Origin of the sequence: Kocuria rhizosphaericola (assembly GCF_044462205.1) — a bacterium.
In the GTDB taxonomy this organism is placed as follows: Bacteria; Actinomycetota; Actinomycetes; order Actinomycetales; family Micrococcaceae; genus Kocuria; species Kocuria rhizosphaericola.
This window is the reverse complement of sequence record NZ_JBISWK010000044.1, coordinates 1-44,035: the sequence shown is the minus strand read 5'-3', so window position 1 is coordinate 44,035 and position 44,035 is coordinate 1. Positions and strand designations below refer to the sequence as shown.

Below are 44,035 nucleotides of genomic sequence, written 5' to 3'. Positions count from 1 at the left end.
GACAGTCTAGGGGGAGCGGCTCTCGGGGTGGTGGACGTCGTGCCTGGTGGGAGGGGTGTCGTGGGGTGAGCGCGGGCCGATCGCGACCGCCTCGTGGGTGAACCGGCCCGTCGCGTGGAGAGGCGCCGGGTCGACGCGTGCGGTCGTGCCGCCCACGACGTCCCCCGCCTCGTAGGCTGGATCGCACACGAGACGGGCAGGAGGCCGGGATGGCCGAGACGACGGTGGCCGAGGTGATGGCCGAGCTGGCTGCGCTCGAGGACCCGAGGGCGCGCGCGGTGAACGAGCGGCACGGGGACGACCACGGGGTGAACCTGACCAAGCTGCGCGCGGTCGCCAAGCGCCTGGGAACGCAGCAGGACCTCGCGCAGCAGCTCTGGGGAACCGGTGACACGGCACCGAGACTGCTGGCGCTGCTGATCTGCCGCCCGAAGGCGTTCGAGCGCGACGAGCTGGACGCCATGGTGCGCGAGGCGCGCACGCCCAAAGTGCACGACTGGCTCGTGAACTACGTGGTGAAGAAGAGCCCGCACGCCGAGGAGCTGCGCGTGGCCTGGTCCGCCGATCCGGATCCCGTGGTCGCGAGCGCCGGCTGGGCGCTGACCACCGAACGCGTGGTGAAGAGGCCCGAGGGCCTCGACCTCGCCGGCCTGCTCGACGTCATCGAGGCGCAGATGAGGAACGCCCCGGACCGCCTGCAGTGGGCGATGAACTCCTGCCTGGCGCAGATCGGGATCGAGCACCCCGAGCACCGGGCTCGTGCCCTCGACATCGGTGAGCGCCTGGAGGTGCTCAAGGACTACCCGACGCCGCCGAACTGCACGTCGCCGTTCGCCCCCGTGTGGATCACCGAGATGGTGGGCCGGCGCAACGAGCCGTAGGAAGGGTCACGCTCGCGCTGGTGCCGCCGCGTCTTCCGCAGGTTCGTGGAGCGCTTCGGCCAGGGTCAGCCGTTGATCCGGCGCACCCGGACGGGTGCGGAGGAGTCCGCTGTGGTGCCGTTGCCCAGCTGCCCAGCTGCCCGGCGTGGTTCCTGCCCCGAGCCCAGACCGTGCCGTCGGCCCGGATTGCGCAGGCCGACTCGTAGTGGCTGACGACTCGGGTGGTCGAAATGTCCCGGCCCGGGCCACGACTCGTTCCGAGGGACCACGGTCAAGGTCACGAAGCGGTCACGACTGCCCGGGAAAGCCCGCAGGCCTCCGGAAGCCCCTTGAGTCTGCTCCGCACGTCTGCCTACGGTCGGGTGGTGCCGGGCGCGAGGACACCGGACCCAGAGGACCAGGGAAAGGACGACCGAATGCTCACCCGAGAACTGGAACGCACCATCGGCCACAAGGCCTACAGCACCCACGGTCACAAGATCGGCGAGGTCATTGACGTCTACCTCGACGACCAGACGGAGGAGCCCGAGTTCGTGTGCGTCGACACCGGCCTGTTCGGCACGAAGAAGAGCTTCGTGCCCGTGCGGGGGGCCCGGATCAACGACGACGACGAGCTGGTCGTGCCCTATGAGAAGGAACTGGTCAAGAACGCCCGGAAGGTCGACGCGGACCAGCACCTGTCGCCCGAGGAGGAGCGTGAGCTCTACCACTACTACGGGCTGACCTTCGATGTGCGGCCCGTGTCCGAGGGGCAGCCGGAGCGCGCCCGGCTGCGCAAGCACGTCGTCGAGGACAAGGCGCGGACCGAGCCGGTCCGCGAGGAGCGGTCAGGCGGTCTGGAGCCCGTCCCGGACGACGACGTCCGGATCGAGCGCGTCGAGACCGACGTCGACGACCGCCGGTAGGATTCCGCCGGCCCAGCACGCCGACCCTGTCGCAGTAGACCGCGGCCCCCGCCTCGCGCGGGGGCCGCGGTCTGCTGCGCAGCCGGGTCCACCCGCCCCGGTGGCCGTGGAGCACCGTCCGGCCGGACCTCCGGCGCGCGATCGTCGGGGCGGCGCCCGTTCTTGGTGTTGCTCCCGGGACGGAACTACCGTGATTCCCGCGCGGAGACTCCGCGTTCTCCCGGTCCGTCCTGAAAGGCCCGCATGTCCTCCGCCCCCGGTTCCGCACCGCGCCGTCGCCCTGCGCTCCCCGCTCGGGCGGCCTTCTGGGTGCAGGCGTCGGTGCTGGTGGTGCTCCTGGCCGCCTCCAGCGCGCCCAGCCCGCTGTACCCGCTGTACCAGGAGCTGTGGGGCTTCCCGCCGGTCGTGCTGACCGTCATCTTCGCCGCCTACGTGGTGGCCCTGCTCGCCGCCCTGCTCACGGTGGGCTCGCTGTCCGACCACGTCGGGCGCCGTCCGGTGCTGCTGGTCGCGCTGGTCCTGGAGATCGCCGCGATGGTCGTGTTCGTGCTGGCCGACAGCGAGGCGACCCTGGTGGCGGCCCGCCTGGTCCAGGGCGTGGCGACCGGCACCGCCACCGGCGCCCTCGGCGCCTACGTGATCGAGCTCGAGCCGGTGGGCCGCCAGGGGCTGGGCACCGTGCTCACCGGCGCCGGACCTGTTCTCGGTCTGGCCGGCGGGGCGGTGGCCTCGAGCCTCATCGTCGCCGCCGCCCCGGGAATGATCCACCTCGTCTACGTCGTGCTGCTGGGGCTGCTGGTGCTGCAGACCGTGGGCACAGCACTCGGCCCCGAGACCGTGGAGCGTGTCCCCGGGGCGCTGGCCTCGCTGCGTCCGCGCGTCCACTTCCCGCCGGACGTGCGGCGCTCGGCGGTGTGGGTGTTGCCGGCCGCGGCCGCGTGCTGGTCCCTGGGCGGGCTGATCATTTCCCTGGGCCCCAGCCTCGTCCGCTCGCTGACCGGGGCGGACTCCGTGGTCCTCACCGGCCTCGTGGTCGCGGCGCTGACGGGCACCGGCGGGATCGCGATCCTCTTCTTCGGCACGACCGCACCCGAGCGGGTGCTCGCCGTGGGCATGGGTCTCCTCGTGGCGGGCATGGCCGCCACCGTCGCGGCGCTCGCCGTCGGGTCCGTCGGGCTGTATCTCGTGGCGACGGTGCTGGCCGGCGTCGGCTTCGGCGCCGGCTTCCTCGGAGTGCTGCGCACGCTCCTGCCGCAGGCGGCGCCCCACGAGCGGGCGGGACTCCTGTCGGCGATCTACGTGGTCAGCTATCTCTCCCACAGCATCCCTGCCGTGGCGGCCGGTGCCGTCGCGGGGCGGATGGGTCTGGTTCCCACGGCCGTCGGCTACGCGGGCATGGTCGCGGTGCTGGCCCTGGTCGTGCTCCTCGGCCTCCGCCGGAACCGGCCGCCGGCCCGCGAAGGCTGCACCGCCCGTCCCTGACCGGGATCAAGGGACCTGGTCACCTGCCGATGCGGCGGGTGGGGGGACACCGAGCAGGCCTCCGCGGTCGTCCGGCTACGATCCTTCCCATGGAGCGTGCGGAGGCACGGTGACCCCGGTGCCAGGACAGAACGAGAGAGGAACGATCCCATGACGTCTTCGACCCCGGGCCCCGTGGTGCTGGGCCGCATCGACGAGTCCTTCCACCAGGTCGCCGCGGCTGTGGTGGAGGAGGTGTTGCTCCGGCTCGGCCACGACGTCGAGGTGCGCGAGGGGCCGCACCCGCAGATGTATCCGCTGCTGGCCGACGGGGAGCTGGACCTGTTCGCGGACAGCTGGCTGCCCGGTGGCCATGGGACCTACTGGGAGCAGATCAGCGACCGGGTCCTCGAGGTGGCGCCGCTCTTCGACGGTGCCCGGTTCTTCTGGGCGGTACCCGGCTACGTGCCCGCCGATCAGGTCGCCCAGCTCTCCGACCTGGCCCGTCCCGAGGTGACGGCGCGGATGGCGACGCTGGTGGTGCAGGGCACCACGGCGGGAGCCGGCCTGACCATGCGTTCCGAGCAGCTGGTGGCCGACTACGGGCTCGACGACGCCGGGTGGAGCCATCGGATCGGCGACATCCACGCGATCATCGACACGATCAACGACCGGATCGCTGCCGGCGACTGGTTCGTCACTCCTCTGTGGCAGCCGCAGTACCTCAACGACGTCCACGAGCTCCGTCCCCTGGCCGACCCGCTCGGTGTCTTCCCGCCCCCGGACCGGGCCTCCCTGGTGGCCCACCGCGGCGCGTGGGACCGGCTGCCGGACCGCACCCGGGAGGTGCTCGGACGGATCCGCTTCCCCCTGGCCGCGGTGAACGCGATGGACCGTGCGGTCAACCTCGACGGCCTCGATCCGCTCGACGCGGCGCGGCAGTGGGCGGCCCAGCACTCCGACACCGTGGCCGCCTGGCTCACCCCTTAGGACCTCCGGCGGTGGTGGAGGATGAGCAGCCGCGCGTAGCCGTCCGTGAGCCGGTCGATGAGGTCGACCTTCAGGCACTCGTCCTCCGAGATCCTGCGCACGGTGTGCAGCGAGATCCCGTCGTACTGCACGGGGTGGGGCAGGTTGCCCCGCTCGCCGGGCGGCTCCACCTCCAGCCGCCAGGCATCCAGGTCCTTCTGCGGCGTGGGGTCGTGGACCCGCTTGCGCGCCCACAGCCGGCCGTCCGGGCCGACGACCACGCCGCGGACGACGTGCCACCCGTAGCCGCACGCGATCCGGGAGAACGCGTGGCCGACCAGGGGACAGGACGTGGCCCCCTGCGGGACGTGCACGAGCTTGGCCGGTTTCAGGCCCTCGGCGCGCAGCAGCTCGCTCGCCTCGATCCCGACCTGCCGAACGCCCTCCAGGGCCCGTTCCAGGCCGAGTTCCCGGGCCTCCCGGTCACGGAGGGCCCGACGGCCCGGTTCCTGCTCGTTCATCCCCAGGGCGGCAGCCCGGGAACGCCGTTCGTCCTCGACGCTCATGCCCACCCCTTTCCTCGGTGGCCACGATCCTATGTGTCCCAGCTCACTCCGGGGTCGTGGATCCAGCCGGTGCATGCTGCCCGCACCTGGGAAAGGGAGTTCCAACCACCGCGGGTGGGGGCGCTGATCGTCGTCGTTGCGCGCCCTGGGGCGTGCCCCTCACGGTGCGCGCCGGAGAAGGCGGGACCAGGGGTGGACGGCCGAGGAGCGCTGGTGTGTCACCGGCGGCCGACGATGATGGAGAATGATCAGCCCGCGCGGGGCCCGTCCGCAGCCGGACCGGCTGATGCTGCGCCGGACCGGGGTCACGCCCGATGCGGGGACCCGATCGAGTGGACGCCACGACGTACAGGAGGTCTCCGATGACCCGCACCGTCTTCTACACCGCCACCACCCTGGACGGCTACCTCGCCGACGAACAGGACTCCCTGGAGTGGCTGTTCGTGCAGGACTCCGACCCCGAGGGCCCGCACCGCTACGACGAGTTCATCGCCGGGATCGGGGCGGTCGTGATGGGGCGAACCACCTACGAGTGGGTCCGCGCGCACCTGCACGCTTCCGGCGAGGACTGGCCCTACGACATGCCCACCTGGGTGGTCTCCCACGCGGAGCTGCCGGGCATCACCGGAGCGGACATCCGCTTCACCCGGGGAGAGGTGGCGCCGATCCACGCCGCCCTCACCGACGCCGCCGGCGGCAAGGACATCTGGGTCGTCGGCGGCGGAGATCTGGCCGCACAGTTCGCCGAGGCCGGTCTGCTGGAGCAGCTCATGGTCTCCATCGCGCCGGTCACTCTCGGGGCGGGCCGCCCCCTGTTCCCCCGCAGGTTCGACCTGGAGCTGAAGGACGTGGCCCGGAACCGGGCGTTCATCTGCGCGACGTACGACGTGGTGGGCCCGATGGCGCCCCCGACTGGAGGACCGGCCTCCTGAACCCGGGGCGGCTCACATCTTGATCCGGTGGGCCTCCCGCAGGTTCGCGAAGCGCTCGGGGTCCGAGGTCAGCACGATCACCTGGGTCCGCTCCCCGGCGGTGGTGATGGCCGAGGCGAGCCGGCGGAGCCGCTGCGGGTCGGAGTGGCCCAGGGCGTCGTCGAACAACGATGGTGTCCAGGCACGGCTGCCGTTCCGTCGGCACCACTCCGTGCTCGAGGATCTCTGGTTCGTGGGACACGGGACCGGACACGCCGGTTACCGCTTCTCCACCTCCACCAGACCGCTGAGGTGCTTGAAGTCGTCGGTGTTCCGCGTGACCTGGGTGAGGCCGTGCACCATCGCCGTCGCCGCGATCATCCTGGCGATGACATTCCTGCGATGGGATGCACCATTCCTGACCGCTTCCTCGACCACTACGCCGAAGGCCAGGGCACATCGATCGTCGTAGGGGATGCCGGCGCCGAATGTCGCCCTGGTCCTTGCGAGCTCGTTCTCCCTCAGCGCCTTCTTCGTCCGGTCCGAGGCCATGGCGGCCACTCCCATGTGCATCTCCGAAAGGGACAAGGAGCTGATGGTCAATCCGCTGAACCCGCTCAGATCGGAGGTCTCCTGCTTCGGGTCCAGGAGAGCAATCAGGATGTTGGTGTCCAGCAGCCCTCTTATGAGGCTTCTCAGGGGTCATCCGCGACGAAATTCTCCCGGTCCTCCGTCAGCTCCTTGCCCCAACCAGTGCTTTCCGGGGACTGGGTCATGAGGCGGTAGACGTCCTCCGGACTGACCTCCCTCGGTTGCTCACTGCCCAGCGCCTGCAGGGCCGCCTGCCCGAGAGCCGGCGGGACGAAAGGCGTAGGCCCGGAGGCCGGCTGAGACGTCACCACGTACGCCCCCTGATCGGTGCGCGCCACTCGCAGTCGCCGAGCAACGCCCGAGGTGAGGACACGGGGTGCCTTGGGCCCGTGGAACCACGTTGAAGACTGCCCCGCTTCGGTTGTCCTCGATCCGGGCTCATGGCGGCCTCCTCCTCTCTGGTGGAAACTGCAAGCACGGACGACTTACATGAAGAGCGTAGAGATGCCGACTGGAACAAACCAGGGCAGTCTCGACACCGGACGAGTCCTCGATCACGCCTGCCGTGCCGGTGACCAGGTCGCGTCTGGACGAGCCGGCCCGGCTCAGATGTCGATCCGGTGGGCGTCCCGCAGGTTCGCGAAGCGCTCGGGGTTCGAGGTCAGCACGATCACCTGGGTTCGCTCCCCGGCGGTGGTGATGGCCGAGGCGAGCCGGCGGAGCCGCTGCGGGTCGGAGTGGCCCAGGGCGTCGTCGAGCAGCACCGGCACCCCGTCCTCCGGGTCCACCAGCAGCGCGGTGGCGAGCCGGATGAGGATCACCAGCTGCTCCTTGGCCCCGGTGGACAGCGCGGCGAACGGCAGCCAGTCGCCGTCGAGCTTGCGCTGCTCGACCTCCAGGGACCCGCTCACCTGCACCTCGAAGTCCGGGCCGTGGACCGCGCGGCCCAGCTGCTCGACCTCCGTGCGGAACGGCTGGACGTACTGGGCGTGGGCGCGCTCGCGGTGCTCCTGCAGCGTCCGCTCCAGGAGCAGGGCGGCCGCGGCCCGCCGCTCCACCCCGGTGAGGGTGCGCCGGGCCGCCTCGAGCCGCGTCCCGGCCTGGTCGTGCTCCAGCTGCACCCGGTCGCGGCCCATGCCGTCGAGCCGTCCCAGCAGGGTGCTGCGGCGCCGCTGGTTGTCGCTCAGCAGCTCCTCGAGCCCCTCGATCTGGTCCGCCACGAGCTCCCGGTCGGAGAGCACGCGCTCGGCGTCGAGGCGGACCAGGACCGCCTCGTGCTCGTCGATCTCCTCCTGGACCGCGTCCAACGCCTCGGCCGCCGCGGCGACGGCGCGGTCGAGGTCCTCGTCCGGCACGTCGTGGCGCGCCTCCTCGAGCCGGGCCCTGGTGCCGGTCAGCGCGCGCTCCTGCTCGTGCGCCGCTCCTTCGAGGGAGTGCAGCTTCGTCTGCGCGGACTGCAGGGCGCCCCGCACGGCCTCGGCGGCGGCCTCGGCCTGGAGCGTGGCGTCCTCGGCCTCGCTCAGAGCCGCCTCCGCGGCGTCCGCCTTCTCCTGGGCGACCGCCACGGACCCGGGCAGGGCGACGTCGTCGGTCCGCTCCGCGAGGTACTGGTCGATGGTCGCGGCGAGGCGGTCCCGGTCGTCGCGCAGCCGGCTCTCGTCCTCGCCGTCGAGGAGCCGGTTGCGCTGGGCCACGGCCTCGCGGACCTGCTGCGCGAGCTCCTGCGCCTCCCGCCAGGCGGCGCGGGCCTCCGCGACCGAGCCGACCCCGTGCCGCTCCAGCAGCGCGGTGAACCGCTCGGCCGCCTGGCGGGCCGCGTCCCGGCGGGCCGCGATGCCCTGCTCCGGAGAGATGCGCACCTGCCACTCGCCGGGGATCTCGACCTCCACCACGTCGGTCACCGCCGCGGACCACGACTCCTCGGGGTCGACCTCCTGGTGGGTGCCGTCGCGCACGATCGACCGCGCACGGCCGAGCGCGGTGAGCTCCACCCGGGCGCTGCCGGCCGCCAGCTCCGCCTCGGCCGTCTCCGCCGCCCGCTGCGCCCGGTCGAGGTCGTCCACGACGTCCTCGTCGATCTCCGTGCCGGGGCGGGACCGCAGCTCCGCCAGCTGCGCCCGGACGGATTCGAGGGACGCCAGGACCGCGGTCGTGCGGCGGTGGCGCTCGACGTCGTCGAGGTGCGTCCGGTCCTCCCGGGCGGACCGGTGGGCCGCCCGGGCCTCCCGCACCGCGCGCTGGGCCGCGGCCCGGCGCTCCTCGGCCTCGTCGGAGTGCTCGCGGACCGGCGCCAGCTCCTGCTCGCAGGCCTGCAGCTGCTCGGCGAGCGCGGCGCTGCGCTCCTCGTCGGCGGTCAGCGCGGCCAGGAGCTCCGCACGGCGCGTCGAGCGCTCGCGGGCGCGCTCGAGCTCGCCGCGGGCGGAGTCCCGGCGACGCTGCGCCTCCTGCAGCTGCCGCTGGACTCCGCCGATCTCCTCGGCAGCACGGTCCAGCTCCGCCCGCTCCGCCCGGGCCGTGTGCAGCTTGCGGTCGGTGGAGGCGATCTCCTCCGTCAGCTCCGCCAGCTCCTCCTCGACCGTGGTGATCTCCGCGAGCTGCGCCGCGGTCCGCGTGGCGGCGTCCTCGGCCTCGCGGCACTCCTCCTCGGCCTGGACGACCCTGGCGTTCTTCTTGCGCGTCGAGGTCCAGTACTTGTCGCACTCCGCGCTCACGCGCTCCAGGAGCGAGGCGACCTCGCGGTCGTCGCCCTGGGCCTGGCCCGAGTGGCACTCCAGGGCCCGGCGCAGGGCGGCGCTGTCGGTGAGGGCGTTCTGCGTCAGCCCGCCGGCCTGCATGAAACGCAGCGCCTTCCACAGGGCGGTGTCGGCGCCGGCCCACAGCTGCTCGGCGGCGTCGTGGGCCTCGCGCCCGGTGAGCGTCCGGCCGGCCAGGGGGCCTGCCACGTGGTGCAGGGTGGTGAACGGCTTCTTCAGCCACTGCTTGGTGTAGACCGCCCGGGTGCCGCCGATCGAGAACTCCGCCTCCACGAGGACGGGCACGTCCCGGCCGGCGGGCTTCGCCTCGAGGATCTTCTTCTGCTTGCTGCTGTCCGGCAGGGCGATCAGCGCGTCCAGGGCGTCGATCATCGAGGTCTTGCCGATCTCGTTGCGGCCGGTCACCACGACGACCCCCGACTCGGGGAACTCGATCTCGCGGGCGGTCACGCCTCGGAAGTTCTCCAGCTTCAGACGGTGCAGCTTCATCGGGGGGTCCCTCCCACGAGGCGGTACAGGAGCCGGAGCGCGTCACCGGCGGTGGGCGCCTGCTCGGCGTCCGAGGCGGCCAGCTCGCGCAGGTCGGTCACGGCGTCGGCGGCGTAGCCACCGACGTCGAGGTCCTCGAACTCGTGCTGGTCCGGGACGACCACCAGGTCGGTGTGGCGCTCCCACGCGTTGAGGCTCGCGAAGACCTCCGCCTGCTGCTCGAGCAGGTCGTCCAGCCGGGCGGACTCGGAGAGGTTCAGGGTGCCGGTGAAGACGGTCTTCAGGATGATCCGCTCCTTCGGGGTGAGGGCGGCGAGCTCGGTCGCCAGTGCGTCGACGTCGTCCTGGCCGTCGAGCTGTCGCTCGAGGACGCGGTGCTCCCACCGACCCACCTCGTGGGAGGTCACCTCCGCGGTGGTGCCGTCCAGCGCCACCTCCAGGACGTGGCCGCGCCCGTGCTCGCGGAAGCTCGTGGACTCGTGGGTCCCGGAGTAGTGGACGGCGCCGCGGTCGTCCTCGGGCCAGCGGATGTGGCGGTCGCCCAGCGCGACGTAGTGGACGGCGCCGCGCTCGATGGCCTCGTCCAGGGGCGCGCTGCGCACGGTCGTCAGGGAGGTCTGGTCGGGGTCCAGCTGGTCGAGCATGCCGTGGCCCACCACGATGCGCAGGGTGCCGTCCGCGTCCAGCCCCTCGAGGGCAGGGGCGACGGGGTCCGCGTCGGGACGCTTGCTGCGCCAGGGCGCGGCCACCAGCTCGACGCCCGCGGCGACGGGCCACGGGCCCACCTCGTCGAGGAGGACCACGTTGTCCGGCTTCAGGCCGAGGAAGGCCTCCTGGGAGTAGATGGATCCCGGTCCGAGGGGATCGTGGTTGCCGGGCAGCAGGTACACCGGCAGCTGCACCGAGCCCATGGCGTCCAGGGCCCGCCCCACGTCCCGCCGGCTCAGGTTGGCGTGCTCGAAGACGTCGCCGGCCACCACGACGAACGCGCACTCCCGCGCGCGGGCCAGCTCCCCGATGCGGCGGATCGTCTCGACCCGGTCGCCCGTGTAGCGGGACTGGGCCTCGCCCTCGAGGTAGTGCCGGGTCATGCCCAGCTGCCAGTCGCTCGTGTGGAGGAAACGGATGCTCGTCATCGAGGCCCCTCGATCGGTCGCGGGTGTGCTGCCCGGGGGTGCGGGTCCTCTGCCACGCTATCGGCACCGGCGGACACGGGAGGTTCCGGCACCCCGGTCCACCCCTCGCCGAACTCACCAGTGGCACCCGAGATGCGGGTTGTTGTGCGCCCGTCTCGGGTGGAAGTGGTGAGTTCGCGGAAGGAGGGGCCGTCGTCCGCCGGCGTGTGCTTCAGTGGACGCATGGAGCCGAACAGTCCGGGAGACCTGTGGGCAGCCGTCCGCGCCGAGCGTGCGCGACTGGCCGAGGACCTGGCCGGCCTGGACGACGCGCAGTGGGCGGCGCCGTCCCTGTGCGGGCAGTGGACCGTGGAGGACGTCGTCGCCCACCTCACCGCGGCCGCGAGCATCGGTCGGCTCCGCTGGCTCCGGAGCGTGCTGGGGGCCCGCTTCGATTTCGACCTGCACAACCAGCGCCGGCTCGAGGAGCACCGGGGCACCACCCCGGCCGAGACGCTCCAGCGGTTCCTGGCCGTCGTCGGGAACACCGTGGCGCCCTCCAAGGACACCGCGGCCTGGCTGGGGGAGGTCGTCGTCCACGGCCAGGACATCCGCCGGCCGCTGGGGCTGCCGCGCACGCCGTCGATCGGCGCCGTGACCGCGGTGGCCCGGTTCCTCGTGGGACGGGACTTCGCGGTGCCCAGCCGCAGCGCCGCCCAGGGCCTCCACCTCGTGGCGACCGACGGCCCGTTCGAGTCCGGCTCCGGGCCCCTGGTCAGCGGGCCCACGCTGGCGCTCACCATGGCGATGGCCGGCCGCGGGACCTGCTGCGACGACCTGACGGGTGAGGGCGTCTCCATCCTGCGGTCCCGCTGCGCGCCCGGCTGAGCGCGCGTTGCCCCCAGCGCCGGACAGGCGGCGCCGACCCGACGTGACGCGGAGCGGCGCAGGTCACCTGCCGCACCGTTCAACCCTCGTCGAACGCACCGGTTCTCCCCGAGATCGCGGCAACTAAGCGCTGCTCTCGGGCGAAACCGGTGAGTTCACGGAGGGGGGTGCGGTCCGGGATGTCCGGATCCGTGGGCAGATCGTCTGTTCGGACGGTGCGCACCCGGCCGATGGCGGGAGAGGGTGGAGGTGGACCGGTCACGGGTCGCTCCCGCACGCCGTTCCACGCCCAGCAAGCCACCGAGCAGAGGAGACACCATGCCCGAGACCATCGCCGGGATCACCGTTCCGGACTCAGCCCTCGTCCGTGAGACCACCGAGCTGGTCCGGCGGGCCGCCGACGAGAGCCTGTTCAACCACTCCCGCCGGGTCTTCCTCTTCGGCATGCTCAAGTCCTCCGCGCGCGGGCTCGAGGTGGACCCCGAGCTCGCCTACGTCGGGGCCATGTTCCACGACCTCGGCCTCACGCGGGAGCACCGCACGAAGCACCAGCGGTTCGAGATCGACGGCGCCGAGGCGGCGCAGGCGTTCCTGCGCGACCACGGCCGCTCGGCGGAGGAGGCGCGCAGCGTGTGGCTGGCGATCGCCCTGCACACCACCCCGGAGATCCCCCTGCACCTGGCACCCGAGGTCGCCGTGGTCACGCTGGGTGTGGAGACCGACGTGCTGGGCCTCGACCTGGACGAGATCTCCGAGGAGCACCGCGCCGAGGTCGTCGCCGCCCACCCCCGGCCGGACTTCAAGAACCAGATCCTCCAGGCGTTCTACGACGGCATGGTCGACCGGCCCGGCACCACCTTCGGCACCATGAACGACGACGTGCTCGCCCACTTCGACCCCGACTTCCACCGGGAGGACTTCGTGCGCATCATCCAGCAGAACGCCTGGCCCGAGTGAGCCCGGGCGCAGCGGCGGCGGACGGCGAGCGGTAGCGTGAGATCGTGCTGAACCGGTCCCGGCGTGTGGTCTTCCTCGTGTTCGACGGCGTGAAGATGCTCGACGTCGCCGGTCCTGCCGAGGTGTTCGCCGAGGCCAACGCCCTGGGCGCCGACTACGCGCTGAGCTACGCCTCGCCGTCCGGGGAGCCGGTGCGCACCTCCATCGGGGCCCGGCTGCCGGTGGACGCGTCCGTCCCCGAGCTGTCCGACGTCGACACGCTGGTCGTCGCGGGCGGCGACGGCCTGGTCTCCGCGCCGCTGCCCGAGGCGCTGGTCGAGGCGGTCCGTTCGCCCGGCACCGCTCCCCGCCGGCTGGTCTCCATCTGCACCGGGTCCTTCGTCCTCGCCGCCGCGGGAGTGCTCTCCGGCCGGCGGGCCACCACCCACTGGCGCCACGCCCAGCTCCTGGCCCGCGCGCACCCCGACGTCCGGGTGGACCCGGACGCCCTGTTCGTCGAGGACCGCGGAGTGTTCACCTCGGCCGGGGTCTCGGCCGGCATCGACCTCGCCCTCGCCCTGGTCGAGGGCGACCACGGGCCGGAGCTCGCCCGCGACGTCGCCCGCGGCCTGGTGATGTTCATGCAGCGCCCCGGCGGCCAGTCCCAGTTCTCCGCCCCGCTGCAGGCGCCGCCTCCGCGGACACCGGTGCTGCGCGCCGCCGTCGACCGCGTCTGCGCACAGCCCGCCCTCGACCACAGCGCGGACGCGCTGGCCGCCGCCGTCGGCGTCAGCCCCCGGCACCTCGCGCGGCTCTTCGCGGCCGAGCTGCAGGTCTCCCCGGCCAAGTTCGTCGAGCGCACCCGCCTGGACCACGCCAAAGGCCTCCTCGACGCCGGGCACAGCGTCACCGAGACCGCACGCGCCGCCGGCTTCGGCAGCACCGAGACCCTGCGCCGGACCTTCGGGGCGCAATTCGACGTCTCGCCCAGCCAGTACCGCGCACGCTTCGCCAGCACCAGGGCCGATGAACCCTCCCGGTGAACGGCGCCTCGGACCGCGGACCGCAACAGAGCGGTCACACCGTTGTGCCGTCCACGGGGCGGGAGGAGCATGAAATCCTGGCCCGTCGATGCTCCAGGAGTTCCCGTGGCGTACAAGTTCTTCCCCCGCATCCCGGTCGCCGACCTGGAGCGCTCGCGGTGCTTCTACCAGGCCCTGGGCTGGCGGACCGCTCCCGGCCTGGGAGAGAGGCGCAGCCTGATCCTGGACCTCGGGGAGAACTTCGGTGTCACGCTCGTCGAGCGGCGGCCCGGGCAGCAGGCCGCCGGTGCGGGCCAGGAGCTCGCGGATCCCGTCCGGACCGTGAGCAGCAGCTTCGCCCTGATCGTCGACATCCCCGAGGAGGTCGACGCCCTGGTCGACCGGGCGGTGGCCGCCGGCGCCACAGCGGGAGACCGTGCGGACCGCGGCTACACGATCGAGCGGATGTTCACCGACCCGGACGGCCAACGGTGGAACATCGTGTGGGTGGATCCGGTCCTGCGGGCCCGGGACTGAGGCGCGGTCCGGGACGAGCAACCCAACGCCGGTCTGCCGCAGGGATGAGGCGCCGCCGACTTCGCCTCCGGGGCGACATTCACAGGATTCACCGACGTTCACGTCCGGGGGTCGATCGAGACCTGGTCCTCGGGGTGACGGGGCAGCCCGCACCCACCGAAGGAGACCGGTGCTGGACGCGTCACTCGTCGATCCGCTTGGCCTGCTCCTCCCAGGCGGCGTGGGCGTCCCGTCCCTCGGTGGGGTGGTGCGTCTCCCGCAGTGCGCGGAGCGCGGCGTTGCGCTGCTGGGCCAGGGAATCGGCGGCGGCCCTCGTGGCGGCGTCCTCGCGGGCCTGGGCCCGGGCGGCGGTCACGGCGTCCATGATGAGCTCCACGCCCAGCGCCCCGCCCTCCAGATAGGCCGTGCGGACCTGGCGGTCCGGGTGGTACAGGTACTGGTCGTTGACCTGGCCGAGGCTGGTGTCGAACTCGTCGTCGGTCGCGTCGGAGACCATCGCGACCACCCGGTCCAGGCGGGCGTCCACCTGGTCGAGCAGGCCGTGGCGTCGTGCGCTGCTGCGCAGGGACCACAGCGCCCGCCCGTGCTGCCGGAGCCGATCCGCGTCCCAGTCCGCCTGGGGAACCACGGCCAGCGTCCCGGTGAGGAGCCGGGGATCCCTGCTGCTCTCCGGCTGGGGCAGGGATCGGAGGTGCCACGAGATCCAGGCGGTGCGCATGTTGGACGCGCCGGCCTCCCGGGCCTCCTCCAGGGACGGTTGCCCGGACCACCGGGCGGCGAGGGACGGCTCGTCGTCGTCCAGGGGCGCGGTCTCCCGGTTGGCGCGGGTCCGGCTCGTGATGAAACCGGCGCTGAGCCACACCAGTAGGCCGAGCAGGGCCACTCCGAGGAGGGCCACCCCGCCGAGGAGGAGGAACCGGAAGAGGCCGAAGAAGACCACCACGGCGATCAGGACCACCCAGATGGTGGCTCCGCTGCTGCTCTCGGTGTTCTTCATGGTGGGCCCCCGAAGACCGTGGTTCCTGAGCCCCGATTGTAGCCGCCGCCCCTGTGAAGGAGCCTGGGCGCCGGGTCCGCGGCCCGAGGGGCATCAGGAGGGCGTCACGGACGTGGCCGAGTGCCCGAAGCCGACGAGATCCTGGATCCGGTCGCCGTTGATGTCGCCGAGCAGTCGCACGTGCTCGTCGACCCGCCCCCTGGGCGTAGGAGAACATCGGTTGCGAGGGCGCCGCGTGGGCCGCCCCGCCCCCGCCGAGTCCGACGGTGGCGAGCAGCGGCCGACGCGCCGGTGAGCGCACGGGAAACCAGTGAGTGCTGCACTTCGGGTGCCTCCCCGTTCCGGAGATGGAGCGTCGTCCGTGGATCCGGACGGAAGTGCCGGCCGAAGCATCCGGCCGATCCCCCGTCGGCCGTCGGACGAACTCCAGCTCCCGTTGCATCCGTGGAGACGGGGCGCTACCGGACGGGGCGCCGCGCCGGGTGTCAGCAACGGCCGGTCACCCAGTTTACGACCGCAACTGCGCGCGCTCCAGGACTCGAGGGCGGGTACCTGCAGGTATGCCCGGAGTGTTGTCGATGTGCGGCTCGTCGCGGGCCACTGTCATTCGTCGAGCTGCCGGGCCTGCGCCTCCCAGGCGGCGTGGGCGTCCCGGGTCTCGGTGGACTGCCGGGTCTCGCGCAGGGCCCTGAGCGCGGCGTTGCGCTGCTGGGCCAGGGAATCGGCGGCGGCCTTCGCGGCGGCGTCCTCACGGGCCTGGACACGGGCGGCGGTGACGGTGTCCATGATGGTCTCCACGGCCTGGGCCCCGCCCTCCAGGTAGGCGGCGCGGACCTCGCGGTCCGGGTGGTAGAGGTACTGGTCGTCGGCCTGGCCGCGGTGGGTGTCGAACTCCTCGTCGGTCAGGTCGGAGATCATGGCGGCCACCCGGTCCAGCCGGGCCTCGACGTCCGGGCGCCGGTGGTGACCGGGGGTCCCGCCGCGGCGGGCCCAGACGGCCCGGCCGTGCCTGCGCAGCTGCTCGAGATCCCAGTCGGCCGTGGGGACCGCGGCCAGCAGCTCGGTGACGGACGACGCCCCGGTGGCGCTTCCGGGCCGGATCTGCCACTCGAGCCAGGCGGCGCGCATGCTGTGCCGTCCGGCCTGCCGGGCCTCCTCCAGGGTTCCGGCGCGAGCGCGCCGCACCTGTGCCACGGAGGCGTCCTCGGCTCGTTTCCGGCCGACCGTGCTGCGGTACATGGTCCGGGCCACGAGCCCGACCACGGCGAGGCAGCTGATGACCACGGCGGCGCCGAGGAAGAACTCCCAGTGCTCGATGACAAAGCCGAGGACCGAGAGGCCGATGATCACGGCGACCCAGCCCAGGCAGCCGGTGGCCGTGCTCTCGTCGCTGGTGCTCTGGGTGCTCGCCATGGTGGATCTCCCGCAGGTGTTCGCTTAAGGCACCAGTGTATTCGCGGCCTCCGACGCGATGCGCTGTGTGACCGTCCCGCTCCGGTCCGGACGGCCAGGGAGCTCAGGACCGGACGGGCAGGCCCTCGCGGAAGACCCGCTTGAGCTCGGTCAGCTCGGGTCCGTGCCCGGTGCTCTCGGTGTTGAGCACCGGCTGGTGCGCGGCGATCCACCGCTGCTCTAGGGCGTCGACGTCGTCCTTCGTCTCGCACCGCGCCCAGCCGAGGAGCAGGTGCTCCTGCATCCACGCCGTGAGGCGCTGCTCGTGCTCCTCGTCGAGGACCACCCGGCCCCGTCCGTCCACGGCGGCGCCGTCCCGCCAGGACGGGTCCGCGGGCAGGAGCACGGCCAGCAGCGTGCGCCGCAGCGCCGAGGAGCGGGTGCGCCGCAGGTGCTGACCGGTGATCCGCCGGTGGAGGTCGCGCCGGGCCCGGCCCACGTAGAGCAGCTCGGCCCTGCCCGAGGCGTGCCCCAGGCGCGGCACCTCGGGCAGGTGCAGCCCCGCCGCCTCCGGGGTGGGGGAGCGGGAGGTGTCCAGCCACCAGGAGTAGACGCCGCGGGAGCGGTAGACCTCGGCCTCCAGCGGTGTGCTGAGCGGCAGCTCGGCGAGGCCGGGTCCGGCGGGCGACGTGCTCATGGGCCACCACCTTCCGCAGTCGTTCTCATGTGCAACTCCGTCTCGACTGTAGGGGCAGGACGGGTCCGTGCACAGCCCGACGGGTCCGCGCCGCGGTCCTCGGCGCCCTCTTGCCATACCTAGCGCTGCTAGGGTTCAATACCTAGCAGAACTAGGTATGGGAGGCGCGGTGCGCATCGACAAGGACCTGGTCGCCGCCTCGGCCACCCCGCTCGTGCTGGGGATCCTGGCGGACGGCGACCTGTACGGCTACGCGATCCTCAAGCGCGTCAGCGAGCTCTCCGGCGGCTCCATGCAGTGGACCGACGGCATGCTCTACCCGTTGCTGCACCGGCTCGAGCGGCTCGGCCACGTGTCCTCCTCGTGGGGCACGTCCGAGGCCGGGCGTCGGCGCAAGCACTACGCGATCACGCCGGCGGGCCGTGCCGCGCTCGCCGACCGGCAGGAGCAGTGGTCCGTGGTGGCCGACGCGCTGCGGCAGGTGTGGCAGGCCGCGCAGCAGCCGCCCGCCACGGCGGAGCGGTGGGCGTGATGGAGCTGCACGCGGAGCAGGAGGCCCAGATCGGGCGGTGGCGCGGCTACGTCCAGCGCCGCCAGGCCATCTCCCCGGCCGACGTCGACGAGCTCGAGGACCACCTGCGCGAACAGGTCGCGGACCTGAGGACCACCGGGCTCGACGACGACGAGGCCTTCCTCGTCGCGATCAAGCGCATGGGCAACCTCGACGCCGTCTCGCACGAGTTCGCCCGGGAGCACTCCGAGCGGCTGTGGAAGCAGCTCGTGCTCGTCCCGGAGAGCGCCGAGGACGCGGGTTCGCCGTCGTGGCGGGAGTTGGGGACCGTCCTGGCGCTCGCCGTCGGGGCGGGGCTGGCGGTCAGGGCCGGCATCGCCTGGCTCGGCGACGAGGCGCTGCTGGCCCGCAACCTCGGTCTGCTCGTGACGCCCTTCCTCGGCGCGTACTTCGCGTGGAAGCGCCGGCTCACCGCGCGCGTGCTGGTGGGGCTGCTCGTCCCCTTCGCGGTGCTGGCGGTCGTGCTCAACGTCTATCCGTTCGCCCCCGGCGGGTCCACCGAGCTGCTCGCCGTCCTGCACGCCCCGGTGGTCCTGTGGCTGCTGACCGGGATCGCCTACGTGGGCGGGAGGTGGCGCTCCGACGGGCGGCGGATGGACTTCGTCCGGTTCACCGGCGAACTCGTGATCTACTACACGCTCCTGGCACTGGGCGGGGCGGTGCTGGTCGGGCTCACGTTCGGGGCCCTGCAGGTCGTCGGCATCGACCTGGAGCCGGTGATGGAGGACTGGATCCTGCCGTTCGCGGTGCCCGGGGCCCTCGTCGTGGCCGCGTGGCTGGTCGAGGCCAAGCAGAACGTCGTCGAGAACGTCGCCCCCGTCCTCACCCGCGTGTTCACGCCCCTGACGATCCTCATGCTGCTGGCCCTCCTGGCGGTGCTCACGGCGGCCGGCGGGCTCGTCGACGTCGACCGCGGGCTGCTGATCCTGATGGACGCGATCCTCGTGCTGGTCCTGGCCCTGCTGCTCTACTCGATCTCCGCCCGGGACCCGCTCGAGCCGCCCGGCCTCTTCGACGGCCTGCAGCTGGTCCTCGTCGTCGCGGCGCTGGCGGTCGACGCGGTGATGCTGACCGCGATGCTGACCCGGATCGCCGAGTTCGGCTTCAGCCCCAACAAGATCGCCGCGCTCGGGCTGAACCTGCTGCTGCTGGTGCACCTGGTCCGGACCGGGTGGCTGAGCGCCGGGTGCCTGCGGGGGCGGCGTCCGTTCGCCGTGCTCGAGCGGTGGCAGACGCGCTACCTGCCGGTCTACGGGGTGTGGGCCGCGATCGTGGTGGTGGTCTTCCCGCCCGTCTTCGCCTTCGCCTGATCGGCGGTCTCCTCGGCCGGGCCGCGGGGTCCTCGGACGGGGGCCTGCGCGCCCTGGTGGCAGGGGAGTCGCCCCCCGACGACTGACCAGTTGGTCCGAGCCCGCTGCCACCAGGACGGCGGCGTCATGATCGACGTCGTGCGGGCGGCCTTGCGGCCGGACGCTGCGACGTGATCCTCACGCGGCGGCTCAGCCCCCCGGCTGACCGCCCTGCGTGATATGTCAATACTAACACCGGGCTAATACCTGATCGATTCGCATTCTGTACACAGTTGCGCCGACTTGCCCCTGAACCTCGCCCCGGTTCAGCGGCTGCCCCACGGCCGTGACGTCAGCCCGTGGGCGCCCCGGTAGTCCGGGGAGGCCGGCTCGGACCAGCCCTGCAGCAGCTGGTCGTCGAGGGCGTGGACGGTCACGGCCAGGGGGTGGCAGATCTCGACGGGGTCGGTGACGCCGGGGCCGAACATCGGCTTGGACAGGTCCCCGCCCGGGCACGTGGAGAGGGCCACGAGGAGGTCCTGATCGGCGAAGAACTCGAAGTGGTCGCCCGGGGTGGCCGGGCAGGTCTTCATGAAGTACTGGTCGTCGGCGTTGAGCCCGGTGCACTGGAAGACGTTGAGCACGTCGTGGACGTCGAACTCGGTGAGCCCCCAGGGCAGCACGGCCCGGACGAGGTTGGAGTGGCAGTGGTAGTCGAAGTCCACGCCGTTGAGCATGGTGGACACGTAGGGGTCGCAGCGGGTGCCGAGGGTGTCGTGCACGCGCCCGCCCTCGGCGTCGACCCCGTAGCCGGCCAGGGTGTCGCCGACGATCGTGGCCATGGGGCGCAGGAACGGCAGGGTGGATCACAGCCGGTCGAAGGTGCTCACGTGGGCGGCCTGCAGCTGCCGGGTGCGGGAGGCCCAGAACCGTTCGCGGGGGTCGTGCCTGTTCCAGAGGTTGAGGTCCCCCACCTGGGGCCCCTCCACGGTGGAGATGCGGCACACGTGCCCGGCGGGCACTTCCCACGCCATGCCGGAGCGGATGGGCACGGTCAGCTCCTGGACGAGGGTGCGCCGGTGCGTCTCGGCGCCGATGCGCCCGTAGAAGTCCCGGTCGACCTCGAGGGCCGCGCCCTGGTAGGCGGCCTCGGTCAGCCGCGGGTCGGGATTCGGTGCCATGGGGTGTCCTTGCCTGCCGGGTGAGGATCGCCAGGGCGCGACGACCACGGCCGTGCACGCCCTGGCGCTGTCCGTTCTGCCCCGACCCTACAACCGGTGACCCCGGCTCTCGAGGGGCCTGCGGTCGGCTCCCGGGGCACGACGGTGCCCCGGCCGGAGGAGGAACCATGACCGGGTCGTCGGCGGCCGCCGGCGGCCTCGAGCAGGAGCGGATCGCCCTCGTTCCCGTGGGCAGCACGGAGCAGCACGGGCCCGCGGGCGTGCCGGGGGCGACTCCTGCGTGGCCATCACCCTGGCCGGGGGCGTCGCCCGGCGCACCGGCGTCCTGTGCACGCCCCGATCTGGTTCGGCGACTCCACCCACCACACCGGGTTCCCCGGGTCCCTCGGCGTCTCGGCCGTGACGCTGTCGCTGCTCGTCCGTGACATCGGCCGGAGTCTGGCCCGCCTCTGCGAGCTCGTCGAGTGGCGGCGAACCTGCGACGGACCTGTCGGCGCGGGCCCGGCCGCCCGAGTGCTCCCGGTGCCGGAGTGGTGCACCAGCTGATGCGCTGTCGGCTGCGCCGTGGCCGTCCACTCTAAAATCTTTACAGTAGTTTGCGAGTACGTCCGGACCCGCCCCTCGAAGGCGCCCCATCCACTGAGTGGACCGCCGGGCTTGGCGGGGGCACCGTCGTCGTCTTCCATGGGGTCATGGACCCCGTGACCCGACCGCAGCAGGCAGCGCCCGAGCACGACGTCGCGGCGAAGATCCCACCGGCCTCCCAGGTTGCGGGGGTGTTCGCCCTCTCCGTCGGGGAGCGGCGGATCTGGGCCGCGGCCAAGGCCTACCTGGACGTGCGGAACAACGACGTGCACAGCCTCTACGCCTACGGCATCGCCCGCCAGCTGCTGACACTGGTCCCCGAGGCGGACCCCGACGTGGTGCTCCCGGCCATCCTGCTCCACGACACCGGCTGGTCCCAGGTCCCTCGTGAGCTCGTCCTCTCGGCGATCGCCCCCGGCGGCGGTCGGCCGGACCTGGTGCGCACGCACGAGGTCGAGGGGGCGCGGATCGCCGCCGAGATCCTCGAGGGTGTCGGCTGCGACCCCGAGCTGATCCGGCAGATCACCGAGATCATCGACGGCCACGACTCCCGCCGCGAGGTGCTCTCCGCCAGCGACGCCGTGGTCAAGGACGCCGACAAGATCTGGCGCCTCACCCCGCACGGGATCAGCACGGTCATGGGCTGGTTCGGGCTCAGCCACGAGCAGGCCCACCGGCTGTGCGGCTACCGTGTGCATGACCACCTCTTCACCGACGCGGGGCGGGTCATGGCGGCGGCCTTCGCCGCCGTCGCCTCGATCGACGACGAGCCGGAGCGCCTCGCCCTGTCCTGAGCGCCCGGCGCAAAGGAGACGCGCATGGCCGGCGGGTCCAACGAGCCCGGACGCTCGGTGCTCTCCAAGGCGCTGTCCGTCCTCGAGGCCTTCGAGAACGACCGGCGGGCGCTGACCCAGAGCCAGATCGTGGAGATCACCGGCCTCCCGCAGAGCACCGTGCACCGGCTGCTCGCCGAGCTGGTCGAGTGGGGGGCGCTGAGCCGGGACGTCAACGGCCGCTACCAGATCGGCATGCGCCTGTGGGAGCTCGGCCAGAACGCGGGCCGGCAGCTGCGGGAGATCGCCCGGCCCTTCGTCCTGGACCTCTACTCCCTGACCCGCGAGACTGCGCAGATCGCGGTGCGGGACGGCACCGACGCGCTGTACATCGATCGCGCCTACAGCTCCAAGCGGGTGCCGCGGGCCTCCCGCGTGGGCGGGCGCCTGCCGCTGCACGCCACCGCCGTGGGCAAGGTGCTCCTGGCCTACGAGGAGGACTGGGTCCGCGACGCCTACCTGCAGCAGGAGCTGAAAGCGGTCACCCCGCACACCCACGTGTCGCCGCGGCGGCTGGCGGAGGAGCTCGAGGTCGTGCGGGGGCGGGGCTGGGCCGTGACCGCGGAGGAGATGCGCCTCGGCGCGTGCTCCATCGCCGTGCCCGTGCACCACCGGGAGGGGAGGGTCGGGGCGGCCCTGGGGCTGGTCATGGCCTCGAACCAGGCCGCCACCATGACCCGTCATCTGCCCACGATGCAGGGCGTGGCCCGGCAGATCGAGGCCGCCACCGCGCACGTGCCCCTGAACACCATCCGGCGGGTGGCCGACCCGAGGAGCGGCGTCCGCGCCTGATCCCGGCCGCCGCTCCGGCGGACGGCCCCGCGGGACGACGATATCCACTGAGTGGATGGGTGGCATAGGTGTGACCCCGCTCACGGGCCAAGCTGGTGATCAACCGCACTGCCTGTCCCGAAGGAGCAGCGATGACCACCGCACAGGACCAGACGCCCACGACGGCCGCCACCGGAGGGTGCCCCGTGGCCCACCACGGCTACGAGCCCTTCCAGCAGAACGACCCCTTCCCGGCCTACCGGGACCTCCGGGCCGAGGACCCGGTGATGTACGACGAGCGGATCGGCTACTGGGTGGTCACCCGCTACGAGGACGTCAAGGCCGTCTTCGGGGACTGGGAGACCTTCAGCTCCGAGAACGCCCAGGCCCCGGTGCGCGAGCGCGGTGCCGAGGCCAAGCGGATCATGGAGGAGGGCGGGTTCACCGCCTACTCGGGGCTCTCCGCCCGCGTGCCACCGGAACACACCCGCATCCGCGGCATCGTGCAGAAGGCGTTCACCCCGCGCCGCTACAAGACCCTCGAGCCGTTCATCCGCGCCAACGTGGCGCGTCTCCTGGAGCGGATGCTCGAGCGCGAGGACCACACCGGCGACCTCGTCCGCGACCTGGCCTACGACGTGCCGACCATCACGATCCTGACCCTCTTCGGCGAGGACATCGACCAGATCGACAAGTTCAAGCGCTGGTCGGATTCCCGCGGCGCCATGACCTGGGGGGATCTCTCCGACGAGGAGCAGATCCCGCACGCCCACAACCTCGTGGAGTACTGGCAGAAGTGCCTGAGTCTCGTGGAGAAGGCCCACCGGGAGGGCGGCGACCACCTCGTCGCCGACCTGGTGAAGGCCCAGGAGGCCGGCGGTGAGATCTCCGACCACGAGATCGCCTCCGTGTGCTACAGCCTCCTGTTCGCGGGGCACGAGACGACGACCACGCTGATCTCCAACACCCTGCGCATGCTGCTCGCCCATCCCCAGCAGTGGCAGCGGCTCCAGGAGGAGCCCCAGAAGATCCCCTCCGCCGTGGAGGAGGTGCTGCGCACCAGCCCCTCGATCGTCGCGTGGCGCCGCAAGGCCCTGCGCGAGGCCGAGGTCGGCGGCGTGACCATCCCCGAGGGCGGGCAGCTGCTGCTGGTCATGGGCTCCGCCAACCGGGACGAGGCCGTCTTCGACAACGGCGAGGAGTTCGACATCGACCGGCCGAACTCCCGCGAACACCTGGCCTTCGGCTACGGCATCCACTACTGCCTCGGCAACATGCTCGCCAAGCTCCAGACCCGCATCACGGTCGAGGAGACCCTGCGGACCGCGCCCCACCTGCGGCTGAGCGATCCGGACGCCATCACCTTCGGCGAGAACCTGTCCTTCCGAGCACCCGTCGCGGTGCCCGTCACCTGGGAGTCCTGAACCGTGCAGAACACGCGATACATCGAATTCTTCGACGGCGGCACCGAGCCGCAGCTCGAGCGCCTGGGCGGCAAGTGCGCCTCGCTCGTGTCCATGACGGCCGCCGGCATGCCGGTGCCCCCGGGCTTCGCCGTGACCACCGACCTCTACGAGGCGTTCCTCGAGTCGGCCGGGATCAAGGACGACATCCGGCGGCTGCTGGACGGTATCGACCCCGAGGACGTCGCGCACGTCGAGGAGGTCTCCGCCCAGATCCGCGAGGAGATCTGCTCCCGCCCGGTGCCCCAGGACCAGCGGCAGCAGACCATCGACGCCTACGAGGCGCTGCAGGCCCGCTTCGAGCAGCCCGCGCCTCTGGCCGTGCGCTCCTCCGCCACCGCCGAGGACCTCCCCGAGGCGTCCTTCGCCGGCGCCGCGGACACCTACCTGTGGCTGACCGACCGCCAGTCGGTGCTCGACCACGTCCGCAAGTGCTGGGCCTCCCTCTACACCGCCCGGGCCATCCTCTACAGGCTGCGCAACGGCATCCCGGAGGACGGGTTGTCCATGGCCGTGGCCGTGCAGAAGATGGTCAACGCCGAGACCGCCGGCGTGGCCATGACCCTCGACCCGTCCACCGGTGACCGCTCGAAGATCACCATCGACGCGTCCTGGGGCGTGGGGGAGATGGTCGTCTCCGGGCAGGTCACTCCCGACAACCTCCAGCTCGACAAGGTCACCCTCGCGGTGGTCACCGAGCACGTCGGGGACAAGCACGCGGAACTCGTCCCCGACGCCGCCAGCGGCTCGCTCCAGGAGGTGGAGGTCGACGCCGAGCGGCGCTCCCGCCGCTGCCTCACCGACGACCAGCTGCGGCAGGTCGCCGAGATGGCCAAGCGAGCCGAGCAGCACTACGGGTGCCCCCAGGACGTCGAGTGGGCCTTCGACCGGGACCTGCCGGCCGGGGAGAACCTGCTGCTGCTGCAGTCCCGTCCCGAGACCGTGCACTCGAACACGCCGGCGGAGACCGTGCGGGCCGCGGAGAAGCCGGGTCTGGGCGTGGTGGCCGAGCGGGTCGGCGCCGCCGACGACGTCGCGGTCAAGTCCTTTCCCAGTCCCTTCAGCGTGCAGACCCCGGAGGGGGCCGAGGGCTGGGAGCAGCTCTACCCCTACTACCTCGTCTTCCAGGAGGCACTCAAGGACCAGGACGGTGAGGAGTTCTGGTTCCAGAACTCCCAGCAGTGGCCCGTGGTGCTCAAGCCCTTCGAGACCATCGGGTGCGAGTTCTCGATCCGGCAGCTGGGCGAGTACAACTCCCGGCACCTGCTGATCCCCACCGCCAACGGCATCGACTACCGCATCCACCAGGGTTACCTCTACATGAGCCCCATCGCGGTGCCCGAGGAGGAGATCGCCGAGCGCGTCGCCCATTTCGAGGAGCGCGCGGGCCACTACTACCGCAACTGGGAGACCCTGCTGGAGCAGTGGTACGTCAAGGTCAAGGGCACCATCCGCGAGATGGAGCAGCTCGAGTTCCGGCCGCTGCCGGAGCTTGTGCCGCTCGAGGACGTCGTCTCCGGCAGGGGCAAGGACGGCTCCGAGGAGCTGTTCCGCTCCTACGACAAGCTGATCGACCTCGCCTACCAGAACTGGCAGTACCACTTCGAGTTCCTCAACCTCGGCTACATCGCCTACCTGGACTTCTTCGGCTTCTGCAAGGAGGTCTTCCCCAACATCCCCGACCAGAACGTCGCCACCATGGTCCAGGGGGAGGACATGGAGCTGTTCCGCCCCGACGACGAGCTCAAGAAGCTCGCCCTGCTGGCCCTGGAGCTCGGCCTCGAGGAGCACTTCGGCTCCCCCGAGGACGCCGACGGCACGATCGGGCGGATCGCGGCGGCCGACGGCGGCGAGCAGTGGCTGGCCCAGCTCGAGGAGTCCAAGGACCCGTGGTTCAACTTCACCGTGGGCAACGGCTTCTACGGCCACGACCGCTACTGGATCGACCACATGGACATCCCGCTGACCTTCATCGCGGACTACATCCGCCGCGCCAAGGACGGCGCGCAGCTGATCCGGCCCACGGACGAGCTCGTGGCGGAGCGCGAGCGGATCATCCGCGAGTACCGCGATCTGCTGGGCGCCGAGCAGCAAGCGGCCTTCGACGAGAAGATCGCCCTGGCCCGCACGGCCTATCCCTACGTGGAGAACCACAACTTTTACATCGAGCACTGGACGATGGGCACGTTCTGGCGCAAGGTCCGCGAGCTGTCCGCGCTGTTCGTGGACGCCGGGTTCTGGAAGGACCCCGCCGACATCCTCTACCTCAGCCGGGAGGAGGTCCGCGCGGCGCTGTTCGACCTCGTCAACGCGTGGGGCATCGGCGCCAAGCGGCCGATCGGCCCGAGCTACTGGGGCGCCGAGATCCCGCGCCGGGCGGGGATCGTCGACGCCCTGAAGGCGCACCGGGCGGCGCCGGCCTTCAACACCCCGCCGGAGTTCATCACGGAGCCCTTCACCACGATGCTCTACGGCATCACCACGGACCAGGTCGCCCAGTGGCTGGGCCAGGACGAGCTGCCCGAGGGCGTGTACACGGGCATGGCCGCCTCCCCGGGCGTGGTCGAGGGGATCGCCCGCGTGGTGACCTCCGCCGACGAGCTGGGCTCCCTGCGAGACGGGGAGATCCTCGTGGCCCCCAACACCTCCCCGTCCTGGGGTCCGGTGTTCGGCAAGATCAAGGCCACCGTCACCGACATCGGCGGCATGATGTCCCACGCCGCCATCGTGTGCCGCGAGTACGGACTGCCGGCGGTGACCGGCGCCGGCTCGGCCTCCCTGGAGATCCGGACGGGGCAGCGGCTGCGGGTCGACGGCACGAAGGGCGTCGTGACCGTCCTCGAGGAGATCGCGGACGGGGACGGCCCCGCCGACGGGGCCGAGGACACCCACCCGGAGGCCGTGCTGGAGGCGGCGTCGTGAGCTCGGCCCCCGGGACCCCGGCGACCGGCCACTCCGCGGCCGGTGCCGCCGGCTCCCGCGCCGACGGCTCCGCCCGCACCGTGGTCGTCACGGGCGGGGCCGGCGGGCTCGGCCGGGCCTTCGCGCTCGGATTCGCCGGCCGCGGACACGACGTCGTCGTCGCCGACGTCAACGCCGAGGGCGCCGCCGAGACGGCCCGGCTCGTCGAGGCCGAGGGCCGCCGCGCTCTGGCGGTGACCGTGGACGTCACCTCGCCGGAGTCGACCGAGGCCATGGCCCAGGAGGCCGCGGCCTTCGGCGGCGGCCGGATCGACGTGCTCGTCAACAACGCCGCGATCTACGCGACGGTGACGCGCTCGCCGCTCGAGGAGATCGACCCGGCCGAGTGGGACCTCGTGATGGGCGTCAACCTCAAGGGCCCCTGGCTGTGCGCCCGCGCGGCCAGCCCCTACCTCGGCAAGGGCTCCAGCGTGATCAACCTGTCCTCGGCGACCGTCTACAGCGGCTCCGAGAACTGGCTGCACTACGTGGCCTCCAAGAGCGGGGTGATCGGGCTGACCCGGGTCATGGCCAAGGAGCTCGGCCGGCGCGGGATCACCGTCAACGCCATCGCTCCCGGCTTCACCCTCACGGAGGCCAGCTACGGCCTGATGGCGGACGCCGCCACGTACGGCGTGGACCGCGGCGCCCTCAAGCGGGCCAGCGAGCCGCAGGACATCGTCGGAGCGGCCCTGTTCCTCGCCGGCCAGGACAGCGACTACATCACCGGCCAGACCCTCGTGGTCGACGGCGGCCGGCAGTTCATCTGACCACCGCGCCGGTTGCAGCCGGCGCCACCCGAAAGGCCGAATCCATGCCCACTGTCACCTTCACCGACCACGAGGGCGCCCAGCGCACCATCGACGCCACCGCCGGCGACTCCGTGATGGAGACCGCCGTGCGCAACGGGGTGCCCGGCATCGTCGCCGAGTGCGGCGGGTCGCTGTCCTGCGCCACCTGCCACGTCTTCGTCGACCCCCAGGACCTGGAGAAGCTCCCGGAGATGGAGGAGATGGAGGACGAGATGCTCTACGGCACCACCGAGGACCGCCGGGAGAACTCCCGCCTGTCCTGCCAGCTCCCCGTCACCGAGGGGACGGACCTGCACGTGACGACTCCCGAGACCCAGGTGTGATCATGACCGAACACGCGAACCAGCACCGGAACCACGGACTGCTCGTCATCGGCGCCAGCCAGTCCGGCGTCGCCCTCGCCGGCTCCCTCCGGGCCCTGGGCTGGGAGGAACCCATCACCCTGCTGGGCGAGGAGGACCACCGCCCCTACCAGCGCCCGGCCCTGTCCAAGGACTTCCTGCAGGACAAGGTCGACAAGGAGAAGCTGATCTTCCGCGCCCGGCAGTACTGGGACGACCACCGGATCGAGGTGGTCCAGGGCGAGCGGATCGAGCGGATCGAGAAGAACCCGGACGGCTCCGGAACGGCCCACGCCGCCTCCGGGAGGGAGTTCTCCTTCGACCGGCTCGCGCTGACCGTCGGCGCCCGCGCCCGCCGGCTCGAGCTCGACGGCAACGACCTGGACGGGGTGCTCTACCTGCGCAACGCCGACGACGCCCTCGAGCTCAAGGCGCAGATGCCCTCCGCCGAGCACCTCGTGGTCATCGGCGGCGGGTTCATCGGCCTCGAGGCCGCCGCCAGCGCCCACGCCATGGGAAAGCAGGTCACGGTCCTGGAGGTCGGCCCCCGGCTGATCGGCCGCGCGGTGGGGGAGGAGACCTCGCAGTTCTTCCTCGACGCCCACCGCGCCGCCGGCATCGACGTGCAGCTCGGCGTGCAACTGTCCCGGATCGTCGGCGAGGACGGGCACGTCACGCGCATCGAGCTCGGCGACGGCACCCTGGTCCCGGCCGACATCGTGCTGGTCGGCATCGGCGTGGTGCCCAACACCGAACTCGCCGAGGCCATGGGCCTGGAGTGCGAGAACGGCATCCGGGTGGACGAGTACGCCCTGGCCTCCGACGGCCACACCGTGGCCATCGGCGACTGCGCCAACATGCCCAACCCGATCCCCGGCGCCCCCGCCGACGAGCGGTTGCGCCTGGAGAGCGTCAACAACGCGGTGGAGCACGCCAAGGTCGCCGCGTACTCGCTCACCGGCCGCCGCGAGGAGTACCGCTCCATCCCCTGGTTCTGGTCGAACCAGGGCTCGCACAAGCTGCAGATCGCCGGACTGTCCGTCGGCCACGACCGCACCGTGGTCCGCCGCGACGGCAGCGACGGGAAGCTGTGCGTGCTGTACTACCGCGAGGGCCGGCTGATCGCCGCCGACTGCGTCAACAGCGGAGTCGACTTCCTGGACGTGAAGGCCGCCCTCACCAAGGGCCTGACCGTTCCGGCCGACGAGGCCTCCGACACGGACCGGCGGCTCAAGGAGATGGCCGTCGCCGGCTCCCCCGCACCCCTTTCCTCGACTCCCAGGAGCTGACCCCCATGCCCATCGACACCGCCCTGACGGTCGACACCTCGCCCATCAGCACGACGCCGTCGACGGCCACCGACCTCGACCCGATCTGGGCGCGGGTCGTGCCCGAGACCCGCGCTCGCAGCAACGACATCCACCTGCCCATCTCACTGGCCTACGCCGAGCGGCTGTGCACGGTCCACCCCGAGGCGGACGCGCTCGTGGTGCGCGTGACGATCCTGCTCCACGACACCGGCTGGGGGCGGGTGGACGAGGAGCGCATCCTCTCCGAGGGCTTCTCGGGGGACTGGCGCAAGGCCGACATCCGCTACGAGCACGAGCGCCAGGGATGCCTGATCGCCGAGGAGATCCTCCCGGAGCTGGGCTACGACGACGCCTTCATCGCCCGGGTGACCGCCATCATCGACGGCCACGACACCCGGCCCGAGCCGAGGTCCCTGGAGGACTCGCTCGTCCGGGACGCCGACCGGCTGTGGCGCTTCGACCACACCGGGATCGCACTGGCGCACAACTGGTTCAAGATGACCCCCGCTGCCTACATGGACCGGCTCGAGGCGGAGATCATCCCCGAGCTGCAGACCTCGGCCGCCCGCCGGATGGCCGAGACCGACCTGGCCCGCTCCCGGGCCCTCCTGAAAGCGAGCGTCCTGCGATGACCGCCACCACCGTGCCCGGCACCCGCGCGGAGCCGGAGCTGCCCTACGCCCACGTCGACGACCACTTCATCGACGGCGCCTATGTCCGCTCGACCGGCGAGCAGCGCAACGACGTCGTCGACCCCACAACCGAGGAGGTCTGGGCGTCCGTGCCCAACGCGACCGCGGAGGACCTCGACCGTGCGGTGAGCGCCGCCGACCGAGCCTTCGCCCGATGGGCGGCGCTGACCCCCTCGGCGCGCGCGGGGTTCCTGGTGCGCGCGGCGGAGGAGATCGAGGCCCGCCGCGAGCCGATGGCCCTCACCAACACCCGCGAGAACGGCTCCCCGATCTCAGAGACGCTCGGCGCCGCGGCCAACGCCGCCGGGATCTTCCGCTACTTCGCGTCCCTGGCCCCGTGGCTGGAGGCCGAGGACGTGCGCCCGTTCCCCAACGGGGCCGGAGAGACCAGCGTGTACCGGGACCCCGTGGGGGTGTGCGCGCTCATCGCCCCGTGGAACTTCCCGATCAACCTGGTCGTGGCCAAGCTCGCCCCCGCCCTGCTGGCCGGGTGCACCGTGGTGATCAAGCCCGCCTCGCCCACGCCGCTGTCCGTGCGGTTCATCGTCGACGCCCTCGCCGCGGCCGGGGTGCCCGCCGGGGTCGTCAACCTGGTCACCGGCAACGGCCGGATGGGCGACCAGCTGGTCCGCCACCCGCTCGTGCGCAAGGTCGCCTTCACCGGCTCCACCCCCGTGGGCCGGAAGATCGCCGCGGCCTGCGGGGAGCAGCTCAAGCCCGTGACGCTGGAGCTGGGCGGGAAGTCCTCCGCGATCGTGCTCCCGGACGCCGACCTCGAGCACATGTCCTCCGTGCTGATCCGCTCCTGCATGCGCAACACCGGGCAGACCTGCTACATCTCCACCCGCATCCTCGCCCCGGAGAGCCGCTACGAGGAGGTGGTCGAGATGGTGGGGCGGACGATCGCCGAGGCCGAGCAGGGCGACCCGCTGCAGGAGACCACGGTCTTCGGGCCGATGGCCAACCGGGGCCAGTACGACATCGTCCTGGGCTACCTCGACACGGCCCGCGAGGAGGGTGCCCGCGTGGTTGTCGGCGGGGGCCCCGCCGAGGGCACCGGGTTCTTCGTGCGGCCCACGGTGCTGGCCGACGTCACCCCGGACATGACCGTGGCCCGGGAGGAGATCTTCGGCCCCGTCATCACCGTCCTGAAGTACCAGGACGTCGACGAGGCGGTCGAGCTCGCCAACAACACCCCGTTCGGCCTGGGCGGGATCGTGTTCTCCGCCGACGAGGACCGTGCCCTCCAGGTGGCGCGGCGGGTGAACACGGGTTCCGTGGGCATCAACTTCTTCGCCTCGAACCATGCCGCGCCCTTCGGCGGGCGCGGAGACTCCGGACTGGGCGTGGAGTTCGGCGTCGAAGGGCTCAGCGCCTACCTGAGCCCGCAGTCGGTGCATCGCAGGGCCCGCGGCTGACGGGCCGGGACCCGCCGCGCCACCGCGCGGCGGGTCCCGGCGGCGGCCTATTGGGCCCCGCGCCCGACGGCGTGGTCGTCCTCCGGTGCGGGGGGCATCCGATGCTCAGGCGCTCGTGCGCACGACGAGCTCGGGGGGAAGCTGGACGCTCTCCACGTCCCGGCCGTCCAGGACGTCCATCAACATCTCGAAGCCCTGCCGGCCGATGCGGTGCATGGGGGAGCGCACGGTGGTGAGCCCCACGCTGCCGGCCAGTGGCGTGTCGTTGAACCCGACGAGGGCCATGTCCCCCGGGACCCTGATCCCCTCCCGGGCGAACACACCGAGCGCGCCGATGGCCGCGAAGTCGTTGACCGCGAAGACCGCCTCGGGCAGCGGTCCGGCGGCAAGGATCCGCTCCGCAGCCAGGCTGCCTGCCGGGGCGTCGAAGCCGCCGGGGACCATCCGGGTCGGATCCACGCCGATGTCGTGCTCGGTGAGCGCGTCCAGGAAGCCGGCGCACCGGTCGATCGAGGTCGAGGCCTGCGGATTGCCGGCGATGAGGCCGAAGGTCCTCCGACCGGAGGCGACGAGGTGCTCGGCGACCATGCGTCCCCCGGTGTAGTCGTCGCAGGTCACGGAGCGGTGCCCGGGGGAGCGGCGGTTCACCAGTGTGAAGGCCACCCCTCGCTGGGCGAGCTCGTCCAAGAAGGGGTCCTCGAACAGGGCGTCGCCGAACACGATCCCGTCCGTCCGGCGGTCCAGCAGCTTCTCGGCCTTGGCGCGGTGGGCCGTCGGGTCGTCCAGGGAGTTGGAGACCACGGTGAAGTAGCCGTGCTCGGAGGCGGCCTCGTCGATGCCCTCGTACATCGTGGCCAGGACGTAGTCCTGCAGGCGGGGTACGACCACCCCGATCATGTGCGACTTGGCGGTGCGCAGCGAGGCGGCGTAGGGATTCTTGCGGTAGCCGCGCTCCTCGGCGAGCGCGAAGATGCGCTCCTTGGTGTCCCGCGAGGCCCACTTGGAGTCCAGGCCCTTGGGGTCGTTGAGCACCCGGGAGACCGTGGACGCGTTGAGGCCCAGCTCGCCCGCCAGGGCCTTCAGTGTGACCGCCGGCCGTGCGCCCATGTCCACCTCCTCGTCGCTGTTGCGAAACAGTAACCGACGTTAAATCTGCGTGAATGTGTTGCGCATCACTTTAAATCCGACCTAGGGTCTACTCCAACATCTCACACAATCGATTGCGGCATTCGATTGTGTAAATTGCCCGGGCCACCGGGTGGACCGTTCACGGGAGGAGGCCAGCAGTGGCCCACATCCAATTGCTCGGCACCGGCGGGACCATCGCCTCGCGCGGCAGCGGCGCCCGGGGCTCGGTGGCCACGGACGCCGCTGCCGAGCTGGCCCGCGGCCAGTACGGTGATCTGACCGTCTCGTCCCGCGACGTCCTCACCACCGGCAGCTACCGCCTGAGCCTGGCCGACCTGCGGCTGATCGCCGAGGCGACGCAGGAGGCGCTGGCCGATCCGGGCACGGAGGGGGTGGTCGTCACGCACGGGACCGACACCCTGGAGGAAACCGCGTTCCTGCTGGACCTGGTGCACGACTCGCCCAAGAGCGCGGTGCTCACCGGCGCCCAGCAGCCCGCGGACAGCCCCGCTCCGGACGGACCGCGCAACGTCGAGGAGGCAGTGCTGGCCGCCGCGTCCCCGGGCCTGCGCGACAGCGGCGCGCTGATCTCCTTCGACGGGACGGTCCGCTCGGCGCGCGGGGCGCGGAAGGCGCACACCACCGCGAGCAACCCCTTCCAGGGCGGGGCCGAGGTCGCGCACATGGCGGGGGCCGAACTCGTGGTGACGGCCAAGCCGGTCCGCAGGCGGCACCTGCCGGTGCCGCCGGTCGCCTTCGACACCACACGGGTCGAGATCATCACCGCACACACCGGCGCCACCCCCGACCTCTTCGACTTCGCCGTGCACTCCGGTGCCCACGCCGTGGTGCTGGCCGGCTCGGGCGTCGGCAACGCGGGTCCCGGCTTCGCCGAGGCGGTCGCCCGGGCGGTGGCGGCCGGGTGCGTCGTGGTGCTCAGCACCCGTGCTCCCTGGGGGCCCGTGGTGCCGGTCTACGGCAACGGCGGGGGCACCGACCTCGTCGCCGCGGGCGCTGTTCCCTCCGGGGACCTCAACCCCCTGCAGGCGCGCCTGCTCGCTGCCCTCCTGCTCTCCCTCGGGACCTCGACAGCCGAGTTCCGCGAGGCGTTCACCGCCCACCTCTAGGGCACCCAACCACCACCAGAGGAGACATCATGTCCAAGAAGATCTACGTGTCCGTCGGCATCGACGTGGACGCCGTCGGCGGCTGGCTCGGCTCCTACGGAGGAGAGGACTCCCCGGGGGACATCTCCCGGGGTCTGTTCGCCGGCGAGGTCGGCGTGCCGCGACTGCTCCAGCTGGCCCAGCGCCGGGAGATGCCGGTGACCTGGTTCTGGCCGGGACACTCCATCGAGACGTTCCCGGAGGAGTTCGACGCCGTCGTCGCCGCCGGGCACGAGATCGGTGTCCACGGGTACTCCCACGAGAACCCCATCGCCATGACCCGGCAGCAGGAGACCGAGATCCTCGACTACTGCACCGACCTCATCGAGCGGCGCGCCGGGAAGAAGCCTGTGGGCTACGTGGCGCCCTGGTGGGAGTTCTCCGGGGTGACCAACGAGATCCTGCTCGAGCGCGGCTTCCTCTACGACCACTCGCTGATGCACAACGACCACACCCCCTACTACGTGCGGGTCGGCGACACCTGGACCAAGATCGACTACGACGCCGCCTCGGCCAAGGAGTGGATGAAACCGCTGGTCCGCGGCGAGGAGACCGACCTCATCGAGATCCCCGCGAGCTGGTACCTCGACGACCTGCCCCCGATGATGTTCATCAAGTCCAGCCCCAACAGCCACGGCTTCGTGTCCCCGCGCGACATCGAGCAGCTGTGGAAGGACCAGTTCGACTGGGTCTACCGGGAGATGGACTACGCCGTCTTCCCGCTCACCATCCACCCGGACGTCTGCGGCCGCCCGCAGAACCTGCTCATGCTCGAGCGCCTCTTCGACCACATCGCCGGCCACGACGGTGTCGAGTTCGCCTTCATGGAGGACGTCGCCCGCGACTTCGCCACCCGCCATCCCCGCAACGCCGGCTGATCCGGCTCGTCCGAAGGAACCACCACCATGTCCGCACCCCGTTCCCAGAAGACTCCCGACGTCGAGCCCTGGGACGTCACGATCACCCCGCAGATGGTGCGGAAGGTCTCCATCGTCTGCTTCATCGCCTGGGTCGTGTCCGTCTACGACTTCACCCTGTTCGGCACGCTGCTGCCCGTCATCGCGGAGGACTTCGGGTGGACCACGGCCGAGGCCACCGCGGTCAACACTGTCGCCCACGTCGGCATCTTCATCGTCGCCCTGGCGGTGGGCACGATCATCGACCGCATGGGCCGCAAGAACGCGCTCGTGGTGCTCATGCTGGGCGGCGCGGCCGCGGCGGGCTTCACCGGCCTGGCCGCCGGTGCCGTGAGCCTGATCATCATCCGCTCCTTCTCCGGGTTCTCGATGTCCGAGGAGGTCGTCAACGCGGTCTACCTCAACGAGATGTACAAGGAAGCCAAGAACCGCGGCCTCATGTACTCCCTCGTCCAGGGGGGCTGGCCCGTGGGCGCGCTCGTCGCGGCGGGTATGTCCGCCCTGCTGCTGCCTGTCATCGGCTGGCGCTGGAGCTTCGTCGTCGCCGCGGTGATGGCCCTGCTCGTCGCGCTGCTGGCTTCGCGCCTGCCGGAGTCCCCGACCTTCGCCGCCATCCAGGAGGTGCAGCGGCGCCGTGCGGCCGGGGACGTCGAGGGAGCCCACCGGCTGGCCGCCGAGCACGATCTCGAGGAGGGCAGCCACCACAAGACCGGTTTCAAGGACGTCTTCACGCCGGAGCTGCGCAAGCACACCACCCTGCTGGCCCTGGCGTGGTTCTTCAACTGGTTCGCCATCCAGGTCTTCGGCGTGCTGGGCACCACGGTGCTGGTCGAGGCCAAGGACGTCACCTTCGAGAACGCGCTCTTCATCCTGGTGCTGGCCAACGCCGTCGGCTTCGTGGGCTACGTCTTCCACGGCTGGCTGGGCGACCGCATCACCCGCAAACGCGCCGTCGTCCTCGGTTGGTTCGCGGGCAGCATCGTGAGCCTGGCCATGCTGCTCGGCCCCGGCACCCCATGGTTCATCTACGTGATGTACGCGCTCACGCTCTTCTTCCTCACCGGTCCCTACGCGGCCCTGCTGTTCTACATGGGCGAGTCCTTCCCCGCCCACGTGCGCGGCATGGGCACCAACGTCGCCCACGTCATGGCGCCCCTCGGTGGCATCGCCGGGTCCGGCGTGCTGAGCCTGCTGCTCTTCCTCGAGATCGAGATGCAGTGGGCGGCCATCGTCGCCGGCACCGGCGGCCTGCTGGTCTCCGCGCTGTGCATGGCCGGCACCCGCACCATCGACGACGCCCACAAGAAGACGACGGTGTTCGCATGATCCGCGACGACGGACTCGAGGGGAAGGTCGCCGTCATCTCCGGCGGCGGCAGCGGGATCGGCCGGGCGCTGGCGGTCGCCTACGCCCGGGCCGGTGCGCACAGCGTCATCGGCTACCTCCCGGCGGACCCCCACGACGCCACCGACACGGTGCGCGCTGTGGAGGCCGCGGGCGGACGCTGCACGGCTGTCCCCATGGACGTGCGCAGTTTCGAGGACACCGAGACGCTGGCGCAGACCGCGCTCGACGAGTACGACCGGCTGGACATCTCGGTGGCGGCGGCCGGCATCCTGCGCCGCGCCGCGCTGGCCGAGATGACCGACCAGGCGTGGGACGACATGATGGCCGTCGACCTCTCCGGGGTGATGCGCGTCTTCCGCTCCTGCAGCACGCGGATGACCCACGGCGGAGCGATGGTCGCGACCTCGTCGATCGCCGGTGGCGTCTACGGCTGGGAGGAGCACAGCCACTACGCCGCGGCGAAATCGGGGCTCATCGGCCTGTGCCGTTCGCTGGCCGTCGAGCTCGCGCCCCGGAAGATCCGCGTCAACGCCGTCATCCCCGGACTGATCGAGAGCCCGCAGTCCCTGGACCCGGTGAACTCGCTGGGCCGCGAGGGCCTCGACGCCGCGGGCTCGATCATCCCGTGGGGAAGGGTCGGCAACGTCGACGAGGCCGCCCGGACCATCCGCTTCCTCACCAGCGACGACTCGGCCTACGTCACCGGGCAGCAGCTTGTCGTCGACGGCGGGCTCACCGTCCGCTGGCCGAGCTGAGCTCTCCAGGAAAGGCAGACATGGAACAGCAACTGACCGGCAAGGTCGCCGTGGTCACCGGAGGCGGCAGCGGCATCGGCGCGGCGATCGCCATGCTCTTCGCCCAGGAGGGCGCGGACATCGCCGTGCTGGATCGTGACGAGCAGCACGCCACGGCCGTCGCGCAGGAGAGCGGCAGCTTCGGGGGGCGCACCACAGCCTTCGCCGTGGACGTCACCGACGGCGAGGCGGTGCAGAAGGCGATGGGAAGGGTCGTCGAGGAGCTCGGCGGGATCGACGTCCTCGTCAGCGCCGCCGGCATCCTCGACGAGACGCCGCTGCTGGAGATGACCGAGGCCACGTTCGACAAGGTCCTCGCCGTGGACCTCAAGGGTGTCTTCCTGGCCGCGCGCTGGGCCGCACCCCACATGGTCGAGCGCGGCGGCGGGCGGATCATCAACATCGCCTCGCAACTGGGCATCAAGGGCGGCACCGGCCTGACCCACTACGTCGCGGCCAAGGCCGGGGTGATCGGCATGACGAAGGCCATGGCGCTGGAGCTCGCCGAGCACAACATCCTCGTCAACTCGATCGCGCCCGGTCCCGTCGTGACACCGCTGATCGAGGGGCTCTCCGAGGAGTGGAAGGCCGCCAAGCAGGCGGAGCTGCCCATCGGCCGCTTCGGCCAGGCCCACGAGGTGGCACCCACCGCCCTGCTGCTGGCCTCCTCGCCCGGCGGTGACCTCTACACCGGCCAGACGCTGGGTCCCAACAGCGGCGACGTGATGCCCTAGTCCGACCGAGAGGAGCCATCGCGATGTGCGCAGGATGCCCCGGAGGGCGTGCGGTCTCGAAGGTGACCGCCTACATCAACCTCAACGGGATGAAGCCGGCCGTCCTCGCGGAGCTGCGGCGCAGCGTGGGGAGCCGCGCCAGGATCACCGTGCTCGGTGACCAGTGGGTGCTGGGCTCCCGGACGGGGGCGCAGAAGGTCTTCCCCGACGTCGAGACGCTGGCCGACGCCCTGGTCGACCAGCACCTTGTCGACCGGCGGGCACTTCCGGACGACGGTGGCGCGGAGTTCGAGCGGATCCTCGACGACGGAACCCGACCCAGCGCTCCGCCCATGGACGCGGGGCGGCTCGTGCGGGCGCTGCTGCTCAGTGCCGACACCGTGTGAGCCTGTCCCCGGAGATCCAGCCGACCGTGCGGGCCGACGACCACCGCGCCGGGGCGGCTTCCCTCCGGAAGTCTCCCCGGCCGTCGACCCAGCAACCCACTGACCCCTGACGAAGGAGATGCTCATGCCGGATCTCGCCCCGCTCTGGTCCCCCCTGCAGATCGGTCCCACCCGACTGGAGAATCGCGTCGCACTGGCTCCGATGACCCGGATCAGCGCCACGGCGGAGGGCAGTGCCACCGATCGCATGGTCGCCTACTACGAGGCCTTCGCTCGCGGAGGTTTCGGGCTGCTGATCACTGAGGGGATCTACCCCGACGCCGCCTACGGGCAGGGTTATCTGTTCCAGCCCGGGATCGCCACCGAGGAGCAGGCACAGGCGTGGGGCGGCGTGGTCGGAGCCGTCCATGCGTCCGGCGCGAAGATCTTCGCCCAGCTCATGCACGCGGGTGCCCAGGCCCAGGGCAACCGGTTCGTCGACTCCACGATCGGCCCCTCCGCAGTGGCACCCAAGGGCGAGCAGCTGGGCTTCTACCGCGGTGAGGGCCCCTACCCCGTGCCTGCGGAGATCACGACGGAACAGATGGAGGACGTTCGTCAGGGGTTCGTGGCCGCCGCGCTGCGCGCTGAGGACGCCGGATTCGACGGCGTCGAGATCCACGGTGCCAACGGGTACCTGCTCGACCAGTTCCTCACCGACTACCTCAACCTCAGGACCGACGAGTACGGAGGATCACCGGCGAACCGGGTACGGTTCGCCGGTGAGATCTGCCGGGCCGTGCGCGACGCCGTGGGTCCGGAGACGGCGGTGGGCATCCGGATCTCCCAGGCCAAGGTCAGCGACCACGACCACCGGTGGAGCGGCGGGGCCGACGAGGCGGAGGCCATCTTCTCCACCCTCGGAGCCACCGGGATCGACTTCATCCACACCACGGAGTACAAGGCGACCGCTCCGGCGTTCGGTGATGAGGGGCCGTCGCTCGCGGCCCTGGCCAAGCAGCACTCCGGCCTTCCGGTGATCGCCAACGGTCACCTGGACGACCCGGAGACGGCCCTCTCCATGCTGAACGACGGCTCGGCCGACGTCGTCGCCCTGGGCAAGGCCGCCCTGGCCAACCGGGACTGGCCCCGGCGGGTGCGCAAGGACCTGCCCCTCGACGAACTCGACGCGAGCCTGCTCGCACCCGTGGCCGACGTCAAGGACTGGGAACTGGAACTGTCCTAGGAGAGGCTCGAGGAGCCCGAGGCCGGGCGAGGACCACCTGGCCCCGGGCTGCACGGGCGGCGAGCGAGGTGGCGGGGCGGTGCCGTCGAGGCACCGCCCCGTGTCGTCCGGGCTCGTGAGCGGTCACAGCGCCCAGATCTGCTCCAGCCGCTCGGCCCGCTCCCGGCGCGCCTCCAGCGCCTCCGCCATGGACACCGCGCGGAACCGGGTCACCGTGCCCGGGGCGGCCCGGGCCAGCAGGTCCATGTCCGCGGAGATCACGGTGCCCACCATGGCGTAGCCGCCGCCGGAGACCGCATCCCGGTGCAGCACGATCGGCTGGGTGCCTCCGGGGACCTGGATGGAGCCCACGGCGTAGCCGGCGTCCACGATGTTCGAGGGGTCCGAGCCGGCCCCGAACGGCTGCCGTCGCTGGGTCCACTCCACGCCGGGACCCTCGAAGCGCAGGCCCATGCGGTCGGCCACGGGGGTCAGCTTCCACTCCTCCTCGACCAGCCGGCGCCGGCCCTCGTCGGTGAGCAGGTGGTCGTAGAGGCCCCACATGATCCGCAGCTCCAGCGACTTCCCGAAGGCCGGCCGGAGGCGCTCCGGGATCTCCTCGACCTCGGGCAGCAGGCCGGTGGGCTCGCCCACCGGCACCACGTCCCCGGCCTCCAGCTTCCGGCCGTCCACCCCGCCCAGCCGCCCGATCGCGTAGGTGGAGCGCGAGCCGAGAACCTCCGGCACGTCGCTGCCGCCGCGGACGGCCAGGTAGAACCGGGAGCCGCCGCGGATCACACCGAACTTCACGGCGTCGCCCGCGGCCAGCTCGAGCCGCCGCCACGCCGGGTGCTCCTCGCCGTTGACCATCACGGGGACGTCCGCGCCGGTCACGGCGATCGTCGTCGGGGCGTCCACGGTGAAGGCGGGTCCCGTGTAGGTGCACTCGAGCACGGCCTCGGCGGCGGTGTTGCCGACCAGCTTGTTCGCAGCCTGCGCGGACTCCTGGTCCATGGCCCCGCCCTGCGGGATGCCCACGTTGTAGTACCCGATCCGTCCCTGGTCCTGGACGGTGGTCAGCAGTCCGGGCTGCTCAATCGTCAGCGCCATCGAGGGCCTCCAGAAGGGTGCGGTTGTAGGTGTCGGGGTCGGCGAGCGCGGCTTCGACGTCGAGGGTCACGGGCGCCTGCTTGTACCGCCAGGTGCCGTCCTCGACCTGCTGCTGGATGGAGCGGTACTCCGCCTCGTCCACTGGCCGGAACTTCACGAGGTCCCCGGGCCTGAACAGGATCAGGAAGTCCCGGAAGTCGTGCAGGATCTGCTCGGGGTCGTAGATGGGCGCGGCGGCGATGCCGAACATCTGGTACCCGCCGGCGCCGCGCACCGAGTAGATGCATGCGAAGCACCCTCCGTGCCCCACGGTCAGCGGGGGAGTGTCGGTGCGGGGGCTGAGGTACTTGGGCACCTCGAGCTGCCGGTCCCGGGGAACGAGCTGGTACATGAACGGCAGCCCCGCCACGAACCCCACCATGGACACCAGCCACGGGGACTCGTGGTGGCGCCGGATGAACTCGGCGGCGTCCGCGAGGCCGTTGACCTTCGCGGCGTAGTCGAGGTCGCTGCCGGAGGGGTCCTGGTGGTAGCCCTCGCGGAAGCGGGCCACGACCTCGGCGGTGTAGGGGTCCTGGTACCAGACGGGGACCTCGATGATCCGGGTCTCGGCGGTGTACTGCGTGGACTCGCGGGCCTGGCCCTCGAGCTCCTGGGTGCGCCGCTTCAGGTCCTCGGCCGCCAGGACGTCCGGGTCGAAGCGCACCAGCAGGGACGCGTTGGCCGGGCAGACGTCCACCACGCCGGGCAGCTCCAGCGCGGTGAGTCCCTGGGCCACGGTGGTGGCCAGGTAGTTGGCGGTGAGGTTCATCGCTTCGTCGAACTCCACGAACAGGAACTCGTCGCCGCCCCACGTGTACCGGGCGGTGGGCAGGTACAGGGTCTCGGTCATGGTGCGTTCCCCTCGCTGGGCTTGTCACTGGGCTCGTCGCTCAGCAGCTCGGTCTCGATCCAGGTGGTGTGGTGCGCCACGGCGGCGAACACCGGGTCCAGCACGAGCCGCCGGAGCAGCGGCACCGTGGTCCGGATCCCCTCGACGTGCGTGGCGGCCAGGGCCGCGCCCATCCGCTGCACGGCCGTCTCCCGGTCCTCGCCGTGCACGATCAGCTTGGCCAGCAGCGAGTCGTAGTACGGGGCGACGACGTCCCCGCCGCGCACCCCGGTGTCCACGCGGTACTCCGGTCCCTCCGGCCAATCGAGGCGGCTGATCGTGCCCGGGCTCGGCAGGAACCTCCGGTCCGGGTCCTCGGCGTTGATCCGGCACTCCACGGAGTGCCCGTCGAAGCGGATGTCCTCCTGCCGCAGCGACGTCCGCCCCGTCGAGGCGATCGTGAGCTGCTCGGCGACCAGGTCCACGCCGGTGACGAACTCCGTGACCGGGTGCTCCACCTGCAGGCGGGTGTTCATCTCGATGAACGCCGCCTCGTGCCGGACAGGGTCGTAGAGGTACTCGACCGTGCCCACCCCGGTGTAGGAGCAGAGCCGGGCCAGGTTCACGGCGGAGTCCCGGATGCGCTCGCGGACCTCGTCCGGCAGGTCCGGGGCGGGGGCCTCCTCCACGATCTTCTGCGAGCGGCGCTGCAGGGAGCAGTCGCGGTCGCCCAGGTGCAGGAACGTCTGCCCGTCACCGAGGACCTGGACCTCCACGTGCCGGGCCCGTTCCACGAACCGCTCCAGGTACACCGTGGGGTCCCCGAAGCTCGCCCCGGCCTCGGACCGGGCGGTGTCGACGGTCCGCAGCAGGTCCTCCTCGGCGCGGACCAGTCGGATACCGCGCCCGCCGCCACCGGCCGACGCCTTGATCACCAGCGGATAGCCGACCTCCCGGGCCAGCGCCAGGACGGCGTCGTCGTCGCCCTCCAGGGGGCCGTTCGACCCGGCGAGGACGGGCACCCCGGCCGCGATCGCGGCCTCCAGCGCCCGGGTCTTGTGGCCCATGAGGTCGATGACGTCCGGGGAGGGGCCCACCCACGTCAGCCCCGCCTCCTGCACCCGCCGGGCGAATGCGGCGTTCTCCGAGAGGAACCCGTAGCCGGGGTGCACCGCGTCGCATCCGTGCTCCACGCCCGCGGCCACGAGCGCCTCCGCGTTCAGATACGACTTCTGGGCCGGGGCGGGTCCGACCACGGCGACGTCGTCGGCGAGCTCCGCCGCGAACGACTCCCGGTCCGCCTCGCTCACGGCCAGGACGGTGCGCAGGCCCATCTCCCGCGCCGAGCGCAGGATCCGGACCGCGATCTCGCCCCGGTTGGCCACCAGGAGCGTGGAGATCGGCACGGCTCAGCTCTCCGCGACGACGGCGATGACGTCCCCCGGGTTCACCATGTCGCCGTCCTCCACCTCGAAGGCCTGGAGCGTGCCGGCGGCGTCCGAGCGGACCTCCGAGAACTGCTTCATCACCTCGATGAGACCGATGACCTGGTCGGTCTCCACCGGGTCGCCGTCCTGCACGAACGGGTCCTTGTCGGGGGAGGGGCGGCGGTAGAAGACGCCGGGCAGCGGGGACTGGATCTGGGCCATGGTGCGGGTCCTTTCGGTCGGGTCGGGAGACGTGGGTCGGAGCACAACGGGTCGGACGACGACGGCGGACGGGCGGGTCAGGTGCCCGGCCCCGGGCGGGCGTCGATCGCCTCGCGGACGGCGCGGGCCACCGCGGGCGCCCCCGGGGCGTCGGAGTGCACGCAGACGGACTCGAACCGCATCGGCAGCTCCGTGCCGTCCTCGGCCCGCACGACCCCGTCGGCCAGGGCCTGCGTCACCCTGTCGGCGGCGGCGCGCGGGTCGGTGGCGTGAGGTGTGCGCTGGATGATCAGCCCGCCCTCGGCGTCGTAGTCCAGGTCCACGTAGAGCTCGGCCACGAACGGCACGCCGCGCTCGGCGCACACGGACTCGTGGGCGGTGCCGGCCATCCCGAGCACGCCGACGCCGTAGTCGGCGGCCACCGCGGCCACCGCCTCCATCAGCGCCGGGTCCTTGGCGACCATCCCGTAGAGCGAGCCGTGCGGCTTGAGGTGGTGCAGGTCGGCCCCGTGCTGGAGCAGGAAGCCGGTGAGGGCGCCCACCTGGTAGCGGACCAGCGACTCGACCTCCTCCGGCGTGAGCACCATGGCACGGCGGCCGAAGCCCCACTGGTCGGGGAGGGAGGGGTGGGCACCGATCGCGACGTCGTGGGCCACAGCGGCGGCCACGGTCGCGGACATGATGTCCGGGTCCCCGGCGTGGAACCCGCAGGCGACGTTGGCGAGGTCCACGATCTGCAGCAGCTCCGGGTCGTTGCCGAAGCGGTGCAGGCCGATCCCCTCCCCCATGTCCGAGTTGACGGTGGGCCGGGTGCGGGTCTCTGGTGTGGCCATGGTCACAGCCTAGGGACGCGGGGCCGCCGAGGGAACGCTCTCGGCGCGATCACGGGGCACGTGGGGTCCGTCACTGTGCTTTTCGCCGAACACCTGTAGAGTCATGACCAGTTGTTGAAGTTTCGTTCTTGCAGTTCAAGCAGTTCGCCCGATTCCGGGCGCGGCAGTTTTTCTGAGAAGACGTTTTGGCAGGCATCGCAACGCCCGAGCACCCCGATCGCCGGGGACGCTCCGTTTCCCAGAAAGACAGGTTCCCCATGACTACTGGCACCGTGAAGTGGTTCAACGCCGACAAGGGCTTCGGCTTCATCACCCCCGAGGACGGCTCCAAGGACGTGTTCGCGCACTTCTCCGCGATCAACTCCGGCGGGTTCCGCTCCCTCGAGGAGAACCAGCGCGTCGAGTTCGAGACCCAGGACGGCCCCAAGGGCCCCCAGGCCGCGAACATCACCGTGCTTGCGTGAGAACGCTCTGATCTCCTCGTGAGATCCCCGGCACGGAGCTGAGCGCTCCGAGGCCGACCTGACATCGCCACCCGGCTCCGGCCGGGTGGCGATGT

At 71.7% G+C, this 44,035-nt stretch carries 43 protein-coding genes and 1 pseudogene; 29 read left to right on the top strand and 15 right to left on the bottom strand.

The window, feature by feature from the left end:
• Positions 1 to 209: 209 nt before the first annotated feature.
• The 4 genes from ACH9D2_RS05260 to ACH9D2_RS05245 all read left to right on the top strand — a co-directional run bounded on the left by ACH9D2_RS05260 (position 210) and on the right by ACH9D2_RS05245 (position 4,237).
• Entirely contained in the window at positions 210 to 881 is a 672-nt protein-coding gene (locus tag ACH9D2_RS05260) for a DNA alkylation repair protein (RefSeq protein WP_396361701.1), read from the top strand.
• Positions 882 to 1,297: 416 nt separating this feature from the next.
• A complete protein-coding gene (locus tag ACH9D2_RS05255) occupies positions 1,298 to 1,786 on the top strand; it encodes a PRC-barrel domain-containing protein (protein ID WP_396361700.1) in 489 nt (162 codons plus the stop codon).
• A gap of 243 nt (positions 1,787 to 2,029) precedes the next feature.
• On the top strand, positions 2,030 to 3,268 hold the full coding sequence (locus ACH9D2_RS05250; protein ID WP_396361699.1) for an MFS transporter: 1,239 nt from the start codon (positions 2,030 to 2,032) through the stop codon (positions 3,266 to 3,268).
• Positions 3,269 to 3,418: 150 nt separating this feature from the next.
• Positions 3,419 to 4,237 carry a glycine betaine ABC transporter substrate-binding protein gene (locus tag ACH9D2_RS05245; RefSeq protein ID WP_396361698.1) on the top strand — a complete coding sequence of 273 codons (819 nt, stop codon included), beginning with the start codon at positions 3,419 to 3,421 and terminating at the stop codon, positions 4,235 to 4,237.
• On the opposite strand, the gene ACH9D2_RS05240 is transcribed toward ACH9D2_RS05245, so the two are convergent.
• The gene (locus tag ACH9D2_RS05240) at positions 4,234 to 4,782 is read right to left on the bottom strand and encodes a hypothetical protein (RefSeq protein WP_396361697.1); all 549 of its coding nucleotides are present in this window, start codon (positions 4,780 to 4,782) and stop codon (positions 4,234 to 4,236) included. The genes ACH9D2_RS05245 and ACH9D2_RS05240 overlap by 4 nt on opposite strands.
• Before the next feature lie 362 nt (positions 4,783 to 5,144).
• Between ACH9D2_RS05240 and ACH9D2_RS05235 the strand changes: the two genes are divergently transcribed.
• Entirely contained in the window at positions 5,145 to 5,714 is a 570-nt protein-coding gene (locus tag ACH9D2_RS05235; RefSeq protein WP_396361696.1) for a dihydrofolate reductase family protein, read from the top strand.
• A gap of 12 nt (positions 5,715 to 5,726) precedes the next feature.
• Here the strand turns inward: ACH9D2_RS05235 and ACH9D2_RS05230 are convergent, their stop codons facing one another.
• From ACH9D2_RS05230 to ACH9D2_RS05215, 4 genes are all read right to left on the bottom strand, one after another.
• On the bottom strand, positions 5,727 to 5,882 hold the full coding sequence (locus tag ACH9D2_RS05230) for a hypothetical protein (protein WP_396361695.1): 156 nt from the start codon (positions 5,880 to 5,882) through the stop codon (positions 5,727 to 5,729).
• Positions 5,883 to 5,972: 90 nt separating this feature from the next.
• Positions 5,973 to 6,368 (bottom strand): PIN domain-containing protein, encoded by a 396-nt coding sequence (locus tag ACH9D2_RS05225; protein WP_396361703.1) that lies wholly within the window; start codon positions 6,366 to 6,368, stop codon positions 5,973 to 5,975.
• 521 nt (positions 6,369 to 6,889) lie between these two features.
• On the bottom strand, positions 6,890 to 9,526 hold the full coding sequence (locus ACH9D2_RS05220) for an AAA family ATPase (protein ID WP_396361694.1): 2,637 nt from the start codon (positions 9,524 to 9,526) through the stop codon (positions 6,890 to 6,892).
• Entirely contained in the window at positions 9,523 to 10,662 is a 1,140-nt protein-coding gene (locus ACH9D2_RS05215; protein ID WP_396361693.1) for a metallophosphoesterase, read from the bottom strand. Before ACH9D2_RS05215 ends, ACH9D2_RS05220 begins: the two co-directional genes overlap by 4 nt.
• A 222-nt stretch (positions 10,663 to 10,884) precedes the next feature.
• Between ACH9D2_RS05215 and ACH9D2_RS05210 the strand changes: the two genes are divergently transcribed.
• The 4 genes from ACH9D2_RS05210 to ACH9D2_RS05195 all read left to right on the top strand — a co-directional run bounded on the left by ACH9D2_RS05210 (position 10,885) and on the right by ACH9D2_RS05195 (position 14,024).
• Positions 10,885 to 11,529: a maleylpyruvate isomerase family mycothiol-dependent enzyme gene (locus ACH9D2_RS05210; RefSeq protein ID WP_396361692.1), complete on the top strand. Its 645-nt coding sequence runs from the start codon at positions 10,885 to 10,887 to the stop codon at positions 11,527 to 11,529.
• Between the two features lie 318 nt (positions 11,530 to 11,847).
• Complete coding sequence (locus ACH9D2_RS05205) at positions 11,848 to 12,486, top strand: HD domain-containing protein (RefSeq protein WP_396361691.1); 639 nt, start codon at positions 11,848 to 11,850, stop codon at positions 12,484 to 12,486.
• A 44-nt stretch (positions 12,487 to 12,530) separates the two neighbouring features.
• Entirely contained in the window at positions 12,531 to 13,508 is a 978-nt protein-coding gene (locus ACH9D2_RS05200) for a DJ-1/PfpI family protein (protein WP_396361690.1), read from the top strand.
• Positions 13,509 to 13,577: 69 nt separating this feature from the next.
• The gene (locus ACH9D2_RS05195) at positions 13,578 to 14,024 is read left to right on the top strand and encodes a VOC family protein (protein WP_396361689.1); all 447 of its coding nucleotides are present in this window, start codon (positions 13,578 to 13,580) and stop codon (positions 14,022 to 14,024) included.
• Positions 14,025 to 14,205: 181 nt separating this feature from the next.
• Here the strand turns inward: ACH9D2_RS05195 and ACH9D2_RS05190 are convergent, their stop codons facing one another.
• The 3 genes from ACH9D2_RS05190 to ACH9D2_RS05180 form a co-directional block, all read right to left on the bottom strand.
• Positions 14,206 to 15,021 (bottom strand): hypothetical protein, encoded by an 816-nt coding sequence (locus ACH9D2_RS05190; protein WP_396361688.1) that lies wholly within the window; start codon positions 15,019 to 15,021, stop codon positions 14,206 to 14,208.
• A gap of 603 nt (positions 15,022 to 15,624) precedes the next feature.
• A complete protein-coding gene (locus ACH9D2_RS05185; protein WP_396361687.1) occupies positions 15,625 to 16,434 on the bottom strand; it encodes a hypothetical protein in 810 nt (269 codons plus the stop codon).
• Positions 16,435 to 16,537: 103 nt separating this feature from the next.
• A complete protein-coding gene (locus ACH9D2_RS05180) occupies positions 16,538 to 17,110 on the bottom strand; it encodes a GIY-YIG nuclease family protein (protein WP_396361686.1) in 573 nt (190 codons plus the stop codon).
• 169 nt (positions 17,111 to 17,279) lie between these two features.
• Here ACH9D2_RS05180 and ACH9D2_RS05175 point away from each other — a divergent pair, with 169 nt between their 5' ends.
• Positions 17,280 to 17,642: a PadR family transcriptional regulator gene (locus ACH9D2_RS05175; RefSeq protein WP_396361685.1), complete on the top strand. Its 363-nt coding sequence runs from the start codon at positions 17,280 to 17,282 to the stop codon at positions 17,640 to 17,642.
• The gene (locus ACH9D2_RS05170) at positions 17,642 to 18,991 is read left to right on the top strand and encodes a permease prefix domain 1-containing protein (RefSeq protein ID WP_396361702.1); all 1,350 of its coding nucleotides are present in this window, start codon (positions 17,642 to 17,644) and stop codon (positions 18,989 to 18,991) included. Before ACH9D2_RS05175 ends, ACH9D2_RS05170 begins: the two co-directional genes overlap by 1 nt.
• A 305-nt stretch (positions 18,992 to 19,296) precedes the next feature.
• On the opposite strand, the pseudogene ACH9D2_RS05165 reads toward ACH9D2_RS05170, so the two are convergent.
• Positions 19,297 to 20,151: pseudogene (locus ACH9D2_RS05165) on the bottom strand (urea carboxylase-associated family protein).
• A gap of 327 nt (positions 20,152 to 20,478) precedes the next feature.
• On the opposite strand from ACH9D2_RS05165, the gene ACH9D2_RS05160 reads away from it, so the two are divergent.
• From ACH9D2_RS05160 to ACH9D2_RS05115, 10 genes are all read left to right on the top strand, one after another.
• Entirely contained in the window at positions 20,479 to 20,697 is a 219-nt protein-coding gene (locus tag ACH9D2_RS05160) for a hypothetical protein (RefSeq protein ID WP_396361684.1), read from the top strand.
• Between the two features lie 146 nt (positions 20,698 to 20,843).
• Positions 20,844 to 21,530, top strand: a complete 687-nt coding sequence (locus ACH9D2_RS05155; protein ID WP_396361683.1) for an HD domain-containing protein — start codon at positions 20,844 to 20,846, stop codon at positions 21,528 to 21,530.
• Positions 21,531 to 21,554: 24 nt separating this feature from the next.
• Positions 21,555 to 22,361 (top strand): IclR family transcriptional regulator domain-containing protein, encoded by an 807-nt coding sequence (locus tag ACH9D2_RS05150; RefSeq protein ID WP_396361682.1) that lies wholly within the window; start codon positions 21,555 to 21,557, stop codon positions 22,359 to 22,361.
• 131 nt (positions 22,362 to 22,492) lie between these two features.
• Positions 22,493 to 23,764 carry a cytochrome P450 gene (locus tag ACH9D2_RS05145; protein WP_396361681.1) on the top strand — a complete coding sequence of 424 codons (1,272 nt, stop codon included), beginning with the start codon at positions 22,493 to 22,495 and terminating at the stop codon, positions 23,762 to 23,764.
• Between the two features lie 3 nt (positions 23,765 to 23,767).
• Positions 23,768 to 26,725 carry a PEP/pyruvate-binding domain-containing protein gene (locus ACH9D2_RS05140; protein ID WP_396361680.1) on the top strand — a complete coding sequence of 986 codons (2,958 nt, stop codon included), beginning with the start codon at positions 23,768 to 23,770 and terminating at the stop codon, positions 26,723 to 26,725.
• Positions 26,722 to 27,534, top strand: coding sequence for an SDR family oxidoreductase (locus tag ACH9D2_RS05135; RefSeq protein ID WP_396361679.1), 813 nt, complete (start codon positions 26,722 to 26,724; stop codon positions 27,532 to 27,534). Before ACH9D2_RS05140 ends, ACH9D2_RS05135 begins: the two co-directional genes overlap by 4 nt.
• Before the next feature lie 44 nt (positions 27,535 to 27,578).
• On the top strand, positions 27,579 to 27,899 hold the full coding sequence (locus ACH9D2_RS05130) for a 2Fe-2S iron-sulfur cluster-binding protein (RefSeq protein ID WP_396361678.1): 321 nt from the start codon (positions 27,579 to 27,581) through the stop codon (positions 27,897 to 27,899).
• 2 nt (positions 27,900 to 27,901) lie between these two features.
• Entirely contained in the window at positions 27,902 to 29,206 is a 1,305-nt protein-coding gene (locus ACH9D2_RS05125) for an FAD-dependent oxidoreductase (RefSeq protein ID WP_396361677.1), read from the top strand.
• 5 nt (positions 29,207 to 29,211) lie between these two features.
• Positions 29,212 to 29,859, top strand: a complete 648-nt coding sequence (locus ACH9D2_RS05120) for an HD domain-containing protein (RefSeq protein ID WP_396361676.1) — start codon at positions 29,212 to 29,214, stop codon at positions 29,857 to 29,859.
• Positions 29,856 to 31,337: an aldehyde dehydrogenase family protein gene (locus ACH9D2_RS05115; RefSeq protein WP_396361675.1), complete on the top strand. Its 1,482-nt coding sequence runs from the start codon at positions 29,856 to 29,858 to the stop codon at positions 31,335 to 31,337. Before ACH9D2_RS05120 ends, ACH9D2_RS05115 begins: the two co-directional genes overlap by 4 nt.
• 105 nt (positions 31,338 to 31,442) lie before the next feature.
• Here the strand turns inward: ACH9D2_RS05115 and ACH9D2_RS05110 are convergent, their stop codons facing one another.
• Complete coding sequence (locus tag ACH9D2_RS05110; RefSeq protein ID WP_396361674.1) at positions 31,443 to 32,444, bottom strand: LacI family DNA-binding transcriptional regulator; 1,002 nt, start codon at positions 32,442 to 32,444, stop codon at positions 31,443 to 31,445.
• Between the two features lie 179 nt (positions 32,445 to 32,623).
• Here ACH9D2_RS05110 and ACH9D2_RS05105 point away from each other — a divergent pair, with 179 nt between their 5' ends.
• The 7 genes from ACH9D2_RS05105 (at position 32,624) to ACH9D2_RS05075 (ending at position 39,034) form a co-directional block, all read left to right on the top strand.
• Positions 32,624 to 33,592: an asparaginase domain-containing protein gene (locus ACH9D2_RS05105; RefSeq protein WP_396361673.1), complete on the top strand. Its 969-nt coding sequence runs from the start codon at positions 32,624 to 32,626 to the stop codon at positions 33,590 to 33,592.
• A 29-nt stretch (positions 33,593 to 33,621) separates the two neighbouring features.
• Complete coding sequence (locus tag ACH9D2_RS05100; RefSeq protein ID WP_396361672.1) at positions 33,622 to 34,509, top strand: polysaccharide deacetylase family protein; 888 nt, start codon at positions 33,622 to 33,624, stop codon at positions 34,507 to 34,509.
• Positions 34,510 to 34,536: 27 nt separating this feature from the next.
• Complete coding sequence (locus ACH9D2_RS05095; protein ID WP_396361671.1) at positions 34,537 to 35,874, top strand: MFS transporter; 1,338 nt, start codon at positions 34,537 to 34,539, stop codon at positions 35,872 to 35,874.
• Positions 35,871 to 36,650: an SDR family NAD(P)-dependent oxidoreductase gene (locus ACH9D2_RS05090; protein WP_396361670.1), complete on the top strand. Its 780-nt coding sequence runs from the start codon at positions 35,871 to 35,873 to the stop codon at positions 36,648 to 36,650. The genes ACH9D2_RS05095 and ACH9D2_RS05090 overlap by 4 nt, the downstream gene beginning before the upstream one ends.
• Before the next feature lie 20 nt (positions 36,651 to 36,670).
• On the top strand, positions 36,671 to 37,423 hold the full coding sequence (locus ACH9D2_RS05085) for an SDR family NAD(P)-dependent oxidoreductase (protein ID WP_396361669.1): 753 nt from the start codon (positions 36,671 to 36,673) through the stop codon (positions 37,421 to 37,423).
• Between the two features lie 23 nt (positions 37,424 to 37,446).
• Positions 37,447 to 37,809 (top strand): hypothetical protein, encoded by a 363-nt coding sequence (locus ACH9D2_RS05080; RefSeq protein WP_396361668.1) that lies wholly within the window; start codon positions 37,447 to 37,449, stop codon positions 37,807 to 37,809.
• 124 nt (positions 37,810 to 37,933) lie between these two features.
• The gene (locus ACH9D2_RS05075; protein WP_396361667.1) at positions 37,934 to 39,034 is read left to right on the top strand and encodes an oxidoreductase; all 1,101 of its coding nucleotides are present in this window, start codon (positions 37,934 to 37,936) and stop codon (positions 39,032 to 39,034) included.
• 123 nt (positions 39,035 to 39,157) lie between these two features.
• Here the strand turns inward: ACH9D2_RS05075 and ACH9D2_RS05070 are convergent, their stop codons facing one another.
• The 5 genes from ACH9D2_RS05070 to ACH9D2_RS05050 all read right to left on the bottom strand — a co-directional run bounded on the left by ACH9D2_RS05070 (position 39,158) and on the right by ACH9D2_RS05050 (position 43,476).
• Positions 39,158 to 40,123, bottom strand: a complete 966-nt coding sequence (locus ACH9D2_RS05070) for a 5-oxoprolinase/urea amidolyase family protein (protein ID WP_396361666.1) — start codon at positions 40,121 to 40,123, stop codon at positions 39,158 to 39,160.
• The gene (locus ACH9D2_RS05065) at positions 40,107 to 41,015 is read right to left on the bottom strand and encodes a carboxyltransferase domain-containing protein (protein ID WP_396361665.1); all 909 of its coding nucleotides are present in this window, start codon (positions 41,013 to 41,015) and stop codon (positions 40,107 to 40,109) included. The genes ACH9D2_RS05070 and ACH9D2_RS05065 overlap by 17 nt, the downstream gene beginning before the upstream one ends.
• Positions 41,012 to 42,400: an ATP-binding protein gene (locus tag ACH9D2_RS05060; RefSeq protein ID WP_396361664.1), complete on the bottom strand. Its 1,389-nt coding sequence runs from the start codon at positions 42,398 to 42,400 to the stop codon at positions 41,012 to 41,014. The genes ACH9D2_RS05065 and ACH9D2_RS05060 overlap by 4 nt, the downstream gene beginning before the upstream one ends.
• Positions 42,401 to 42,403: 3 nt before the next feature.
• Positions 42,404 to 42,643, bottom strand: a complete 240-nt coding sequence (locus ACH9D2_RS05055) for an acetyl-CoA carboxylase (protein ID WP_396361663.1) — start codon at positions 42,641 to 42,643, stop codon at positions 42,404 to 42,406.
• A gap of 77 nt (positions 42,644 to 42,720) precedes the next feature.
• Complete coding sequence (locus ACH9D2_RS05050; protein ID WP_396361662.1) at positions 42,721 to 43,476, bottom strand: 5-oxoprolinase subunit PxpA; 756 nt, start codon at positions 43,474 to 43,476, stop codon at positions 42,721 to 42,723.
• Between the two features lie 257 nt (positions 43,477 to 43,733).
• Here ACH9D2_RS05050 and cspE point away from each other — a divergent pair, with 257 nt between their 5' ends.
• Entirely contained in the window at positions 43,734 to 43,940 is a 207-nt protein-coding gene (cspE, locus tag ACH9D2_RS05045; RefSeq protein WP_035923571.1) for a transcription antiterminator/RNA stability regulator CspE, read from the top strand.
• Positions 43,941 to 44,035: the final 95 nt, after the last annotated feature.

Bases quoted from the DNA above. Each gene is read 5' to 3' on its own strand.
- ACH9D2_RS05260 (WP_396361701.1), top strand. From the start codon at position 210: ATGGCCGAGACGACGGTGGCCGAGGTGATGGCCGAGCTGGCTGCGCTC.
- ACH9D2_RS05255 (WP_396361700.1), top strand. From the start codon at position 1,298: ATGCTCACCCGAGAACTGGAACGCACCATCGGCCACAAGGCCTACAGC.
- ACH9D2_RS05250 (WP_396361699.1), top strand. From the start codon at position 2,030: ATGTCCTCCGCCCCCGGTTCCGCACCGCGCCGTCGCCCTGCGCTCCCC.
- ACH9D2_RS05245 (WP_396361698.1), top strand. From the start codon at position 3,419: ATGACGTCTTCGACCCCGGGCCCCGTGGTGCTGGGCCGCATCGACGAG.
- ACH9D2_RS05240 (WP_396361697.1), bottom strand. From the start codon at position 4,782: ATGAGCGTCGAGGACGAACGGCGTTCCCGGGCTGCCGCCCTGGGGATG.
- ACH9D2_RS05235 (WP_396361696.1), top strand. From the start codon at position 5,145: ATGACCCGCACCGTCTTCTACACCGCCACCACCCTGGACGGCTACCTC.
- ACH9D2_RS05220 (WP_396361694.1), bottom strand. From the start codon at position 9,526: ATGAAGCTGCACCGTCTGAAGCTGGAGAACTTCCGAGGCGTGACCGCC.
- ACH9D2_RS05215 (WP_396361693.1), bottom strand. From the start codon at position 10,662: ATGACGAGCATCCGTTTCCTCCACACGAGCGACTGGCAGCTGGGCATG.
- ACH9D2_RS05210 (WP_396361692.1), top strand. From the start codon at position 10,885: ATGGAGCCGAACAGTCCGGGAGACCTGTGGGCAGCCGTCCGCGCCGAG.
- ACH9D2_RS05205 (WP_396361691.1), top strand. From the start codon at position 11,848: ATGCCCGAGACCATCGCCGGGATCACCGTTCCGGACTCAGCCCTCGTC.
- ACH9D2_RS05195 (WP_396361689.1), top strand. From the start codon at position 13,578: ATGAAATCCTGGCCCGTCGATGCTCCAGGAGTTCCCGTGGCGTACAAG.
- ACH9D2_RS05190 (WP_396361688.1), bottom strand. From the start codon at position 15,021: ATGAAGAACACCGAGAGCAGCAGCGGAGCCACCATCTGGGTGGTCCTG.
- ACH9D2_RS05185 (WP_396361687.1), bottom strand. From the start codon at position 16,434: ATGGCGAGCACCCAGAGCACCAGCGACGAGAGCACGGCCACCGGCTGC.
- ACH9D2_RS05180 (WP_396361686.1), bottom strand. From the start codon at position 17,110: ATGAGCACGTCGCCCGCCGGACCCGGCCTCGCCGAGCTGCCGCTCAGC.
- ACH9D2_RS05170 (WP_396361702.1), top strand. From the start codon at position 17,642: ATGGAGCTGCACGCGGAGCAGGAGGCCCAGATCGGGCGGTGGCGCGGC.
- ACH9D2_RS05155 (WP_396361683.1), top strand. From the start codon at position 20,844: ATGGACCCCGTGACCCGACCGCAGCAGGCAGCGCCCGAGCACGACGTC.
- ACH9D2_RS05150 (WP_396361682.1), top strand. From the start codon at position 21,555: ATGGCCGGCGGGTCCAACGAGCCCGGACGCTCGGTGCTCTCCAAGGCG.
- ACH9D2_RS05145 (WP_396361681.1), top strand. From the start codon at position 22,493: ATGACCACCGCACAGGACCAGACGCCCACGACGGCCGCCACCGGAGGG.
- ACH9D2_RS05130 (WP_396361678.1), top strand. From the start codon at position 27,579: ATGCCCACTGTCACCTTCACCGACCACGAGGGCGCCCAGCGCACCATC.
- ACH9D2_RS05125 (WP_396361677.1), top strand. From the start codon at position 27,902: ATGACCGAACACGCGAACCAGCACCGGAACCACGGACTGCTCGTCATC.
- ACH9D2_RS05120 (WP_396361676.1), top strand. From the start codon at position 29,212: ATGCCCATCGACACCGCCCTGACGGTCGACACCTCGCCCATCAGCACG.
- ACH9D2_RS05115 (WP_396361675.1), top strand. From the start codon at position 29,856: ATGACCGCCACCACCGTGCCCGGCACCCGCGCGGAGCCGGAGCTGCCC.
- ACH9D2_RS05110 (WP_396361674.1), bottom strand. From the start codon at position 32,444: ATGGGCGCACGGCCGGCGGTCACACTGAAGGCCCTGGCGGGCGAGCTG.
- ACH9D2_RS05100 (WP_396361672.1), top strand. From the start codon at position 33,622: ATGTCCAAGAAGATCTACGTGTCCGTCGGCATCGACGTGGACGCCGTC.
- ACH9D2_RS05095 (WP_396361671.1), top strand. From the start codon at position 34,537: ATGTCCGCACCCCGTTCCCAGAAGACTCCCGACGTCGAGCCCTGGGAC.
- ACH9D2_RS05090 (WP_396361670.1), top strand. From the start codon at position 35,871: ATGATCCGCGACGACGGACTCGAGGGGAAGGTCGCCGTCATCTCCGGC.
- ACH9D2_RS05085 (WP_396361669.1), top strand. From the start codon at position 36,671: ATGGAACAGCAACTGACCGGCAAGGTCGCCGTGGTCACCGGAGGCGGC.
- ACH9D2_RS05080 (WP_396361668.1), top strand. From the start codon at position 37,447: ATGTGCGCAGGATGCCCCGGAGGGCGTGCGGTCTCGAAGGTGACCGCC.
- ACH9D2_RS05075 (WP_396361667.1), top strand. From the start codon at position 37,934: ATGCCGGATCTCGCCCCGCTCTGGTCCCCCCTGCAGATCGGTCCCACC.
- ACH9D2_RS05070 (WP_396361666.1), bottom strand. From the start codon at position 40,123: ATGGCGCTGACGATTGAGCAGCCCGGACTGCTGACCACCGTCCAGGAC.
- ACH9D2_RS05065 (WP_396361665.1), bottom strand. From the start codon at position 41,015: ATGACCGAGACCCTGTACCTGCCCACCGCCCGGTACACGTGGGGCGGC.
- ACH9D2_RS05055 (WP_396361663.1), bottom strand. From the start codon at position 42,643: ATGGCCCAGATCCAGTCCCCGCTGCCCGGCGTCTTCTACCGCCGCCCC.
- ACH9D2_RS05050 (WP_396361662.1), bottom strand. From the start codon at position 43,476: ATGGCCACACCAGAGACCCGCACCCGGCCCACCGTCAACTCGGACATG.
- cspE (WP_035923571.1), top strand. From the start codon at position 43,734: ATGACTACTGGCACCGTGAAGTGGTTCAACGCCGACAAGGGCTTCGGC.